The organism is Agrobacterium sp. MS2 (assembly GCF_003261015.1).
Lineage (GTDB): Bacteria > Pseudomonadota > Alphaproteobacteria > Rhizobiales > Rhizobiaceae > Agrobacterium > Agrobacterium pusense.
Genome location: NZ_QLNF01000071.1, coordinates 1 through 43,250 on the forward strand (window position 1 = coordinate 1; position 43,250 = coordinate 43,250).

The following is a 43,250-nucleotide window of genomic DNA, read 5'->3' on the forward strand; positions in this document are numbered from 1 at the left end:
CCTTGCTGCAGATGCTTGGTGACATAGTGAACAGGGTTCGGATGCAAGAGCCCATCATCGACGGCCGTCTTGATCGTTGTGGGGAAGGTGTTGGCGCCATCGGTACCGATCTTCCCCGGCGATAGCAGCGGCTCATCCTTGAGCATCTTACGGAAGAAGCGCTTGGCAGCGTCGAGATCGCGCTTGGCGGTGAGCAAAAAGTCGATTGGATTTCCGTGCTTGTCGATGGCGCGGTACAGGTATCGCCACTTGCCCCGGATATTGACGTAGGTCTCGTCAATCCTGACTGAGCCACAATGCGGTCGGCGAAACTGGCGTAGGCGCTTCTCGATGACAGGTGCATAGGCGAGGACCCAGCGGTTGATTGTACTATGGTCGACCTCGAAGCCGCGCTCACGGAACATCTCCTCGAGATCTCTATAGCTGAGCGGGTACCGCAGATATCAGGTCACCGCCTGAACGATGAGCCATGCCTCGAAATGTCGCCCTTTGAAATCATGCTTCGACTGGCGCTTCAGCTTCTCGACAATGGCGTTCAGAACCATGGCTACGCTCCGCTACATCGGGAGCGGAATTTCCACCGTCGTGGTCAATAGCAAGTTAACCAGAAGAATTTGCGACACGCCCATCAAGACGGCCGTCGATGATGGGCTCTTGCATCCGAACCCTGTTCACTATGTCACCAAGCATCTGCAGCAAGGCATCGAGAGCGACCACTTCCGAGTAAAGAAGAACATGCCGAAGATCGGCGGTTTCCAGTCATTCAAAACGGCGCGCCGGACGATCGCCGGGTTCGAAGCGATGTTGTGGCTGCGGAAAGGCTTCGGCTTTTCCGGCGACTGGACCGTCAACGATCAAAACGATCTGCTCGCGCGCCTCTTCGGCCTTCAAAAGGTTAACAAGGCGTAAACGCTGGGTGATTATCGGCTCAACGCGTCCTATCGCCAGATTTGCGACACGCCCCAGGGAACCCTCGGCTGCGCACTACGATGATCCAACTATCGTGGCTGTGGCTACGCAATCAGCCAGCATCAGCGCTCAGCCGTTGGTTTGTGGATCGGGTTCAGTCGAATGGTGGACGCTTAAAGAAAGCCGCGATAGTTGCCTTGGCGCGCAAACTCCTTATCGCACTGTGGAAATTTGTCACTGCGGGTGTTCTCATCGAGGGGGCTGTCATGAAGACCGCCTGACAACCAAAAAATTGCCGAACACACAAATCTTCCAGGACTGATCACTCCTGGCGGATCCAGGTGAGCGAACCGCCTCGAAGTCGGGCTTCAAATGCCGCGCTTTAGATTGGTCCCGTTCTCCTGAGCCTTGCCGCTACGCAAGCGGGATAATGGTGCTGCCGGACAAAACGGCGACCGTATGTGAGTTTGAACCGGTGAAGGAAACGTGCCGCGTCAAGCAAGGTGGCTCAGACCATGGGTTCGATACGAAATCGAAGGGGCACGCTATGAAACGATGATTGATCTTGACGACGAAATCCTCATGTGAGCTTCGAGCCGAACCCTTTTGCCTCCGAGCGTACCCAACGCCTCCTGGACGATCCGGCCGATAAGCATACCGCGGTCTCCGCGTTCGACGACGAGTTCAGGTGGACCCTTGGGGGCTGGGCTAACAAACGAGGATTAATGCGGACTGTTCTGAAACGCATTGGAGATTGAACCAGGCATTGCATCAAGGCATTCGGAGAGCAGGCCCGGCCAGTCCTTAAGAGTTCGTTAACCCTTAATCTCTGGACGTGACGCGAGAATCGTGTTGTATCTTTGGCGGGCTTTGGGCGGCAAACCGAACTTTGTCCGCCAAGGGGGCGATATGGCGATAGCGAATAAGATCGAAGCGGCGATTGTGCAGAAGGAAGATGCGGGCGGCAAGATAGCCCGTCACGCAAGCCTTTTGTCGCAGCAATTGCAGCAACTGCGAACACGCATGTATCCGCCGAAGTCGGAGAAAAGTCTACGCCCCTTCCTGACCAACGAAGTGTCCAAGCTAACATCCATACCCGATTCCACGCTCAAACTCCTGTCGAGCGAGGGGCGCGGTCCGATTCCCGGGCGGCTGGAAAACAATCATCGCGTCTACACCCTGGCCCAGATCAACGAATTGCGGGAGCTTTTCGCAAGCCAGAAGCCTGCCGACGCATTGAGATTCTTGCCCCGGCGCCGCGAGGGTGAACACCTTCAGGTGGTGGCAATCGCCAACTTCAAGGGTGGCAGTGCCAAGACCACGACCTGCGTCCACCTTGCTCACTATCTCGCCTTGCAAGGCTATCGTGTCCTCGCACTGGACCTCGATCCGCAGGCGTCACTTTCCGCTCTCTTCGGCGCCCAACCTGAATTTGACGTCGGCGCCAATGAGACCATCTATGCGGCGTTGCGCTATGACGATGCAGAGCGTCGGCCGATCCGCGACATCATTCGCAAAACGTACTTTGACGGCATCGACCTGATACCGGGCAACCTCGAGGTCATGGAATATGAGCACGAGACGCCCAGGGTTCTGGCGCAGAAATCCGGTTCAGGGGCAATTTTCTTCGAGCGCTTGAAACTGGCATTGGCCGAGGTCGATCAGGACTACGACGTCGTCATTCTCGATACCCCCCCTTCCCTGGGGTTCCTCACCCTCAGCGCGATCTACGCCGCCACCAGCATGATTATCACCGTCCATCCGGCAATGCTTGACGTGGCTTCCATGAGCCAGTTCCTGTTGATGATGGGAGACCTGATCAGCGTGCTGAACGAAAGCGGCGCACAACTCGATCAGGATTTCATTCGCTATCTGGTTACCCGCCACGATCCGAACGACGCGCCGCAGTCGCAGGTAGTCGCGATGATGCGTCATCTGTTTGGCACGGATGTCCTCCTGCCAACCTTGATCGAGAGCACGGCTGTAGAAGCAGCGGGGCTTGCGAAGCGCTCCATCTATGAACTCGAAATGGGCCAAATCGGCCGTGACACGCATAAACGCGCTCGCGAGGCGGTTGACGCCGTGAACGAAGCGATCGTGAAACTCATCAATACAAGTTGGGGGCGCAAATGACGGGCAAGTCATCGCGTAAGTCCATCGTGGCGAACTTTGGGCTGCTTTCTGCGGAGTTGGAAAACCGGCTCTCGACCGAGAATTCGGCCCGCGCACCCCAGCCCGTGCCAACTGCGCGAGTGGGCGCAGGCGTGATCGGTGCGGCGCATCGGGCGATTGACGACATCAAATCTGAACGCGACCGCCTGAAGGCGCTGGTCGAAGCCGGCGGAGGCACGGTCCGCGAACTCGATCCCTTAAGTATCGACCCCTCGCCCTTTCCTGATCGCCTTCCTGACGATGATGCGTCCGATTTCGAGGCTTTCCGGAACTCGATTCGGTCCGAAGGTCAGAAGGTTCCCATACAGGTCCGTAAATCACCTTCGTCTCCTGATCGCTATCAGGTGATCTACGGCCACCGCCGGCTCCAGGCAGCCAGAGACCTTGGAATTCCGGTCAAGGCGATCGAGGTCGAGATTTCCGACATCGAACTTGTTATCGCACAGGGTATTGAAAATGCTGATCGCCAGGATCTGACCTGGATCGAGCGCGCCCTCTTCGCCCGCCGCATGGATAATGCTGGTGTAAAGCCTCGGGATATCAAGGCTGCGCTGTCTATCGATGACCCCGAACTCGCTCGCATGCGGTCCGTTTACCGTGTCGTACCGACCGAAATCATTGAAGCAATCGGGCGAGCGGGCAAGGTCGGTCGTCCGAGATGGGCGGACTTTGCAAAGAACTATTCTGAAAGGCCGGATCTCCACGATGCATTGAGCAAGGTGTTATCCGGCAGCGCCGAAAGGCGCCTGGGCTCGGACCAGAAGTTTCTTGCAGCATTCAATGCTCTTAAACCGAAATCCCCCCCGAAGGAGACTGGCGAGGTGATAGCTGGACCCGCAGGCGAGCAACTGGGCAGGCTTGTGCGTACGGCCAACGAGGTTCGTATTTCAGCGCATAAAGCGTCCGCGAAGGAATTCCTGAGCTTTATTGAATTGGAGTTGCCGGCGCTGGCTGAGCGCTTCAGTCGTGAGAAGTCCAAGAACTGATCGAAGCCGGAAGTGGATTTCGATACGAACTAAGGAAGGAAAGCGCGCAAAAGAAAAAGGCCCCCGAAACGTTGCCGTCATGGAAGCCCTTCTCGTTGTGTGAGAGCTTGAGAATCGCATTTCCATGAATCCTAGTCAAGAGTCTTTGGCACCGTTTTGGTGAGCGTTGTTCTTTTGCCTTTTGAGAGGCGAGGACATGGATGGTGCACAAGTAACGACGCCCTTTGGGCGGCGACAGGTTACCCTTGCGCTTGTGAGGCGGCAAATCGCCACGAGCAGGATCGAGGAAGGTAAATCGGCAAACAAGTGGAAGGTTTTTCGCGACGCATCGGAAGCTCGAGAGGTGCTTGGTCTGCAGGATCGCAGCCTTGCGGTTCTCGATGCCCTTTTGAGCTTCTATCCGGAAAACGAACTGCGCCAAGACGCGCAGCTCGTTGTCTTTCCCTCGAACATTCAGCTGTCAATTCGCGCCCATGGCATTGCAGGCGCGACCTTGCGTCGGCATCTTGCGGCCCTCGTTGATACCGGATTGATTATCCGCAAGGATAGCGCCAACGGCAAACGCTACGCCAGAAAAGGCGGCGATGGCTCGATCGAGCACGCGTACGGCTTCGACATATCACCTCTTCTTATGCGAGCTGAGGAGCTTGCGTGCCTCGCCCAGCAGGTTGCTGCCGATCGGATCGCCTTTAGACAAGCAAAGGAAAATCTGACGATCTGCCGGCGGGATATCCGCAAGCTGATCACTGCAGCTGTTGAAGAAGGGGCAACAGGCGATTGGGAGGGAATAGAGGAGCGCTATATCGCGATCGTGGGAGAAATCCCGCGCAATCCCACCTTGGCTGAACTGGATGACTTCGGTCTCAGGATGAGCAGTCTACGCGAGGATATCGTCAAACTTCTGAATTCTGAAGAATTTTCGTCAAAAATGAACGCCAATGATGCTCATATTGAGCGTCACATACAGAATTCAAATACCAACACTCCTAATGAACTTGAACCTAGCTCTCAAAAAGAGCAGGGAGCGAAGCCGAGTGAGGACAAGCAGCCGCGGCATGTGCCGATCAAGGCTTTCCCAATCGGACTTGTCTTGCGGGCCTGCCCTGAAATTTCAAACTATAGGCCCGATGGCCAAATTCGGAACTGGCGTGAACTCATGACAGCCGCAGTGGTCGTCAGATCCATGCTTGGGGTTAGCCCGTCTGCATATCAGGAGGCCTGCGAGGCAATGGGTCCAGAGAACGCGGCAGTGACGATTGCCTGCATTTTGGAGCGCGGCGGTCACATTAATTCGCCGGGCGGATATCTCAGAGATCTGACAAGCAAGGCGAAGCGCGGTGAATTTTCACTCGGACCGGTCCTGATGGCTTTGCTGCGTGCCGGCGGTCACAACGTCAAAGCCACCGGGTAACATTGGGTCTCATGGATGCGTGCGAGAACAAGAATTGTTCCTCCAGGCAAAGTGAGACCGAACGGACCGTGAATTTTATGCTGAGGGCAGGATATAGTGCTAGTGCCGTCGGTCGAGGAGACATCCTCGGTGAACCCCGAGCCCGGATCGCAGGTGAGGATTGACGCGTAGGATCCTCTTTGAGGGACCAGCACATAGTGCCACGTTCTGTCGCGGACTAGAATGCATCGATGCTAACCACGATGGGTCGATCGCGGACACCCATGAATGTCAGTTCGTCGATACAAGGCGTGCTCGGATGTCGTGCCGTCATTGGTTTCAACATGAGCGAAATCTGCTCCAAGCCCCGACCCCCATAGCCGATCGCTGCGGCGACTCAGCTTGGTAATGTCACGTCGGCAGACGGCCGGGCACTGCTTTGTGACCCGTAGCTATTCTCGCAGGCGCAAGGGCGGCAAGAGTCTCGATCTAAGCCGACCATGCCAGCAGTAAGGCGAGCGAAAAGCCCAAGGCTTCCTCCACCTCCCCTGCCCTTCCACGGCGCGCGTAGCGTTTCTCGATTGGGCTGTCCTTCCCCACCATCAATCGCGGCGTACACGAGGACTGCCAAGTCCCGTCGTACCGTCGCGGGGCCATGCCGCGGGCGCGGATCGACAGCCGCGTGTTAGACGGGAATGCGATCAGGCCGCGTTTGCCAGATAGCTCGTCGGCTGGATAGAAAGCTACCAGGACGTCAAGTACAGCCGGAACGCGATCTGTCACCCCCAGCGATGGCCGTGCTACGCATGTCGCCAGAATAGCTTGCATTTACTATGAAATTCCGGCCCGGAGGGTTGCCATTGGCATAGCGCCTTAGGCGCGGCGTCAAAGGTTATGTCTCGTAGCTGGCCTCGTGTTGTCGCTGGTGAGATAATCCAGCTCCCATTCCTTCTTGATGTCCTCGTCAGTCATGCTCGGACCGACCCGTGGCACGACAATTGCTCTGTCGCAGGGCGGCCCTTATTGAACGCGAGCGCATCGAGCACCTGCATGATCTTGTCCTGCTCGTTGTCCTTCCACTAGAAAGGCGCGGTAGGGTTAGGAGCAATCCAACCTAGACACAATTTGCACCGAGATTACCGCAGATCCCGTTTCGCAACGCATTTCAATGATTGCTATGATATCTATCAGGTTAGCATCGAGGTGCAGCGTCTTCGGTGGACCTCTAATGCGGCCCGCGGCTGCGGTGTGCGCGTTAAGTTCGCTCAGAATTTCGGGAGACAGGGGTTTGGTGATCTCCGCGAGGTCGCATCCTCAATGGGAATTACCGCCCTCGTAAACAGCGCCTATATTCATCTTCAAAAAAGCCGAGATGAGATTGGCAGTTTATCCTCAGGCATTACGAATCCTGACCCCCCACAATGGTCAGAGGCGCTCTGCGGGGCGTGTTTTCTCGCGTCAACCTTGGGGTTTTCGTTTCGAGCGACACAAGCAACGGTGGTGAAAGATCGAAATGGCTCCTGTTCATTAAGAGAAAGCCTCTTTTCGTTTTCCTGTTCCGTTATTCAGTCGTCTGGCTGATCCTTGGCGGCGGCAGGTCCAGTGAGGGGGCCAAAACTGTTCTCGTAGCAGCTATCATATCTGTGGTAATCCCCGGCGACGATGGCGCGCCAATTGCTGGTTTCGGCGTCAAGGTGACGTCGATGATCTTATGGGGGAAGAAGATCGGGTTCTCAAGGATGTCGCTGGCCTGGTAACCTCGTTCCGATAACCGAGAGGATTGCATACGACAGGGGTGCAAAGAACGGTGTAATCGAAGCCGGTACGCCTGTGGGCGGCGTCGGTTTTTCGATCTCTGTGCCGAAGTCCAAAGCGAATGCAGGCGTCAGAGGGGTGGTCACATATTTCTCTGCAAACGAAATGATGTGCGATGGTGGGTACGTAGGCACGGCAGGACGACCGTCAAAGCCGTCGGAAAGAGGATCCCGAAACCGTGCTCGGTTCTCGGCATTGATAGACCAGCTATGCTTGGGCGTAAGACGGCGGAACCGCCCGCAGCGTGCACGCGATCAGAGACGTCACCCGCGACGAGGGCGTGTTCAATGTCATCCGGGAGGTCGAATTGGTAGGCAAGGATGCCGTTATATGGTAGATACAACTTCGTGGAGACGGCGCCTTTAAAGGTCTCCATGTCAGTATTCCAGAAGCCGGTGACATCGCCGCCGCGATTCTCGCCAGCGGCCTAGGCTGTGACGATCAGGTCGACTGTTCCGCGTCATCTGAGTCGTGATTGACTCCGCCAAAGCGGCGTCATCAAATCATTCTAGACCGCTTCAAGATCGAATTCCTGAGGAAGCTCTGTGGGGAAGTTACGGCCGACAATACCGTGGCCACCGTCTCCTTCCCTGTATCCATGGCATCGCGGCCGACCAAAAACGGTGATCGCCTTCTAACGAGGATTAGGACTCACTGGCGGGCGTGAAGTCGCCGACCATCCTGTTCGCAGGCACCGGAAAACGGAAGAATTCAGCTACACTGCAGCCCATTCTGCGGCCATCGCACCTCTCGATCTTCAGGGTGGTGGCTTTGACGCGCTTTACCAAATTCGGGGAATGAAACGAGATCCCCCCTCCCCTTGTCCGCAACAACGGCTTTGCAATATCGCGCAGTTCCGACGCTTTGTGCGCAAGATCGGTGTGAACATTATCTCGTCGGCAGTGCATTTCCGATCATACCCCAAGGCTTTGTTGTCGAAAGCATGGGACTTGCTTGGCGCCTTGAAATTGAAATTGGCCCTGGTCTTGGGGGGAATAGGACCGAGTAGCAACGTTGAAGGCAACCAGCCCCATTCCCTGGCGGACCATCCGCAACCTTCCAGAGTTGGTACTCTAGTGTAAAACAGTATCGAAGTCCCGCCCGGTTACGATCCGGCTCATGCCAGATGGTGGAAAACCTTGTCAGCTGACAAGGTTTACGGCGGTAGTCGTGTCCGGGGTGCACCATCAGAGAATCGAGCACCGGCGAACTTTTCGCATCGCTTCAGTTGAGAATGCCCTGCCAGCTGACAACGTTTCGCAGTGACAATCTGCTTGAGGCTTGTCGAAGTACCACTGTTTCACGGAGTGGTGCGTTTCGGATCAGACGAAAAACCTTGTCAGCTGACAAGGTTTTGGTGCTCGGCCTTGGTCAACAGGCACGCCGTGGCTGGGGCCGCTGGCGCGCCTTTGGACATCCCACGGTGGTGAGCAGCCCATCTAAGCATTAGCGGCTCAGGCGCCGACAGGGTAGGGAATGCCGCTGGAAGCAAGATCCAAGACAGCGAGGTAGGCGAGATCAGAGGTCAGCGCCCGCAGCGTGTTGTCGCCAATGCCCTCGCTGACGAAATGGCGTAGTGCCTCGACGAACTGGACGGTCAGAAGTTCGGAGAGTTCACCCCTGGGCTCACATGGCACACAGATGGTGGCCGTCTATTGAGGAAGTTGGCCGAAGCATGGCGTTCAGAACGGATGTGCTAGTCTCCCCGCCGAGCCTTGCATGACAGCAAAACACAGGACGAAAAATTTGAAACGAGAAGTAGCCGCTAGTTTACTTTGGACCCATAATGAAGGAGCACTCAGCGGTACCCTCGCAACTATTTGTCCGTAGTTCGAAATCCGCGCCCTTGCCACATAAGCCTACCGGGCGAGAGAATTGCGCGACTGACGACGTCGAGTGCGCGCTCGAAACATAGGAGGCCCGAGAGCCGGGGACCGAACTTGCTGCGAGTTGCTATAGTCGTCTTTCGTCTCCGTCGGGTGTGCATTCGATTTCGGGCTTGATCATCGATGAAAATTGACGTGCTCATAAGTCCATGGAGCTTTGATTTTTCTCGACATGAACGTGACCTCGGAGGCTTGAAAGTATGCTTCCGGATCTCCAGTAATAGCGTGGCTTGCTCGCTATGAAGCCGAACTTGCACTGCCGGCGGTTGCGGTTGCTGTGATCGCTTTTGGTATTCCAAAAATCAGACCGGATCAGCGTGCAGATCGTCCGGAAGAGGGATCTTGTGAGCTGGCGTCGCTGGTTTTCCAACAAGATGTTTTCCCTTCACGGAAGAAGCGGAATTGACCCATGGGATATCACGTTGGAGAAGCTGCGTGGTAGGGCAGGGCACCGGTTGGGTAAACGGACTGAAGCTGTTGGATCGCCGAACCGCGGGCGTTGATCCGATCACCCCAGAAAAGTGAATAGACGCTCGAAAATCGGCGGCGTGTTGTTTTTATAATGGCTAGGAATTCCACATGCTATTTGATCTCCCAGACCCTGACATACTCTACGCTGCTTTACTGGCCTGAAATAAACGTTCCGATGGTCAAGTCTTCGTGTGTGTCGCTTCAACTGGCGTTTCCTGCGCGAAAAGCTAAGCGCGAAAACCGCACGTTCTCACCCACGATCGGCGAATGCGTTGAGTCTGGATACCGCTCGTGCAAGCGTTGCCATCCTCTTCGGCGGCTGCCCTTGCTGATCCGACAATGCTGCTCTCCTGCATGCTCTCGACATGCGGACCGACCGTCGTTGGTCTGAAAACCATGTGATCAAACTCGGTTATGACTCCTCAACCGTGCGGCGGAGCTTCAGACGTCAATTCGGAATGACATTCCTTGAAATGGCGCGTCAACGGCGGCTCCGCGAAGGATTCGAGACACTGGCCGTTGACGGGAAAGTTGTTACGACTCAACACGAGGACAGCTTTGGATCTGCCAGCGCGTTTCGCGCCGCTTTCGCGCGTCTACTCGGCAATCTCCATCTGAGTTGCAATCGGACAAGTTGCAACGGGCAACATGGATACCGACGTCGCTCGGCGACATGATCGCCGTGAGTAGTCGAAGCCATCTTCATCTTTTGGAATTCGTGGATCGAAAAGGTCTGCCTGCAGAGCTCAAAAAGCCACAGCAGGCATCCAAAGAGAGTATCGGCAGCATGCCTCCCGCGGAGGAGGCCATGGCAGAACTCGCTGAGTATTTTGCGGCCCGCTGCGACAGGTTTTCAACACCACTTGCGATGTCCGCCAGCCCTTCACTGAACGTGTGTGGGGCGTATTGCGAGAAATTCCATCTGGTGAAACCCGAAGCTACTCCGAAATTGCCCGTCAGATCGGTCGTCCCACCGCAATTTGCGCGGTTGCACGCGACAATGGTGCCAATCTAATAGCTCTCATGATTGCTGTCACAGGGTCACCGGAGCAGACGGATCTTCGACGGGATATGGCGGAGGCCTCTGGCGCAAGCAGCGGCTGATCGAAATCGAACGTCAACTTAAAACAGTAAATAAGGATTACCCTGCATAACAGCCCAAATCGAAAAGACCAGTACTTTCGAAGCTTACACAAACCATCGAACCCGCTGTTTCTCTACAGTATCTGGGATGCCGGGAGTGCCCTTGCCGTGGAGCGCGCTGGGGTCGAAAGCTGTTGCGTCCAGCAGCTGGTCCGTTGCTGCTGCCCAAGGTTATGCAGATGGCCAAGAGCTGCGCTTCGAGGAGATGCTTGCAGTTGTCACTAGGATCTCAAAATCGGTGCAACTACGGGTCACCGTCGATTTTGAGGGTGGGTATGCTGCCGATCCTGAAACTGTTGGGCAGAACGTCTGAAGGTTACTAAAACTCGGCATTGTCGGCTTCAATTTTGAGGACCAGATCGTGGATGGCCCCGGCCTCTATGGTTTTGAGGATCAGGCTGCTCGGATACGCGCGGCTCGCCATTCAGCCGATTCTACCAGTGTTCCAGCATTCATCAATGCCCGAGACGTCTTCCTAAAAGCCGATCAGGGAGCCGCACACGCTGATTTAGTCGAGGGGGCGCTTGTCCGCGAGAAAGCATATGCGGCGGCCGGCGCTGACGGCTTTTTCGTTGCTGGATTGACAGATGATGCGTTGATCCGCCAAGTCTGTAACGCGGCAACAATGCCTGTTAATTTGATGACAACGAGCAGCAGGGACGTCCATAGGTTAGCCGAGTTGGGCGTGGCCCGCATCAGTTTAGGACCGGTACCATATATCGTTCTCATCTCTGCCGAAAAAGAAGGAACGCTTTTCTGTAACTTCGAAGGATGCTCTGGAGATTAGTTTATCCATTAATGCTTAGCAGCCAATTCGCCCATCTGCACCTCATGGACCTGATCGTTGGTCGACGTCTGGCGTATTCGATAAAGCGTTTTGGGGAAAGTTGGTTGGTACATGGCGCATGCCGTGATTTTCGCACGCGTTATTCAGGTGTTTTGCTGTTGGTTACTACGCAGGACGGCAATGCATATTGGCCAAAACCACAGGCCGCCAAATCAGAAATAACGAATAGCCACCAAAATGGCAGATGCCATCTTGATGGCTATGTCGATTTGAGTTACATTAGATCCAGAGGAAGGAGCACTTAATGGTAACCCCGCAACTATCTGTCCGCAGTTCCAAAGCGCGCGACCTTGCCCATAAGCTCGCCCGCCGAGAAAATCGCACGATTGCCGACATCGTCGAGCGCGCGCTCGAATCCTATGAGGCTCGAGAGGCGGGACGTGAACCCGCTGCGAAATTCTATAACCGTCTTTCATCGCAGTCGGGTACGGATATCGATTTCGACAGTATCATCAATGAAAACAGACGCGCTCACAAAGGCGTAGAGCTTTGATTTTTCTCGACACGAATGTGATGTCGGAGACGTTGAAGAAAGCTCCCGATTCTGCGGTCATAGCATGGCTGGTTCGTCACGATGCCGAATTGGCACTGCCGACGATTGCCGTTGCTGAGATCGCTTTTGGTATCCAAAAGATCAGGCCGGATCAGCGCGCTGATCGCCTGGAAGAGGGACTTGTGAGCTGGCGGCGCCGGTTCTCCGACAAGATGTTTGCCTTCACGGAAGAAGCAGCATTGGCCTATGGCGATATCATGGGAGATGCTGCGCGGAAGGGGAGGGGTATGTCGGTTCCGGACGGCATGATCGCGGCGATAGCGCGGATCAATGGTGGCCGGTTGGCAACCCGAAACCTTAAAGATTTCGAGACAACAGGCCTTGAGTTGATCTCTCCTTGGCAATTCTGACAGTGAGATCCGATCCTACAATAATCGGGCCGCTCGCCCGCTTCTGCGGGTGGCACTGTTATAGTAGCTGGATGCTTGCTGAACGGATCGATGGCGTGATTGCTCCATCGCCTCTGGGAGAGGGATGCCGCGGTTTGCCGCCTCGGTCAAATACCCTGACCGCAAACCGTGCGCAGAAAACTCCCCGGGATCCAGTCCAGCCATTTCCGCTCGATGTTTAAGGATCGCGTTGATCGACTGCGGATCGAGCGCCCGGCGCGAGACCGCTCCCCACCTTCCGATCCCCCGAAACACGCTTCCTGTGGCTTTTACTTTCCGATTTCAATTGAAGCGATAAGCGGAAATTCAGCCCTTGGTTTCCGAGCTTGCGGTTTCAACAGAGAGCAGGGGAGGGGCGTCTGTCCGGGTGATACCACTATTGATGAGCCCGTGATTTACCACCGAGGATTCGGCCATTCGGCATTTTCCCAGCCCGCGAATTCTGTCGGAGAGATCAGGTTCTTTTCGCCGTTCTTCAATCGCATAGCGTAGAAGCGGTCATACATCGGATCGAAACTCGAAAGGAGCTGCGCAAAGCAGGCCTTCCGTTGCGCTTTCGTCCATGAACAAAAGATCCCGCCGCGGCTGTCGATCATGTCGAATACCTCAGGCTGAGCTGGGTCAAGGCGCTGCCAGTGATCAATGATGCGTTCCGCTTGCGCACCAAAATCCTCACGCAGCGCATCTTCGATGATGGCTTCCAGGGCGTAGGTGATGGATTGCGTTTTGGCCGTATGGCTGAGGAACGCGAGGGATTGCCTTAATAGCCTTTGCTGAAGAAGAAGGACGGGCCAGAGGATCTGGACACCGTATCGAACACCAATTTCTTCAAAATGCTTTGGCGGCTGAATAACCTCGCGCTGCCGTTCATATGCTTTGCGCACATCGTAGGCCAATCCAAGGAACGAGCCTTCCTTGTCTTTCACTATCGGCGAGCGCTCATTCACGTCATGGACGACTTCATGCAGCCAGGTCAGGGACGTGTAGTCCCCGACGAGCAGGATGCCGGCGTGATTTTTGAGCAAGCTGTAGGAGAGCACCGGGACCAATCCTTTCAATCGACAAACAAGAACCCAATCAGTCCACCCATGGGTCGATGATGTCTATTCCAAAGCCTTCGAAATCCTTGGTGTTGCGCGTCGCAAGCGTTAGCTGATGGGCGACGGCCGTAGCGGCAATCAGACCGTCCATCGAGGCAAGCCCCCGACCATTTCGCTTGGCAAGCGCCATGAGATCGCCCCAGGCCAAGGCGACAGGCCCTTCCACCGGCAAAATCCTGCTTTCGAAGCGTTGAGGCAGATCATGCGCGAGCCATTCGTCCAGGGCATCGCGTTTTCGCCCGCTATCCATCAACGCAATGCCTCGACGAATTTCAGCGATCGACACGATGCTGATGAACGTACGGTCTTCGTCCAGCCCGTGAAGCCACTTAAGAACAGCTTCATCCGGGCGAGGTTTCGTAACTTCCGACAGAACGTTCGTATCCAGAAGCAGCCTCATAACGACAAGTCACGTGGCTCGTCGTGCTGCCGTTCAAGATCCAGATCCGCGCCGCGTAGAGGCGATGCCAACAGAAATTCCGCGAGCGATCCCCTGCGCCCAGTTTTCCGCTGCCACTCTTCTGCGGAAACGACGACCACGCTCGGCTTTCCGTTGCGTGTAATCGTCTGAGGTGCCAATTGCGCGCGCTCCATGACTTCCGAGAGCTTTGCCTTTGCGCCGGCGACCGTCCAACTCATATCGTCGTGGGTTGATGTTTGCATTGCTTCACCTTTAACCAAAATGACTATAGTGACTATAATGCGCCAACGGCTTTTCTGCAAGCGCTTGAACGGCAGGGGAGGGGATAGCTAGAGCCCTGACGCCTTGGTCAAATTCACGCGGAAGCGGTCCCGCCGGCGCTGATATCTGCGTGTCATCTCCGCTGAAGCATGACCGAGCTGTTTCTGGACGTAACGCTCATCGACTTCAGCGGAGGAGGCCAAGCCCGCGCGAAGGGAATGTCCAGAGAATTTGATGGCGCGTTCGATCTCACTGAGATCACCGCGAACGCCGGCAGCCATTGCGGCCCTTTTCACAAGCCGAGCAACCTCCTTGTCGTTCAACCGCTCCGAGCCGACAGCTTTCCCTTGCCCGGTCACGCGGCGAAAAAGGGGGCCATGAGCCATCTTGGCGAACTTGATCCAAGTCTCGATTGCGGCGACCGGGCAGGTCGCATCGGCCGAGCCGCGACCGACCTCGACCTCTCGCCATCCGGTTTTACCGCGCAGCGTAATAATCATACCCTTGTCGAGGATCTCGATCCAACCACGACCGTCCTCAGTCTGGTCGGCCTTCAGGTCGAGGCCGACGATCTCGGAGCGCCGAAGGCCGCCAGCAAAGCCGATGAGCAACATGGCCCGATCACGCAGGCCGCGCAGGGAGCCGCGATCGAGCGTTTCGACCATGGCAATGATATCCTCAGCCATGACCGCTTCCTTCTGGACAGGTGGCTTGGCGTGGCTGTTGCGGATGCCGGCCATCACGGTGGCGATATGCCGGTCCTTGCGATCGAGCGAGAGGCCACGCTGGGCATAGTTCCAGGAGAGTGAGGAGAGGCGGCGTTCGATGGTCGAGACAGAGTTCGCTTTTGCACCCCGTTCAGCTGTGCCGGAAGCGCAGGCTGTGATGTAAAGTCCGACGGTTTGCGGATGCGGGGGCAGGGGGGCCAGATTGGAGCGCCTGCACCACGCCGAAAAATGCTTCCAGTCGGCCGCGTAGGCCTTGCGCGTGTTGGCGGAACTGGCCGCCTGGACATAGCCACGAGCGCGATCGGCGAGGCTGGCAAGATGAGCAGGTGTCTCGCCACCGCCGGCGAGAGAGGGGAGGGGGCTTGCGCCTGACGCCTCCGGCGCGGAAACATCACGCCCGGCCTCCGTGCTGAGAGACGGCGCTGAGGTCTCCTCGACGTGATTTTTGGTGTTTTGCTCGATGATTTGGGCCATTTCTCTATAATGAGCAGAACGTCCGATAATGCAAGATTATCGGACATTTTATATTTCTGACATGTAGTGCGGTTTGCATCTATATAGATAGCATAAACCGCACATTTGATCTATACTGCGAAGCATGAACTCGATCACCAAAGTGCAAATTCCATCAGTGACATGGTCGGCGAACATGCCGGGCTGGACGTTGGCATATGGCCGTGACATCGACGAAATTGATGCCGCCTTCGCCGCCGGTATCGGATTGAAATCCCTCGACGATTTGATCCGCGCCGACCCTCCTTGGCTCGGCTGCTGGCGCGACCGCCTAGCCCTGAAATCAGCCGCCGTCGCGGCCCGCATGCTCGATCGGAATGAAGAAGAGAATGCGCTGCGCGACGCCGTTTTGCTGACTCCCGCGAATGGAGATCCGGGACCGGCCGGAAAGCTGTTTTTGGCCACACGAATGCTGGCACGTCGAACAGCGATGCCCGGCACTGCGTTTGTCAGGGAACTGGCCGAGCTTCTGTCTATCCGATGGGACATGGAGCTGTGCTCGATCGCGGATCTCGCCGATGTGGCAATCCAGTCCGGGCGCGCGGCCCCCATTGCGATTGCTGATCTGGTATCCGCGATCATGGCGCTTCGTCCGGACGCGGAGGTCCTGGCTCTGGCTTTGGCAGACATCGTACTGGCCCAGAAGCTGAGATGGGCGCGACCCGTGCCGCTTCTGCTACCTGCACGGTTCGGGTCTGCATTCCGCACTATCGGCGGAAGAGGTCGAGTGCGGCCAGGTGAGCCAGCTTATCCGAAGGCAATTTGTCTGGCGCTGGTCAGCAGTGTCGAGGCGGCGCTTCAATCTGCCGCCGACATCGATCGCCGTGCCGCTCGGTTAATGGCAGCAGTGCCAAAGGTGAGGACCAAGGGGGGCGATGCGGTTATCCAAAAGCTCCTCAATCAAGACGCGGTTCCGTCCTCGGCGCCGGGGTGCAATCTGTCACGATGGGCAGCCACTCGACTGTTTGAGCGGCTGGAGAGTTTCGAAGCAGTGCGGGAACTGTCCGGCCGCTCTTCTTTTCGAATTTATGGGTTATGACGATGAGGGGAGCGAGTGCAGCAAAAACAAGTCAACGCCAAGCGAAAGACCGCCAGCAGGAGGTCCTTTATGATCGTGAGCTCGAGGGACTGCCTCCAGAACTGCGGTGGCGTGAGTGGATGTTGCGGGTAGAGGCGGTGATATTCGCCTCGTCAGAACCGGTTAGCCGCGAGATGCTGGCGCGGGTGGTCGGCAAAGAGTGCAGTATTGATCTCTTGGTTGATGACCTCATCGACGAATTACGAGATCGACCATACGAACTGGTATTGGTCGCAGGCGGATGGCAGCATCGCACCCGAGCGCGGTTTGCTGAGACAATTCGCATTTCGACCGCTCCGGCGAGATCAATTGCACCACGGCTGTCAGAGACCGAGTCTATGGTGTTGACGGCGGTGGGATATTTTCAGCCGATCACCCGGGCCGAATTGGCAGAGATTTTCGGCAAGGAGGTCAGTCGTGACACGATCGCCGGCCTGCGAGATGCGGGCCTCATCGTATCAGGGCCGAGAAGTCCGACACCCGGTGCGCCCTACACCTATGTGACAACACCCCGATTTCTGTCGGTTTTTGGCTTTGAGACCCTGCGTGACCTTCCCAACATCGAGGCACTCGAGGATGCTGGGCTTCTGAGCAGGCGAGGCACGTTCGATACCTCCAACAAAGATCTTGCCGACATCGCTTCTGGTGGACATGACGCCGATGAGGCCGACTGACATCCCTTCTCATCGTGAGTTCGTTCGATAACGACCTTTTCTTCGCGATCCGATGTACTCCAGTAACTTGGAATGAAGCAATGCGCTGATATCCCGACGCGCGGTTTTCAAACTGACATGCCAAGTCTGAACGATCTCCTTCGCACTGAAGCGCTCACCCATTCTGATCTGCTCCAAAAACCATAGCTGTCGCTGATTGAAGGATTGTGGTTCAGGGTCATCTTTAGGGTCACGTTCAGGGACACGATAAGGGTCATTGCGGCGTCTGGTTGCTGCCAGCGTGGTGTTAGCGGCTTCGCCGGTGGCGTAAGCTTCTCTGGTCGCAAAGCGAATGACGCGATCGTTCGCAGGAGAAGTTTGCTCGGATGCCGGGCCTTCGATGATACCAAGTACAAACGCTCTTACGACCGGCGAGGAGACCACGAGCCGAAGGAAAAACATAACCTCTGGAGCATGTTGACCAGACAGCCAGTGTTTTACGGTTCGTTCGCTGGCGCCTGTCTGGCGCATCAACTCCTTGATTGCGCGGTGACTATCGCCATGCTCTTTCTTCAAGAGATCGGCGACGGTGAGGGCAAGGACCTCTCGGTCACCCAGAAAGCCGGGCCAAGTCGGCAACTTACTGCCCTTTTTCGGCAACATCTTCCGCTCCTTCATGCGCTAGGATTGCGATGCGGATGTCTGCAAAAATGGATGTGCTCGGCGCCGCGCCAGCCTCAGGATCAAGCGCCTTTGATCAACGACAGGAGGGGCAAAAAGTGGATCGGGAGACCTTTAACGGCATGTCATCGGAGCCGCAGCCAATTCGGGCTGCCGAATATGTCCGTATGTCGACCGATCATCAGCGATATTCTACCGAAAACCAGTCGGAGGCAATTCGGGACTATGCTCGGGCGCGTGGTATTGAGATTGTCCGGACATACGCGGATTCCGGAAAGAGTGGCCTGAAAATCGAAGGGCGCGATGCGCTACGCCAGCTCATCGAGGACGTGCAGATCGGCACAACCGATTTCACGATGGTCCTGGTCTATGACGTAAGTCGATGGGGCCGGTTCCAAGATGCCGATGAAAGCGCTTATTACGAATACATCTGCCGCCGTGCCGGGATCTCTGTCCAGTATTGCGCCGAACAGTTTGAAAATGACGGCAGCCCGGTGTCCACCATCGTCAAAGGCGTTAAGCGGGCTATGGCTGGAGAGTATAGCCGTGAGTTGTCGGCGAAGGTTTTCGCGGGGCAGGGCCGGCTGATCGAAAAGGGGTACCGGCAAGGCGGACCAGCTGGTTTCGGCTTACGACGAACCCTGATCGATGAACGCGGCCAGGTGAAAGGTATTCTACAGCGCGGTGAGCACAAAAGCATTCAGACTGACCGTGTGATCCTCACTTTGGGGCCGGTTGAAGAGGTGGAGCTGGTTCGCGAAATATATCGCAGATTTGTCCATCACGGGGAAAGTGAGAGCGAAATTGCAACTGATCTGAATAAGCGGGGCATCAAATCCGACCTTGGGCGCAACTGGACGAGAGGGACCGTCCATCAAATCCTGATCAATGAGAAATATGCCGGCGACAATGTGTGGAACCGACAGTCTTTCAAATTAAAGAAACGGCATGTCCGTAATGATCCCGACATGTGGGTCAGGGCTAACGGTGTGTTCGACGCTGTCATCGAGCGATTCCTCTTCGAGGCAGCTCGAACTGTTATCAACGCCCGGTCGTTCCGGCTGAGCGATGAAGAGATGCTGCAGTCTCTACGAGACCTGTACCAGCGAACGGGAAGTTTATCGGGTATCGTCATCGATGAATGCGACGGCATGCCATCAAGCAGCGCGTATAGCTCGCGGTTCGGTAGCCTGCTTCGAGCCTACAGCCTCGTGGGCTTCAATCCCGATCGAGACTATAGTTACGTCGAAATCAATCGAGAACTCCGCAAACTCCATCCCGAAGTCCTTGAGCAAGTGATAGGTGCCTTGAAATCCTCTGGCAGTGAGGCGTGGCAGGACAGCGAAACCGATCGAGTGACGGTCAACGAGGAATTCACGCTGTCGATCGTAATCGCTCGCTGCGCCCAGACACCCACGGGACTCCTACGTTGGAACCTACGTTTCGACACCTCACTTGCTCCCGATATCACTGTTGTTGTCCGCATGGATTCGGCCAACCAGAAGCCATTCGACTACTACCTCTTTCCAAGGCTAGATCTTCTCGCCGAGCGATTGAGGATGGCAGAAGACAATGCCCTACAGCTCGATGCCTATCGGTTCGATGACCTCGCTATTCTCTATCAGATTGCTGCGCCCGTTAACCTGTCGGAGGCTGCGTAATGTCTGCTCTTCATTCAAGTCATATAGAAATGATCCCGATTTCACGCATCTCAGTGCTCAATCCGCGCGCGCGCAACAAACGACAGCATCGGGATATCGTGAACAATATCGAAGCCGTTGGTCTCAAGCGCCCGATCACTGTCAGCCGCCACAATGGCCCAGGCGGGCCACGGTACGATCTGGTTTGCGGGGAAGGCCGTCTGGAAGCCTTTCAAATGCTCGGACAGAGCGAGATCCCGGCGGTCGTCATCGAGGCCAGCGAGGACAAATGCCTTGTCATGAGCTTGGTCGAAAATATTGCTCGACGCACCCCGCGACCAATCGATCTCATGCGTGAGATTGGTGCCTTGCGAGCACGAGGCTACACCGACGCTGCAATCGCCAAAAGGATTGGTGTCGGCGCACAATGGGTTTACATGATCGCCGCACTTCTCGAAAAGGGCGAAGAACGCCTTGTCGCAGCCGTTGAAACCGGCCTCATCCCGATTACCCTTGCGATGGAAATATCTCGAGCTGAGACCGAGGAGGCGCAAAGCTTGCTCCTGGATGCCTATGAGGCTGGTCAGCTTCGAGGGAAAAAACTTGCGGCCGTCAGGCGGCTTCTCGATGTTCGCATGCGAGCTCAGGGAAAAGGAATACAACAAGGGCGTTTCGGCCGCAAAGCTACCGGAAAGCGGATGACGGCTCATGATCTCATGCAGGTTTATCAGAGGGAGGCCGAAAAACAGCGGCTCTTGATCAAGAAATCAGATTTTGCACAGACCCGGCTTCTCTTCATTGTAGAGGCCATGAAGGATCTGATCGCGGATGAAAGTTTCCTCAATCTGTTGAGAGCGGAGGGATTGGCAACCATGCCAAAAGCACTCTCCAGCCGAATTTCAGGAGGGCATGATGAGCGATGGGCATGACGATGATGATGACAACGGTGATGGCCGAATTCACTTCGCATTTGATCGAGATATAAAAACAATAGCCATTTCTGCGATCGTACCGCTGAAATCTCTGCCTGAAGGCGCCCGCGAAAGCAGGAAATTCGGGCAGGTTTTAAGTTCGATAAAGGCGATTGGATTGGTCGAGGCGCCGGTAGTCATCGCGGACAACAAAAACCCTGGTCTCTGGTTTCTGCTCGACGGCCATCTACGATTAGAGGCTTTGAAGGAGCTTGGCACCATCGAGGTCGAGTGTTTGATCGCAACCGACGACGATACCTACACATACAATAAGCGGGTAAATCGCCTCGCCCCGATCCAGGAGCATCGGATGATTGCGCGTGCGATCGAGCGCGGCGTGTCCTCCGCCGATATAGCAGATGCTCTCGGGCTTCAGGTGGAGTCGGTCATCCGTAGGTTTCGACTGCTTGAAGGCATTAGTCCGGAAGCTGCGGAAATGTTGAAAGATACGCCATGCTCTATGACTGTCTTGGATGTGTTGAGACAGATGTCGCCAGTTCGGCAAATTGAGGCCGCAGACTTGATGATCGGACAACACAACTTTTCCATCATGTTTGCCAGAGCGATACGCGCTGCCACACCCGACAGCCAACTTGTTGCCCGCAGGAATGGTTCAGGTCGAGGTGCCGGCACACCGTCCGGTCAGCAGATCGCGCGGATGGAGCGGGAGCTCGCGGCACTGCAAACACAAGTTAAGAGCGTTGAAGAAACCTACGGAATAGATAATCTCCACCTCACCGTCGCGCGGGGATACGTCACCAAACTGCTTGCCAATGGCCGTATTACCCGGTGGTTAGAAAATCACCGCCAAGAATATCTTGGGGAATTCCAGAAGATTGCCGAGATCGACTCGATCGCCCCCTTCAAGGATGCTCCCGAGCCGTAGGACTTACGTGAGTTCTCAACATTGGCAACAGACGATCGAAGTTGCGTCCCTCCTGCGGGACTTCGGCCCCGTCGAAATCAGGCTCATCTGCTGAGCGGTCATAAGGAAGTGCGTGAGATCGGAAATTGGCCTGTTACTGCCTGCTGTAGGACGCCCTTGTTTAGGTTTGAGCGCATCTGAAAGCATGCGGATTAGAAGATCGCGGCCGCTCTCTTTCGTGACCTGAGTTGTGGGTGCCCCACCAGTTCTATCAACATGCCACCGGCCTACGTCGCGTTCGTTCGGGCGGCACACAAGTTTCTCGTAGCATCGGGCCCGAAATGACGTGGACAAACCCGTCAAAAGTTCTCGCTGACGGATTGCCGTAAGCTGAGGAATCTCCAAAAACCGCCGAACCAGCAGACTGTCGATCGGCAATCCCGCAATCAAATCGGAGCCGAAGATTTCATGGACGCATTGGTCAAGCTTCCTCACTGCAGGGCACAGGTAGATGGTCGATGCGCGACGGAGGTCGTAAGCACAGCGGGAACAATAATGGTGCGGCCTGAGCTCGCCCTGATCAAAGGCTGCCACGGGATGATTGCAGGAAGTGCATCGATCTCGCAGCCTGCTTTCGTGCTTTTCGCAAGTAAGTCGCGTTGCTAGCCGCCACTCTCTCCGAAAGTATGGATGGTCATCCGCGGCGAGGCATCGTGGGCAGAATTGTAGCCATGTCGATCCCGACCGTCGGTGGAGTTTTCGAAGGGGTAGAAAAAGCTGTTTTGGTAGACCATCCGGCATCGTCATAGCGGCGAGTTGCTCTGACGTAATTTCTGCGTACTGCCGCAGCTGATCTGCCAGGGTGATCGTACGCTTCAAATCAAGTCTGGCCGACCACATTCCAGGTGTGAGGCCAAGTACCCGGGAGAAAGCACGCCCTGGCACGCCGTTGGCGTAGGCAAGCCTGTGTAGCCAACTCGACAATAGCTCGTCGCGCTGTGGCATAACCGTGATGGGCCAGCGTGCGGAAATTACATCTCGATAGCGCTCGCGGATGTCGATGAACGGAGCGTGGGTTTCTCTCGCCGTCAAATCAGTTGCTTTCGCAACGACGCGTTACGTCGATGTGAAATGGAGATGTAGCCAAGTTCGTCAATACAGGTTTCGGTAATGCGTTCTGCCCCCGAGCGGAGCGCCATCACGGCAGCTTTGGTCACAACGGAGACAATCTCTCCAATCAAACCTTCCGATAGGCTGAAAATTCGCCGAGCCAATGTTTCATCCGACAGATCGGACGCTTTCGCGAGAGGTAGTGCCGCTTCGAGGCTGTCCAGGAGCATCAGATAGCTTTCGTCATATTGCCATCTCGGGATAGGGACCAGCTCGAAGCGAGTTGCCATCTCACTCGTGGCGTTGACGAAATCGTAGATGGCGACCTCGCCGACAAGAACCGGAGAGATATCGTATTGCCGGCCGATCCGACGGAGAAAGGCAAACACCCCTTCGACGTCGCGAGACCGTCCGCGTAGAGCATTGTGGAATTCGTCAAATATCAACACCCTGGGTTTGATGCTTGCCAGCAAGTGATCCAACTGCTCCGCCTTCCGGCTGACATTCCATATGTCGCCACCAGGCGCATGTAAGGCCTGAAGGATACTGGCGTAGAAATGGCCGAGTCCTGCTCCCTCGCGAGTTTGAACGATCCACACCCTTTGGTTCGAGGATCCGCGCAAGTGTTCAACCGCGAACCGCTCCGCGATCATTGTCTTCCCATTTGCATAAGGCCCGACAAGCATTAGCCCTTGGGTTCGCAAAGACGCTGGGCGGTTCAGCAGCTCAGTCAACCGTTGATGGCTGCCCTGTGCGACCTGATGGCCGATCCATCTTGGAGCCCGAATATAGGCTATGCGCTCTTCGTCTCCCAAATTGAGAAAGCGACGCGCGTGCTCAAATAAATGATCGGCCACACCGCTCACCAATCTTCCACCGGTAGACGTTTTTTCTGCCGTACCGGGTGATTTTCTTGAGCAGAATTCTTCTCGGAATCGCTTCTGGCGTAAGGCTTTTCGGCTGAAACAGCATGTGCCCTGCGGACCGCGTCGCGTCTCTCCCTTTTGGACAGCTTAGCAGCATCGGCTATGGCAGAAATCTCACGGCGCAGAGCCACCTTCTCTATGCTCGAGCGGTGATTGGTAGCTCGCAACTGCGTGCGATAAGCTTCATGTTCCCAGAGTGTCATCGGTTCGAGGCAGCCATCACGTCGTTCGATAGATCGAAACGATCGCGTTTCCGGATCACGAACATAGATATGGCTGATATCACGGGGATCGTATCGAACCTCAAGTTTCCCCAGCCGGTCGCGCTCTGGGACGAGGGAGCCGAGCCAAGGCGCATAGTAATGTAAGGCAAACATACTGAGACCCTGAGGGGACAACAGCCGTGTCGCACTGGGGAGAAACGACAAAAGCACTCGATCGGGGTCGTCTGGTCGCTCGGGCAAGCCCGGGCTATGGTTTCGCCACTCCGTGATCGGCACTTTCAGCGTTTTGGAATTTTCTTGTCGGTTATGATCGATGATCGCCAGCACTATACAGCGCTCCAATTCGAGAAAACTTAGGCATGCGCTCCGTTCCGACGGATATCCGTCGCGATCAGCCACAGAACGCCCTGACGAACCGGGATAGGTGGACAGCACCCCGTTGAGCTTTCCCAAAAGCCGCTCAACGACACCGCCTTGATGAACTCTGCCGCGGTCCCGATGGCGAATACGAATGCCGTAATCATCGCAACCCAGCTGAAATGCATTGCCCTTGAACTCCATCGCAGAGTCTGTGAGCAGAAGTTTCGGACGGCCGAACATCGGCCAAGCATGGTCAATGGAACGAGAAACGAGCCATTCGTCTTTTCGGCAGATCGCCTGCGCCAGACAGAGCGCAACAGACAACACCGAGGGCTTTTCCAAGGTAAGGCAGAAGCCGAAAATGGCGCGCGTCGCGACATCCGTTATAATCGTCAGATACGGGCGGCCGACAAATACGCCACGGTTGTCGACCACCTCCACGAAATTAATGTCGGTTGGGGTATGGTCGATCTGGCAGACATCGAGTGGGTTAGGCGCGTGAATATAACCCGGCCGTGGCTTTAACCGCATCAGATGCTTTGGATTGGCCGATCGCTTTTTGGCGATCTCTTCGGCCGAAAACAACGACGGAATGCGCCGGGAAATCGTCACATAGGAAGGAGCTATAAGCCCCGCCTCCTCACATCGGGCGCGGATCTCGGCAACGACTGGCGCAAGAGGCGGTGCTTCAAGTATCATCCACTGGTCGCGCAACGTCGTGCGGATGATATCTTCTGCCTTCGCCGATAGCCGCTTGCGTCGCCCGGAAGGCACCCGGGGCAGCAGTGCTGTTATTGTTCGCTCAGCTTTGTATCGGGCGAGAAGATTATAGATTTGTCGAGCTGTCAGGTGAAGTTCAGCCGCCGCCCTGGCAATCGCGTCTTTCTTAGACCGCCCAGCATCAAGCACCCGATCAAGCTCTCGCGCGGTCCTGCGCGCCTTCAACCAGTCCTCATCGGAAGGGCCGTAGCAGCCTCCACGATTTTGAAATGGCTTTGGCATACACAGCCCCATCGAAATCGTTAGCGATAATCTGGGCTATTTCTGCGCGCTAACTCTAACAGACGTATGACGTTTTGCGGTTTGAAATCGCAAAGTAAAAGCGACACCAGCAGCGCCCTCTCTCGTCTCGACGAGCGCATCGCCCGCTCCCCCGTCGGCGGCGGATGGCTCGAACGGAAAAACTTTACCGACGCCTGCGCCTCCCTTTGGATCGATGGCGAACTCGTCCACCTCGAAGACCTCGTCCTCCACGACGCTCTCCGAGACATCCGCACACCCACCCACGAACTCACCATCGCTCGCGACGTTTTACGAACCCGCCGACGCATCGCTGACCATCCACCTGGCTGGGCTCTGTCTGAAGAAGGCCTGCGCGGCCTGCGGCAGGCGTGGCCTGCAGCATCTTTGGGAGAGGGAGGCGCCGGCGTGGCCGACCAGCCCACCGCGGGTGAAGTGGCTGATGGGGGAGGGGAAGGCCCCGAGCGCGATGATCAGAACGGCGGTGAGGACCAAGATAGCGCATTGGTTGCTGAGCTCGCCGCCATCGATGCCCTGCTGGCGCGTTCGGAGGCGGCGATCGAGCATGCCAGAAAGCCCGGCCGGGCTCCGGCCCCGGCGCCGGGCCGGGCGGCCGAAAAAGATCCGATGGTTTATGATCTCGACTGGGACGAGGATGAACGGCTGGAGGAATGGCGTGCCGTGCTGCGTCAGGCGCAAGAATTTCCGGCGGTGCTGCAGGCGATCGTCGCGCTCGATGCCTGGAACGAGATCGGCGTGCTGCAGCATGCCGGCTGGATGGGCCGGCTGCTCGCCGCCTCCCTCCTGCGCCAGGGCGGAGTCACATCAGGTGGTCACCTCGCGGCCATCAATCTCGGCCTGAAAACCATCCCCGTCGATCGCCGCCGCCATCGACACCGCGAGACCCGGCTGCTCGCCATCGCCCACGGGTTTTTGGCGACCGCCGAGATCGGCCTCAAGGAGCACGACCGGCTGGCGCTCGCTCGGCAAATGATGGAACGCAAATTGGCGGGACGCCGTGCGTCGTCAAAACTGCCGGAGCTAGTCGAGCTGGTGATGGCGCGTCCGCTGGTGTCGGCCGGGATGGTGGCGAAAACGCTCGACGTGACGCCGCAAGGGGCGCGGCGGATCGTTTTGGAGCTCGGGCTGAGAGAGATGACGGGGAGGGGGAGGTTTCGGGCGTGGGGGATCTTGTAAAGCACGCCACATCGGGACTGGGTGGCGTAGGTTCTAATCCTCTCACTCTCACCACTTGAAGTATTGAGCTTCTCCATGAGTCTGCTGAAACGCTGCATGTCTAATGCAGAGCCTCCCAGGGCAATCCTTGATGCCTCCGGTGAAGTGCGGAGGCTCAAGCGAAGATTGTTCCGCCGTCTCGTCTAGGTGCTTGGTTGCTCATAGCGCTTTATTGGCACCGAGCTCCCTGCCGAGCCTGATCTGATGTCCGTTCCTGCCGTGTGCTTCCGGCCGTACAGCGATCTTTACGCACGAGCGCTAGCGGCACGGCCGCGACTGCGCGCGGCTCTATCTAGGTGTTCAGTCCCGGCATTTGATGGATCGGATTGATGATGAATTGATCCGGCTCTGAAGTCCACCGTTTGCAGATAAACTCGTATGGCGTGAGGCCCTTGAGTGTCTTCAGACGGCGACCGAAATTGTAAGCGTCGATGAAGTCCTGGAGATGCCGGCGGAGCTGATCGTGGCTGTCGTAGTGGAAGCGCTTGACGGTGGCATCTTTGATGGTGCGGTTCATGCGCTCCACTTGTCCGTTCGTCCACGGATGGTTGATCTTGGTGAACCTGTGCTCGATGCCGTTCTCGTGGCATCGCATGTCGAACATGTGGGTCATGTATCGCGCTGTCGGCCCGTTGGCGTGGCGCGGCGGAAAGCGGAACTGGATGCCGTTGTCGGTGAGCACGGTGTAGATCTTATAAGGCACCGCCTCGATCAGAGCGACGAGGAAGGCGGACGCGGTGACGCGGGTTGCCTTCTCAACCAGCTGAACGAAGGCGAACTTGGAGGTGCGGTCGATTGCGACGAAGAGGTAGAGCTTGCCTTCGGCGGTCTGCACCTCGGCAATATCGATATGGAAATAGCTGTCAACGGCGGAGTAAAAACCGGCCATGGGGCGGAGCAAAAGTCGGCCACTATGGCGCCGGCCTGAGACGGCCGGGAGGGCGTAGCCCGAGCGGGGGTCTTAGGCCGGCGCGGCGATTTTTTGAGGGGAGTTTTAGCAGGCCTTTCGGGCGCGACTTTGAGCGAGACGATAGCTTTCGCCGTTCATCTCGAGGATGTTGACGTGGTGGGTGATGCGATCGAGCAGTGCGCCGGTGAGACGTTCGGACCCCAGTGTTTCCGTCCATTCGTCGAAAGGCAGATTGCTGGTGATCAGGGTGGCACCACGCTCGTAGCGTTGCGAGATCAGCTCGAACAGCAATTCCGCCCCGGTCTTTGATAGTGGCACAAATCCCAGCTCATCGATGATCAGCAGCTTGTAGGCGGCCATCTGCTTCTGGAACCGGAGCAGACGCCGCTCGTCACGCGCCTCCATCATCTCGCTGACCAGGGCCGCCGCCGTGGTGAAGCCGACGGACAGGCCCTTCTGGCAGGCGGCCAGGCCGAGACCGAGTGCGACATGCGTCTTTCCCGTGCCGCTCGGGCCCAGCGCAATGACGTTCTCGCGGCGCTCGATCCATTCGCAACGGGAAAGCTCTAGCACCTGCATCTTGTTCAGCTTGGGGATGGCTGTGAAGTCGAAGCTGTCGAGGCTTTTGACGACCGGGAACTTGGCCGCCTTGATCCGACGTTCGACCTTGCGGCGGTCCCGCTCGATCATCTCCCGTTCAGCAAGCCGGAACAGGTAGCCGACATGATCGACGCCTTCGGTGGCGCATAGCCGGGCCAGCTTCTGGTGCTCGCGCTGGAAGGTCGGCAGCTTGAGGGTTTTGAGATAGTGGCCAAGCAGGATCTCTGGCGCGTCGCTGCTCATGCCGCTTCTCCCGCATCAGATGACAGGAGGCGCATATACGCCTTTGCTGACGTCTTCTCGACAGTCGCCGTCGGCAGGTAGGGATAGATCGCCAGATCCAACCGCGGCGGCCGGCGCTCGACCCGGCACAGGATCAGATGCTTGACCGCATCGAAGCCGATCGCGCCGAGCTGTATCGCCTGCTTCACCGCTGCATGTAGATCGGCAAGGTCGAAGCTTTCCAGCAGGCGCAGAACCTGCACGTATTCTCGCCGCCCATGTTTGGCCATGCGGCCTTCCATCAGCCGGCGCAGCGTCGCGAACTCGTCTGGCAGATCCCAGCCCTGCAATGGAGCCGCCTGATCCAGAGAATTGATCTTCCGCTCGATCAGCGGCAGGTAATGGACGGGATCGAAGACGACGTCTTCCCGTTCCCAGCATCGCGGATGACGCGCGATGATCTCGCCGCGGCAGCCGATCACCACCTGATCGACATAGCCCCGGACCCAGACGTCCTGATGGCCGTAGGCGACCGGTACGGAATAGTCGTTCGTCTTGTAGCGCACCAGCGACTGGGCTGTCACAACAGCGCTGGCCTGGTCGCAGGCATCAAACGGCGACGCCGGCAAGGGACGCATGGCCGCAAGATCGCGCTGCAGCCGTTCGCCAATCGTCTCGCTCTCGCCCCGCAGCTTGTCGCGCTGGCGTTTGCGGCACTGCTCTTCCAGAAAAGCATTGAACGCATCCCATGTCGCAAACCGCGGGATCGGCACCATGAAGTTGCGTCGGGCATATCCGACAAGACCCTCGACATTCCCCTTGTCGTTGCCCTTTCCCGGCCGCCCATAGCGATCCCGGATCAGGTAGTGGGACAGGAAGCCGCTGAACAGCGCTGCCCGCTTGCGTGTGCCGTCGGGCAGGATCTTTGCGACAAGGCAACGGTCGTTGTCATAGACGATCGACTGCGGCACGGCCCCGAAGAACGCAAAGGCGTGGACATGACCATCCACCCAGGCTTCGGCCACTGCCGCCGGATAGGCACGCACATAACATCCGTCGCTATGAGGAAGATCCAGCACAAAGAAGCGAGCTTTCTGCTCGACGCCGCCGATCACCACCGTCGCCTCGCCGAAATCGGCCTGCGCATGGCCCGGTGGATGCGACAGCGGCACAAACACCTCCTGGCGGCGTTGATCCCGCTCGCGCATATAATCCTTGATGATCGTGTAGCCGCCGGTGAAGCCGCACTCGTCACGAAGCCGGTCGAACACCCGTTTGGCAGTATGCCGCTGCTTGCGCGGCATCACCATGTCAGCTTCCAGCCACTGCTCGATCGTCGAAACGAATGCATCCAGCTTCGGACGCCGGATCGGCGAACGTCGCTGATAGCCGGGCGGTGTCGAATACGACAGCATCTTGGCCACGCTGTCGCGCGATACGTTGAAATGCTTTGCTGCCTGACGCTGCGTCATCCCTTCGGAAACAGCCAGGCGAACCCTCAAATAAAGTTCCACGGTGTAGATCCCCTGTCCCTCCTGCGATCATTGCAGAAAGGAAATAGGTGGCCGGATTTTACTCCGCCCGCGGACGGACTATTCCGCCGCTACCGTGGCCGACTTTTCCACCGCCGCTCTCAGCCATGTCTGCTTGAACAAGACTGGTGCGAAACTCCGCCTCGCGCGCTTCCCGCAAGGAATTGAGTTCCACCAGATGACGGCCTACAAGGCGATTCAAACCTGAGGTCAGGCCGGCGTAGAAAAGCGCTGCCCAAACGAGATATCCTGGCAAGATGAAATCGTAGTTCAAGACGTTAAATTGAAACTCCGGCGAAAGGGTCCACAAGATCGTCACGAAGCTTGCCAGAAGAATGACGGACTGCACCAGTCCGACGGCCAGACCGGTCGTGGTCTCGGCCAGAGACCGGACATCGGAGTGGATGCGTTGATCGGCGTGCTCGGCAAGCGGACTGCCAAGCAAATGTAGCTCGCGGCCGCCATTGTCAATTAACCATTTTTCCAGAAGATCGCTGACGAGACCTCTTCTGATGCTGATTGACAAGCGCTTGCTGACAAAGGTTTGCGTCACGTTTAGGATTGTGAGAGCCGCTGCAATATAGGCGAATATGATCAACTGTCCGATGAAGCTATCGAGGTCACGATCTTGGATTGCCTGATAGAAGGGTGCGTTCCATCGGTTCAGCGTAACCTGCATGTATGTCGTTGTCAGAATAATGGTCATCATCATTGCCGAAAACAATGACAGAGATCTGTGAGCTTGAGATGTGTGAAGCGATTTCCAGAACTGCCTCATTTGGTCAAAGAAGCCGATGTCGGAGGTTCCCGTGGTATCGGGCGATGGCGAGTTTGGAGTGTTTTTAGACGTCATGATTTACGACCCGTTCAATCGGCGACTGATGTTGGCGAGATGATCGCAGATAGACAAATCGCCATGAAAGTGGTTCACATATCACATGATATCCGATATCGATGCAAAAATGCCGAAGATTGCTCAAACCGGACGATATCGCGTCCGAAGAAGAACCAGGGATCGGCAAAAAAGCTGGAGGGAAAATGCCTGGATACAGAGTGAGTAAACTCGTTGCAGTCATCGCAATTGGTATCGGTGTGGCTTCGGCTGTCCCGACTGCACAGGCGGATAATGCCTTTGAATCACTGATTTCGCGTTTGCGCGGCAGTACCGATGACAACCGATTTGCGAACTCCAACGGGCGGATAGAGGCTCAAAGTGTCGACGTCGCGGGCAAATATGCCGGTCGCCTCATTGAGGTCCTCGTCCATGAAGGCGATCTGGTCGGCCCCAACGATATCATTGCGCGGATCGATGACCGCGACCTCCAGACGCAATTACTCGGTGCGAAGGCCTCCGTTCTTCAGGCAAAGGCAGCAAGAGAGCAGACTCTAGCGGCGGTAACACAAGCCCAAAGCACGCTTTCTGTCGCCGGTACGAACTTCGATCGCATCACCAAGCTCAACGCTGGACACGTCGCTTCGGACGCTTCGCTTGACGATGCGCGCAATGCATTGGCCGTCGCAGAAGCCTCGCTGGCGACGGCCAGGGCACAGGTAACAAGCAGCGAAGCGCTGATTTCAGTGGCAGAGGCCAAGGTTGCGGAGATCAATGTCGCGATCGAAGATCTCGTCGTCCGTTCGCCGATCCGGGGACGTGTACAGTACAGGCTCCGTGAGCCCGGTGAGGTTGTTGCCGGCGGAACGCCAGTTGTCACTTTGCTCGACCTGACCGACGTTTACATGAACCTCTATCTGGGGGCAGACACCGTCGGTAAACTCGCTTCTGGTGACGAGGCTCGGCTGATCCTGGATCCAGTGCCACAATACGTCATTCCCGCCCGTGTGATGTTTATTGCGCCCGAAGCGCAGTTCTCTCCCAAAAGCGTCGAAACTCAGGAAGAAAGGTCACAGCTGGTGTTTCGGGTCAAGCTGACCATTCCTCGCGACCTTCTTGTCAAATTCGAAGATCGCGTGAAGGCCGGTATACGTGGCGTCGGGTTCGTTCGCACTGATCCGGCAACGCAGTGGCCCTCCCAACTTCAGGTGAAACTGCCGCAGTGACGGGTGAACCATGAGCTTTGTCGCGGAATTGCACGGCGTCACCCACCGCTACGGAAAGACTGCACTCGACAACGTTTCGATTGCTATCCCCTCGGCGTGCATGGTGGGCGTGATCGGGCCCGATGGGGTGGGTAAGTCAACGCTTCTCGCCCTGATTGCCGGGGTTCGCAAACGCCAGGGCGGAAACATCTCCGTTCTAGGACAGGACATCTCGACGCCGAAGGTGAGAGCCGCCCTCGCCCCACGCATCGCTTACATGCCGCAGGGGCTGGGAAGAAACCTCTACCCTACTTTGTCGGTCCGTGAAAATCTCGAGTTTTTCGGGCGGCTGTTCGGGCAGGATTTGGAAGAAAGGCAACAACGCACAAGCATGTTGCTGGAAGCAACCGGTCTTACTCCGTTTCCGGACCGACCGGCGGGAAAGCTCTCAGGCGGCATGAAGCAAAAGCTCGCGCTCTGCTGCGCACTGATTCACGATCCCGATCTTCTGATCCTTGACGAACCGACAACAGGGGTCGACCCTCTCTCCCGCCGCCAGTTTTGGGATCTGATCGAGACGATCAGGGAGCGCATGCCGCATATGAGCGTGATTGCCGCTACGGCCTACATGGAGGAAGCCGATCGGTTCGACTGGCTGGCGGCCATGAATGAAGGGAAGATTCTGGCATCGGGGAGCCCGGCGGAAATAAAGGGGACCGCTGCATCGCTGGAAGACGCATTTATCGGATTGTTACCGCAGGCTGGAGCGAAAGGCATCGGCGTCCATATACCCGCCTATCATCCCGAAACCTCCCGCGTTCCTGCTATTTCGGCAAGCCATCTTACCAAGCGCTTCGACAAATTCGTTGCTGTTAACGATGTCAGCTTCGAGATCGGTGAGGGAGAGATCTTCGGCTTCCTTGGGTCGAATGGATGCGGCAAGACGACGACGATGAAGATGTTGACCGGTCTTCTCGACCCTTCCGAAGGCGAGACACGCCTGTTTGGACAAGCGCTGAGAAATTCCGACATGGAGGCGCGAAGACGGATCGGCTATATGTCGCAAGGTTTTTCGCTCTATTCAGAACTGAGTGTTCGACAGAACCTTGCGCTGCACGCCAGGCTCTACCATGTTCCCGAAGGTCGGGTCGCCCTTGCTCTCGACGAATTCGAACTGAAAGACTTTGCCGATCAGGAGCCGGATAGTCTGCCGCTCGGCATCCGCCAGCGTCTGCAACTCGCGGTGGCCACAATTCATGAACCCCGCATCCTTATTCTTGACGAGCCGACGTCAGGTGTGGATCCGATCGCGCGAGACGTTTTCTGGCGAAAATTGATCTCGCTCTCGCGTGACAAGGGCGTGACGATCTTCATATCGACGCATTTCATGAATGAGGCCGAACGGTGTGACAGAATTTCTCTCATGCATGCGGGCCGGGTACTGGCGGTCGGCACGCCGGCCGAGCTGGTGAGCCAACATCAGGCCGCATCCCTCGAGGATGCCTTCGTCGCGCTTCTACAAGAACAAACGCCGCAACAGGACCCCAGTAAATCTTTCTCGATGACCTCGCAAAAGGCCACGGGCCGTACGCGACCCAGCAGGCCGCTGCTCGCCTATGCATGGCGAGAGACGCTGGAATTGATGCGAGACCCAATCCGCCTATTCTTTGCAATCCTTGGCCCGATTGTTCTCCTGTTGACGGTTGGCTTCGGGATATCCTTTGATGTCGACAATATCCGGCTTGCGGTGTTCGATCAGGACAGGTCTGCCGAGAGCAGGCTTTTGACGGAACAGTTCACATCGATCCGGCAATTCACCGAACTACCCGAGATCAGCAACGCCGATGATCTTGCCGCGAGAATGCGACAGGGCGATGTGACGCTTGCTCTGGAAATACCAGACGGCTTCGGCCGCAAGCTGCGGGCGGGCGACACGCCTGATGTGTCGATGTCGATCGACGGCTCGATGCCGTTCAGAGCCGAAACGACACGGGGTTATGCAGTCGGCGTGCTGAACTCGTTCCGGAGTGAGGCCGCCCGAGAACTCGGCGGGAGCTCGTCAAGCAAACTTTCCATCGAGACGCGTTTTTTGTTCAACCAGGCATTCAAAAGTACCAATGCCATGGTCCCCTCGGTTATTATGCTCGTGTTGATGCTGATCCCGGCCGTCATGGCGGCCGTTGGCGTCGTCCGTGAGAAGGAGATGGGAACGATCGCGAATTTTCGGTCGACACCGGTGACCCGGACCGAGTTTCTTGTTGGCAAACAGCTGCCCTATATCGTGATTGCCTTTTTCAGTTTCTGCGTTCTGTTCGTGCTGGGGCGAATGCTGTTCCGTGTGCCTTTCTCGGGCGATTTCGCACTGCTCGCTGTCGTCTCGCTAGTTTATGTGGTGGCAACGACCGGCCTTGGGCAGTTCATTTCCACTTTCACAAAAACGCAGGTGGCTGCAGTTTTCGCCGCCGCAATCATCACCATCATTCCAGCTGTCAATTTTTCCGGCCTGATCGTTCCGGTTTCCTCTCTGAAGCCGGCCGGATATCTGACGGGAGTGATATTCCCTGGCACCTGGTACCAGGACGTTGTGGTTGGCAGTTTTCTGAAAGGCCTGACGTGGAACGATCTATACCTTGATGCCATCGCCCTTGTCGGCTTTTCTCTTGCTTATCTCGGCCTGTCGATCGCATTTCTGCGCAAGCAGGAGCGTTAGCGATGCAAGGTCTGAGTGCCATAATCAATCTGACGATCAAGGAACTGCGATCTATTCGTAGCGATCGGGTGATGCTTTTCCTGATCTTCTATGTCTTTACCGTAGCGACCTATATCGTCGCGGATGCGATCTCGACGGAAATAAAAGTTCTTTCCGTTGCTGTCGTTGATGAGGATCGCGGAGTTTTGTCATCCCGCCTGACAGGCGCAATCCAGCCTCCCCTTTTTCGTACGCCCGCTCTTGTGCCCCCCCTCAAGGCCGAGGACGGGCTTCGGCACGGACACTATGTCTTGTCGATCACCATTCCACCTGGCTTCGAACGCGATCTTCGCGCCGGCCGCTCCGCAACATTGCTGATCGAAACCGATGCGACAGCGGTTGCCCACGCCGGCAACGGCGTCAATGACCTGCAACAGTTGATTGCTATCGAGGCGCAGAGCTACTTTGCACCAGCAAGTGTCAGCGACCTGGTCAATGTCGTCGTCCGAAACCAGTTCAACCCCAATTTGACGTCCAACTGGTTCTCAGCGGTTATGCAGTTGATGAATTCGATCACCATCATCACGCTCATCCTGTCCGGGTCGTCGATGATACGCGAGCGGGAGCGCGGTACAATCGAGCACGTCCTGGTTATGCCCGTCAAACCCTACGAAATCGTCCTCTCAAAGCTTTTTGCAACCGGGGCAGTCATCCTCGCTTCAGCAATGCTCAGCCTGGTCCTGGTCGTCAATTTGCTGATCGGCGTTCCCCTATCAGGCTCATTGTTCCTCTACACTGTCGGAACCGCGCTCTACGTGATCGCGGTCGCAAGTCTGGGCCTGCTGCTATCAAGCTTCACGCGGTCCATGGGGCAGTTCGGCCTGCTGGCCATCCCGGTCATTATCGTTATGATCCTGCTCTCGGGCGGTATGACGCCGATGGAATCCATGCCTCGGTGGCTGCAACTGGCCATGAATACGATCAGCCCTGCTCCGCATTTTGTCCGGTTCACCCAATCGGTACTTTATCGAGGCAGCAGTTTCGATCTCGTTGCCGGCGAGATGGCCGCTATTGCCGCCATGGCCGTCGTGGCATTAGCAGTTGTGCTGGTTCGTTTTCGAAAAGTGCTGGCGGGGTAGAAATATTTATCGACAGGTGTGGCGAGGGGGAAAGAATGGAGGCCGACGCAATTTTACCGATCGAAACCGGATGCCTTCCTTTCACGAGGAACGTTGACCAGAGAAAGAATAGCCCACGCGGGTCAGATTCCGTGATGAGAGAAAATCGGGAACCTTGATCGATGGGCAATTCCCTCCTTTTGACGTTTAACACCGGCTCTTCGACAATCAAGTTCGGTGTCTTCACCATCGAACACGAGAAGCCCCGCCGCATTGGAAAGGGCCTGATTGATTTCCGACAGCATCCCCCTAGTTTTCATCTCCAGGAAGGGTCTGAGATATTCGACGCCGATCTCAAAGCGGAGCTTTCTGAAGATCTTCACGAGGTTGTGGACGAGATCTTAGGTTGGATATCCCGTCATTTCGATCTTTCAGATGTGAAGGCGGTTGGTCATCGCATCGTCCACGGCGGGGATCTTTTTGTCGACCCGACGCTGATCGACGACGATGTTATTGACCGTATCGAAAACCTGGTTCCTCTGGCCCCACTACATCAGCCACAGAGCCTGCGGCTGATCCGTGCGATCAGGAATCTTCGTCCGAACGTTATTCAGACCGCTTCATTCGATACAGCCTTTCATGCGACAAATTCCGATCTGGTCCGGCGTTTTGCACTGCCACGAGAGCTTCACGACCACGGCGTCAAGCGTTACGGATTCCATGGCCTGTCTTATTCCTTCATAGCAGGCGAACTTCGACGAATCGCGCCCACCATCGCCGACAAGAAGGTTATCATCGCGCATCTGGGCAGTGGTTGCAGCCTTTGTGGCATGAGCGAGGGCGTGAGCCGCGACACCAGCATGGGATTTTCGACCCTCGACGGCGTACCAATGGCAACGCGTCCCGGCGCACTCGACGTGGGGGTCCTTCTTCATTTGTTTGGAGAACACCACCAATCCTTTGAGGATGTGGAAGACCTTCTCTACCATCGCAGCGGCCTGATGGGGGTATCCGGCATCAGCGGGGACACCCGTGAGCTTCTGGCGAGCCACGCGCCACAGGCGAGAGAAGCGCTCGACCTATTCACCTTCAGGATTGCAGGTGAGGCAGCCAGGATAGCCAATACGCTGGGCGGCGTTGACGCTCTCGTTTTCACCGCCGGGATCGGCGAGCATCAACCGCCGGTCCGTGCAGCGATCTGCGCTCACTTGAATTGGCTCGGTGTTGAGCTCGATCAAAACCATAATGTTGAAGGAGGGCAAGAGATAAGCACTCCGTCAAGCCGTGTGAAGGTTCTCGTCGTGCCGACGGATGAGGAACAAGTCATCGCGAACGAAGCGCTCGCGCTCACCACCTCGAAACGTGACTGAATATCACAACATTTCCGGCCATCTCATGGAGTACGGTTAAACAGCGACACTCAAATGCGACGGCGCATAATGTTGCCCGCGTCGACCAAGTGATTATTGCAATTGATGAGAGGAAGATCATGACCAATATTTCAGGAAAAACCGTCCAGCACCTCGATCACGAAGAGCTCCGCACGATCGATGCATGGTGGCGAGCTGCCAACTATTTGAACGTCGGACAGATCTACCTATCGGCGAATCCGCTGCTGCGCGAAAAGTTGGCGGTCGATCATATCAAGCCGCGCCTGCTCGGGCATTGGGGTACGTCGCCGGGCCTGAACCTGATTTATGCCCATATGAACCGGCTGATCAAGAAATACGATCTCAACACGTTATACATGGCCGGCCCCGGACACGGCGGACCTGCTCTCGTCGCCAACGTCTATCTCGAAGGCACCTACACGGAATTCTATCCGGAGGTGACCCAGGACGAAGCCGGCTTGCTTCGTCTCTTCCGACAGTTTTCGACGCCGGGCGGGATACCCAGCCATGTCAGCGTCCCGACACCCGGTTCGATCCATGAGGGCGGCGAACTTGGCTATGTGCTCGTCCATGCCTTCGGCGCCGTCATGGATAACCCGGATCTTCTCGTCACCGCGGTTGTCGGCGACGGTGAGGCAGAGACCGGGCCGCTGGCCGGCAGCTGGAAAAGCATCGACTTCATCAATCCGACCCGCGACGGCGCCGTGCTGCCGATCCTGCATCTCAATGGCTATAAGATTGCCGGCCCGACGGTGTTTGCTCGGCATAGTGACGAGGATCTCGCCAAATTCTTCGAAGGCCAGGGGTACGAGCCGCATTTCGTCGAGGGCGATGTGCCGGACATCGTGCATCAGACGTTCGCGACAACACTGGAAGCGGCCGTGGTTAGGATCCGAGAGATCCAGACATCTGCGCGCTCGGGTCAGACCAGCGGGCGACCGCGCTGGCCGATGATCGTGCTGCGCACACCGAAGGGCTGGACCGGGCCGAAGATCGTTGACGGGGTGCCAGTCGAGGGGACGTTCCGCGCTCATCAAGTTCCGGTTTCCGAAGTCCTGACAAAGCCGGACCATCTGCGCATTCTCGAGGACTGGATGCGCAGTTACAAGCCGGAAGAGCTGTTTGACGACAACGGCGCGTTCCGCGCTGAGTATGCCGCGCTTTCTCCCGCAGGCGATCGGCGCATGGGGGCAACCCCCCACGCAAACGGGGGAAAGTTATCCGTTCCGTTGAACCTGCCGCATTTCGAAGACTATGCGTTCAAATTCGACCAGCGCGCAACCCAACGGACTGGCTCCACAGCGCGTCTGGGCGAATATCTCCGCGACATCTACAAAAGCAATCCCGATAATTTTCGGCTGTTTTGCCCTGACGAGACAAACTCCAATCGCCTCGGCGCCGTCTTCGAGGTCTCCGACCGCTGCCTGGTCAGCGATATTCTGCCCAACGACGATCATATCTCGGCGGAAGGCCGGGTGATGGAGGTGCTGAGCGAGCATTGCTGCCATGGATGGCTGGAAGGCTATACCTTGACCGGTCGGCATGGCCTGTTCGCTACCTATGAGGCATTTGCCATGGTGGTGGATTCCATGTCGATGCAGCACGGCAAGTGGATGGAGCATGCCAAGCATGTGCCGTGGCGGGCCGACATTCCCTCCCTGAACTATCTGCTGACATCGACCTGCTGGAGAAACGACCATAATGGTTTCAGCCACCAGGGGCCGGGTTTCATCGACACCGTGATCCATCGAAAGCCAGCGGTCGCCCGCGTTTATCTGCCGCCGGATGCCAATTGCCTGCTCTCGGTCGCCGATCACTGCTTCCGCAGTCATAATTATCTCAATCTGATCGTCATCGACAAGCAGCCGCAGTTACAGTGGCTGACGATGGAGGAAGCGAAGGCGCATTGCGCCAAGGGCGCCGGCGTCTGGGACATGTACAGTAACCAACCGGGGGAGCCGGACGTGGTCTTGGCCTGCGCAGGGGATATCCCGACGCAAGAGACCATCGCTGCCGCCTGGATTCTGCGCGAACTCGCGCCGGATCTGAAAGTCCGCGTGGTAAATATCGTCGACCTGATGCGGCTTTGCCCGGCCGATCGCCATCCGCATGGCATGAGCGATACCGAGTTCACCGAGATCTTTACAACCACCGCGCCGGTCATCTTTGCCTTCCACGGCTATCCCGGTGTCATCCACGATCTGTTGCATGGGCGGCAGGCGCATGATCGCTTCCATGTGCGCGGCTATCAGGAAGAAGGCACGACGACGACGCCCTTCGACATGGTAGTGCTCAACAAGATCAGTCGGCTGCATCTCTGCCTCGACGTTATGCGCTATGTCCCGGGCATGCTAGAAAACAATGCCGATCTCGCCGCACATTGCACCGGAATGCTTCGCGAGCATGAGACCTATATCCGCCAGCATTTCGACGACCTACCGGAAATCAGGGATTGGGTTTGGTCGGATCATCTGCCATCCCCAACACAGCCGAACGAGCAGCCGGGAGCCGACCGTACTCCTTAGGCATCGTGGTGAGAGGAACCCGTTGCTCACGCTCGCAACCGGCGTCCGATAGCAAAATATTAACCATCGCACAGGCTAACATGAGCCTGCGCGGCAGGTATTGCGTCCGCGTATCCAACAACCTCGAACATAAGGGCTGTTCGCGGGTTATGGGACGTCTTATGTGCTTCACAGATTGACAAAACACGCGGCTGTTCGGCGCATCCTGTCGGACGTGATCATTGTTCGCCTTGCTATAAGGCGCCGATGTTCGCACTTATGGCCGAACAGCCGATCTGCATCGATATCTTGCATTCTGACGTGGCGATACTTCGCGCTCTGGTTAACAAAATGTCACCAATAGGATGACGAACGCTTCCGATGCATGTAATTCACCGCTTCGAGAGTTTGTTCGGTTATGTCGAGTCGTCATGCAAATATTCGAGTCTATTCTTACGCTTGTGGCTGTCTTTGCCCCAATCTACCTGTTTTTCCGCTGGGTGAGCTACGACACAGAAAGAGCAAGCGGGACGGTAACAAGACCAGCCTCCAGTATCCATGAAATTTCATTTACAACAGACGACATGGCGGCTGTACCGGTGGCGCGAAAAGCCAGCGCTCAACCCTCTGGCCTTGACAAACGCAACGCGCCGGCACCCAGGCGGCGACCGTCAATGTGTCTGCGTCATCGACGGTATGGTTGATGCCTTCTGTTTCCCTTCGAATTTTCCATTTACCAGCGCTTTACCTGCCCCAATTGCCTCTGTTCGCCCGAACCTTATCAAGTCCTTCAATCAGACCGCAGATTTTAGTAAGGATCAAAATCGGCTCCTTCGTTCAGGTTCCGAATACAGTGCCCTGCCGGAAGTTCTATTATCCCCGGACTATCCGCGATCTTTGTCTCGATCCCCTCACCAGTATACACACAGTTGCGAGATTGCCATATCCTTGGAGGGGGCTTATGCAGGAAGAGAATTCAGCTTTTCTACCAATTCGGTTCCCTGCTGCTCGTCAAGACCGACGATGAGGCGGTGTTCCCGTTCGCTTCCAACGATGTGTCTATCCACAATCGACCAGGAACCATCCGGTTCTCGAAAAAGAAAATAGCGATCGCGGCTTTTTTCATTTTCCAAGGCAATTCCTTTCGAATCTCGCATGGCTGATGTTACTGCTCGCGAAAGTAACAGAAAGTAATGAAGACGGTTTGCACTTTTCCACCGCAGCCGGCCAAATAGACGAAATCCGAGCCGGAATGGCTACGGAGCTGAAAGATTGATAAATACAATGACTATTCCGTCCCGGCTTTGAGCAAGTTGATCGTTTTCGATAGAGCCTATTGCGGTCGCCGGCGCGAATACGCCTGAATGATTCTAAGAAAATAGCATTGCCGACTGGAATGGATCCGAAGAAGATCCGCCCCCACCGAAAAAAGCGCTTCATGTTGAAGGCCTGACAGCGCCCGCTGCAAGGTGAATTCGCTGAAATCTGATTTGCTGATGAGGCCCCTTTGCCATTAATGGGAAAGAGGGTGTCTGGAAATCTGGTGTCTATGAGCGCTCAGTACCATAGCGTCTCGCCGCGTAGCTCCAAGATTTCACGACGATCGCCACCAAGCAATGATTTTCGGCGTGAACACCTGAACGATCTCGCCGTCCTGATTGATCGTCTCGCTTCGGAAGGTGACGAGGCCGCGTTCGGGTTTCGAGCGTGATGGCGCAATCGTGACGATCTCGCTTTCCACATGGATGCGATCACCCGGCCATGTAGCGCGGGGCCAGGCGATTTCCCCGCCCGCGCCGATCAGCCCGCCGGCCAGCGGCAGGCTCTGTACGAGCAACCGCATGGTGGCCGCCGCCGTGTGCCAGCCGCTGGCGGCGAGCTTGCCGAACAGGCTGTCGCGCGCCAGTTCCTCGTCGAGGTGGAAAAACTGCGGATCGTAGCGCCCTGCGAATTCCCGGATTTCATCGAGTTCCATCACATGGGAAGGGCTGGTGAAGCGCTGCCCGACTGTGAGGTCGTCGAGATAGAGCTTCACTGCCTGCGCATCTTCGGTCATGTCGCGTCTCCCTCAGCCAGCCAGCGTCGCGTCCGGCGAGCGCTTTTCGTATTCGTCGAGAACGATCTGGCGGATCGCGGTCTTGAGCAGCTTGCCGGTTGCCGTGTGCGGCAGTTCCTCGACGATGATGACGTCGTCGGGAATGCTCCACCTGGAGATCTTGCCGGTATAGACATCGAGCATGTCGTGGCGCGTGAACGTCTGGCCGGGCTTGACCACTACGACGAGAACGGGACGCTCGCCCCAGCGGGCGTCTGGGGCGGCGACCACGGCCGCTTCCTTGATCGCCGGATGGGCCTGCGCGATGTTTTCCAGTTCGATCGAGCTGATCCATTCGCCGCCGGATTTCACCACGTCCTTGGTGCGGTCGACGATCTGCACGAAGCCGTCCTCGTCCATGGTGACGACATCGCCCGTGTCGAACCAGCCTTCGACGGCATGCGCCGGGCTCTTTTCCGTGTTGTAGTAACCGGCCGCGACCCAGGGGCCGCGCACCAGCATGGCGCCGAAGGCCTTGCCGTCGCGGGCCACCGGCTTTCCGTCGCTGCCGTCGATGCGGAATTCCATGCCGAACAGCGGGCGGCCCTGCTTGGATTCGAGCATGAGCCTTTCTTCCGCCGAAAGCTTCTCGTGCTTGGGAAGAAGCGTCGCCGCAAGTCCGATCGGGCTCGTTTCCGTCATGCCCCAGGCATGGCGAACCGTGACGCCCATGTTGTGGAAGCGGCTGATCATGATCGGCGGCGTGGCCGAGCCGCCGATGGCGACACGCTTCAGGCTCGTGAACTTCTGGCCATGGGCATCCATCCAGTCGAGCAGGCCGAGCCAGACCGTCGGCACGCCGGCGGTTGCCGTCACGCCTTCGCTTTCGAACAGCGAGTGCAGGCTGGCGCCGTCAAGGTTGGGACCGGGCATCACGAGCTTCGCCCCGACCATCGGCGCGGCGAACGGCAGGCCCCAGGCATTGACGTGGAACATCGGCACAACAGGCACCACCGCGTCATTGGCCGAAAGGCTGAGCACATCCATGAAGCTGATCGCCATGGCATGCAGCACGCTGGACCGGTGGCTGTAGAGCACGCCCTTCGGGTCGCCGGTGGTGCCTGAGGTGTAGCACAGGCCGGACGCGGTGTTCTCGTCGAATACCGGCCATTCGAATTCGTCCGACTCGTCCGCGATCAGCGTTTCGTAGCAGACGAGGTTCGGCAGAACCTCCGACTTCGGCATATGCGCCTCGTCGGTCAGGATGACCACGGCCTTCAGCGGTGCCAGCCGGTCGGCCAGCGCTTCGAGGATCGGCAGGAAGGTGAGGTCGGAGAACAGCACGCTGTCGCCGGCATGTTCGATGATGTAGCCGATCTGCTCGCGGAAGAGGCGCGGGTTGATCGTGTGGCACACGAAGCCCGAGCCTGACACGCCGTAGTAAAGCTCCATGTGGCGGTAGCCGTTCCAGGCGAGCGTGCCCACCCGGTCGCCATGCTCAAGGCCGAGCTTCTGCAAGGCGTTGGCGAGCTTCTGGCTGCGCTTCGAAAGATCCGCATAGGTGTAGCGATGGATGGGGCCTTCAACGGTCTTCGAAACCACTTCCGTGCTGCCGTGATAGGTCGCTGCGTGACGCAGGATCGACGACACGAGCAGCGGTGCATTCATCATCATGCCAAGCATGGTCTTCTCCTCCCGGGCAAGAGTAATTCCAGCAAAAGTGTGAAACGGCTTTGCGTCCGGAATTACATGAAAACAAAGGGATAGAGCATTTCCGGCGACTCCGTTCTCGCCGGAAATGCTCTGACTTCAATCAGAACAGGTCGGCGTCGAGCGCCATGATATCGGCAGCGCCGGCGCGGAT

General features: G+C 56.9%; 32 protein-coding genes and 7 pseudogenes. 20 read left to right on the forward strand and 19 right to left on the reverse strand.

Annotated features, from left to right (window positions below; translation table 11 throughout):
• Nucleotides 1-545: pseudogene (locus tag DOU54_RS18595) on the reverse strand (IS6 family transposase); the annotation flags it as partial.
• A gap of 82 nt (nucleotides 546-627) precedes the next feature.
• On the opposite strand from DOU54_RS18595, the pseudogene DOU54_RS18600 reads away from it, so the two are divergent.
• The 5 genes and pseudogenes from DOU54_RS18600 to repC all read left to right on the forward strand — a co-directional run.
• Nucleotides 628-909: pseudogene (locus tag DOU54_RS18600) on the forward strand (DDE-type integrase/transposase/recombinase); the annotation flags it as partial.
• Between the two features lie 56 nt (nucleotides 910-965).
• Nucleotides 966-1,190: pseudogene (locus tag DOU54_RS18605) on the forward strand (IS110 family transposase); the annotation flags it as partial.
• Between the two features lie 628 nt (nucleotides 1,191-1,818).
• Entirely contained in the window at nucleotides 1,819-3,042 is a 1,224-nt protein-coding gene (repA, locus tag DOU54_RS18610) for a plasmid partitioning protein RepA (RefSeq protein ID WP_003585245.1), read from the forward strand.
• Nucleotides 3,039-4,067, forward strand: a complete 1,029-nt coding sequence (repB, locus tag DOU54_RS18615; protein ID WP_113731721.1) for a plasmid partitioning protein RepB — start codon at nucleotides 3,039-3,041, stop codon at nucleotides 4,065-4,067. Before repA ends, repB begins: the two co-directional genes overlap by 4 nt.
• Nucleotides 4,068-4,263: 196 nt before the next feature.
• Complete coding sequence (repC, locus tag DOU54_RS18620) at nucleotides 4,264-5,478, forward strand: plasmid replication protein RepC (RefSeq protein ID WP_113731722.1); 1,215 nt, start codon at nucleotides 4,264-4,266, stop codon at nucleotides 5,476-5,478.
• A gap of 468 nt (nucleotides 5,479-5,946) precedes the next feature.
• On the opposite strand, the gene DOU54_RS18625 is transcribed toward repC, so the two are convergent.
• Nucleotides 5,947-6,285: a helix-turn-helix domain-containing protein gene (locus DOU54_RS18625; protein ID WP_113731723.1), complete on the reverse strand. Its 339-nt coding sequence runs from the start codon at nucleotides 6,283-6,285 to the stop codon at nucleotides 5,947-5,949.
• Nucleotides 6,286-8,726: 2,441 nt separating this feature from the next.
• Nucleotides 8,727-8,909 carry a hypothetical protein gene (locus DOU54_RS18640; protein ID WP_113731726.1) on the reverse strand — a complete coding sequence of 61 codons (183 nt, stop codon included), beginning with the start codon at nucleotides 8,907-8,909 and terminating at the stop codon, nucleotides 8,727-8,729.
• An 828-nt stretch (nucleotides 8,910-9,737) separates the two neighbouring features.
• Between DOU54_RS18640 and DOU54_RS18655 the strand changes: the two are divergent.
• The 4 genes and pseudogenes from DOU54_RS18655 (at nucleotide 9,738) to DOU54_RS18670 (ending at nucleotide 12,522) form a co-directional block, all read left to right on the forward strand.
• Nucleotides 9,738-10,783: pseudogene (locus tag DOU54_RS18655) on the forward strand (bifunctional transcriptional activator/DNA repair enzyme AdaA).
• Nucleotides 10,776-11,559 (forward strand): annotated as a pseudogene (locus DOU54_RS18660) (isocitrate lyase/PEP mutase family protein). Before DOU54_RS18655 ends, DOU54_RS18660 begins: the two co-directional pseudogenes overlap by 8 nt.
• 304 nt (nucleotides 11,560-11,863) lie before the next feature.
• Nucleotides 11,864-12,112: a type II toxin-antitoxin system VapB family antitoxin gene (locus tag DOU54_RS18665; RefSeq protein ID WP_113731727.1), complete on the forward strand. Its 249-nt coding sequence runs from the start codon at nucleotides 11,864-11,866 to the stop codon at nucleotides 12,110-12,112.
• Nucleotides 12,109-12,522: a type II toxin-antitoxin system VapC family toxin gene (locus tag DOU54_RS18670; protein WP_113731728.1), complete on the forward strand. Its 414-nt coding sequence runs from the start codon at nucleotides 12,109-12,111 to the stop codon at nucleotides 12,520-12,522. Before DOU54_RS18665 ends, DOU54_RS18670 begins: the two co-directional genes overlap by 4 nt.
• A gap of 15 nt (nucleotides 12,523-12,537) precedes the next feature.
• Here the strand turns inward: DOU54_RS18670 and DOU54_RS18675 are convergent.
• The 5 genes and pseudogenes from DOU54_RS18675 to DOU54_RS18695 all read right to left on the reverse strand — a co-directional run.
• Nucleotides 12,538-12,822: pseudogene (locus DOU54_RS18675) on the reverse strand (tyrosine-type recombinase/integrase); the annotation flags it as partial.
• 134 nt (nucleotides 12,823-12,956) lie between these two features.
• Nucleotides 12,957-13,601, reverse strand: a complete 645-nt coding sequence (locus DOU54_RS18680; RefSeq protein ID WP_113731735.1) for a DUF6904 family protein — start codon at nucleotides 13,599-13,601, stop codon at nucleotides 12,957-12,959.
• A gap of 37 nt (nucleotides 13,602-13,638) precedes the next feature.
• The gene (locus tag DOU54_RS18685; RefSeq protein WP_113731729.1) at nucleotides 13,639-14,061 is read right to left on the reverse strand and encodes a type II toxin-antitoxin system VapC family toxin; all 423 of its coding nucleotides are present in this window, start codon (nucleotides 14,059-14,061) and stop codon (nucleotides 13,639-13,641) included.
• Nucleotides 14,058-14,324 carry a type II toxin-antitoxin system Phd/YefM family antitoxin gene (locus tag DOU54_RS18690; RefSeq protein ID WP_113731730.1) on the reverse strand — a complete coding sequence of 89 codons (267 nt, stop codon included), beginning with the start codon at nucleotides 14,322-14,324 and terminating at the stop codon, nucleotides 14,058-14,060. Before DOU54_RS18690 ends, DOU54_RS18685 begins: the two co-directional genes overlap by 4 nt.
• 87 nt (nucleotides 14,325-14,411) lie before the next feature.
• The gene (locus DOU54_RS18695) at nucleotides 14,412-15,545 is read right to left on the reverse strand and encodes a site-specific integrase (protein WP_003501256.1); all 1,134 of its coding nucleotides are present in this window, start codon (nucleotides 15,543-15,545) and stop codon (nucleotides 14,412-14,414) included.
• Between the two features lie 124 nt (nucleotides 15,546-15,669).
• Between DOU54_RS18695 and DOU54_RS18700 the strand changes: the two genes are divergently transcribed.
• Both DOU54_RS18700 and scpB read left to right on the forward strand, forming a co-directional pair.
• Nucleotides 15,670-16,623 (forward strand): DUF1403 family protein, encoded by a 954-nt coding sequence (locus DOU54_RS18700; protein WP_003501255.1) that lies wholly within the window; start codon nucleotides 15,670-15,672, stop codon nucleotides 16,621-16,623.
• 2 nt (nucleotides 16,624-16,625) lie between these two features.
• Nucleotides 16,626-17,336 (forward strand): SMC-Scp complex subunit ScpB, encoded by a 711-nt coding sequence (gene scpB / locus DOU54_RS18705; RefSeq protein WP_107327914.1) that lies wholly within the window; start codon nucleotides 16,626-16,628, stop codon nucleotides 17,334-17,336.
• 9 nt (nucleotides 17,337-17,345) lie between these two features.
• Here the strand turns inward: scpB and DOU54_RS18710 are convergent, their stop codons facing one another.
• Complete coding sequence (locus DOU54_RS18710; protein WP_035243799.1) at nucleotides 17,346-17,978, reverse strand: hypothetical protein; 633 nt, start codon at nucleotides 17,976-17,978, stop codon at nucleotides 17,346-17,348.
• 29 nt (nucleotides 17,979-18,007) lie between these two features.
• Here DOU54_RS18710 and DOU54_RS18715 point away from each other — a divergent pair, with 29 nt between their 5' ends.
• Genes DOU54_RS18715 through DOU54_RS18725 form a run of 3 tightly spaced genes read left to right on the forward strand, consistent with a single transcriptional unit; the run spans nucleotide 18,008 to nucleotide 21,493 of the window.
• Nucleotides 18,008-19,657: a recombinase family protein gene (locus DOU54_RS18715; protein ID WP_003501252.1), complete on the forward strand. Its 1,650-nt coding sequence runs from the start codon at nucleotides 18,008-18,010 to the stop codon at nucleotides 19,655-19,657.
• Nucleotides 19,657-20,565 (forward strand): plasmid partitioning protein RepB C-terminal domain-containing protein, encoded by a 909-nt coding sequence (locus DOU54_RS18720; protein WP_035243664.1) that lies wholly within the window; start codon nucleotides 19,657-19,659, stop codon nucleotides 20,563-20,565. Before DOU54_RS18715 ends, DOU54_RS18720 begins: the two co-directional genes overlap by 1 nt.
• Entirely contained in the window at nucleotides 20,549-21,493 is a 945-nt protein-coding gene (locus DOU54_RS18725) for a plasmid partitioning protein RepB C-terminal domain-containing protein (protein ID WP_003501250.1), read from the forward strand. Before DOU54_RS18720 ends, DOU54_RS18725 begins: the two co-directional genes overlap by 17 nt.
• 15 nt (nucleotides 21,494-21,508) lie before the next feature.
• Here DOU54_RS18725 and DOU54_RS18730 read toward each other — a convergent pair whose 3' ends face one another.
• From DOU54_RS18730 to DOU54_RS18740, 3 genes are all read right to left on the reverse strand, one after another.
• Nucleotides 21,509-22,477: a TniQ family protein gene (locus DOU54_RS18730; protein WP_107327915.1), complete on the reverse strand. Its 969-nt coding sequence runs from the start codon at nucleotides 22,475-22,477 to the stop codon at nucleotides 21,509-21,511.
• Nucleotides 22,478-22,560: 83 nt separating this feature from the next.
• Nucleotides 22,561-23,439: a TniB family NTP-binding protein gene (locus DOU54_RS18735; protein WP_107327916.1), complete on the reverse strand. Its 879-nt coding sequence runs from the start codon at nucleotides 23,437-23,439 to the stop codon at nucleotides 22,561-22,563.
• Between the two features lie 5 nt (nucleotides 23,440-23,444).
• Nucleotides 23,445-25,094 carry a TnsB C-terminal domain-containing protein gene (locus tag DOU54_RS18740; RefSeq protein ID WP_111793751.1) on the reverse strand — a complete coding sequence of 550 codons (1,650 nt, stop codon included), beginning with the start codon at nucleotides 25,092-25,094 and terminating at the stop codon, nucleotides 23,445-23,447.
• A gap of 66 nt (nucleotides 25,095-25,160) precedes the next feature.
• On the opposite strand from DOU54_RS18740, the gene DOU54_RS18745 reads away from it, so the two are divergent.
• Entirely contained in the window at nucleotides 25,161-26,309 is a 1,149-nt protein-coding gene (locus tag DOU54_RS18745) for an RHE_PE00001 family protein (RefSeq protein WP_113731731.1), read from the forward strand.
• Between the two features lie 331 nt (nucleotides 26,310-26,640).
• On the opposite strand, the pseudogene DOU54_RS18750 reads toward DOU54_RS18745, so the two are convergent.
• The 4 genes and pseudogenes from DOU54_RS18750 to DOU54_RS18765 form a co-directional block, all read right to left on the reverse strand.
• A pseudogene (locus DOU54_RS18750) lies at nucleotides 26,641-27,213 on the reverse strand (integrase core domain-containing protein); the annotation flags it as partial.
• Between the two features lie 129 nt (nucleotides 27,214-27,342).
• Nucleotides 27,343-28,101 carry an IS21-like element helper ATPase IstB gene (gene istB, locus DOU54_RS18755; RefSeq protein ID WP_035226016.1) on the reverse strand — a complete coding sequence of 253 codons (759 nt, stop codon included), beginning with the start codon at nucleotides 28,099-28,101 and terminating at the stop codon, nucleotides 27,343-27,345.
• Entirely contained in the window at nucleotides 28,098-29,594 is a 1,497-nt protein-coding gene (istA, locus tag DOU54_RS18760) for an IS21 family transposase (protein ID WP_035226019.1), read from the reverse strand. Before istA ends, istB begins: the two co-directional genes overlap by 4 nt.
• Before the next feature lie 58 nt (nucleotides 29,595-29,652).
• The gene (locus DOU54_RS18765; RefSeq protein WP_113731732.1) at nucleotides 29,653-30,465 is read right to left on the reverse strand and encodes an SbmA/BacA-like family transporter; all 813 of its coding nucleotides are present in this window, start codon (nucleotides 30,463-30,465) and stop codon (nucleotides 29,653-29,655) included.
• Nucleotides 30,466-30,584: 119 nt separating this feature from the next.
• Here DOU54_RS18765 and DOU54_RS18770 point away from each other — a divergent pair, with 119 nt between their 5' ends.
• The 5 genes from DOU54_RS18770 (at nucleotide 30,585) to DOU54_RS18790 (ending at nucleotide 39,372) form a co-directional block, all read left to right on the forward strand.
• On the forward strand, nucleotides 30,585-31,670 hold the full coding sequence (locus DOU54_RS18770; protein ID WP_210206214.1) for an HlyD family secretion protein: 1,086 nt from the start codon (nucleotides 30,585-30,587) through the stop codon (nucleotides 31,668-31,670).
• A gap of 10 nt (nucleotides 31,671-31,680) precedes the next feature.
• Nucleotides 31,681-34,359, forward strand: coding sequence for a ribosome-associated ATPase/putative transporter RbbA (gene rbbA / locus DOU54_RS18775; protein ID WP_107341528.1), 2,679 nt, complete (start codon nucleotides 31,681-31,683; stop codon nucleotides 34,357-34,359).
• Nucleotides 34,360-34,361: 2 nt separating this feature from the next.
• A complete protein-coding gene (locus DOU54_RS18780; protein ID WP_107341527.1) occupies nucleotides 34,362-35,477 on the forward strand; it encodes an ABC transporter permease in 1,116 nt (371 codons plus the stop codon).
• A 161-nt stretch (nucleotides 35,478-35,638) separates the two neighbouring features.
• Nucleotides 35,639-36,826 (forward strand): acetate/propionate family kinase, encoded by a 1,188-nt coding sequence (locus tag DOU54_RS18785; RefSeq protein WP_107341526.1) that lies wholly within the window; start codon nucleotides 35,639-35,641, stop codon nucleotides 36,824-36,826.
• A 119-nt stretch (nucleotides 36,827-36,945) separates the two neighbouring features.
• The gene (locus tag DOU54_RS18790) at nucleotides 36,946-39,372 is read left to right on the forward strand and encodes a phosphoketolase family protein (protein WP_113731733.1); all 2,427 of its coding nucleotides are present in this window, start codon (nucleotides 36,946-36,948) and stop codon (nucleotides 39,370-39,372) included.
• A gap of 938 nt (nucleotides 39,373-40,310) precedes the next feature.
• Here DOU54_RS18790 and DOU54_RS27535 read toward each other — a convergent pair.
• The 3 genes from DOU54_RS27535 to DOU54_RS18800 all read right to left on the reverse strand — a co-directional run bounded on the left by DOU54_RS27535 (nucleotide 40,311) and on the right by DOU54_RS18800 (nucleotide 43,069).
• Nucleotides 40,311-40,484 carry a hypothetical protein gene (locus DOU54_RS27535; RefSeq protein ID WP_167495066.1) on the reverse strand — a complete coding sequence of 58 codons (174 nt, stop codon included), beginning with the start codon at nucleotides 40,482-40,484 and terminating at the stop codon, nucleotides 40,311-40,313.
• 461 nt (nucleotides 40,485-40,945) lie between these two features.
• A complete protein-coding gene (locus tag DOU54_RS18795) occupies nucleotides 40,946-41,407 on the reverse strand; it encodes a MaoC family dehydratase (RefSeq protein WP_092938776.1) in 462 nt (153 codons plus the stop codon).
• 12 nt (nucleotides 41,408-41,419) lie between these two features.
• On the reverse strand, nucleotides 41,420-43,069 hold the full coding sequence (locus tag DOU54_RS18800; RefSeq protein ID WP_092938774.1) for a long-chain-fatty-acid--CoA ligase: 1,650 nt from the start codon (nucleotides 43,067-43,069) through the stop codon (nucleotides 41,420-41,422).
• Between the last annotated feature and the right edge of the window lie 181 nt (nucleotides 43,070-43,250).

What these genes read in the sequence shown, in the direction of transcription:
- repA (WP_003585245.1), top strand. Translation starts at nt 1,819, where the DNA reads ATGGCGATAGCGAATAAGATCGAAGCGGCGATTGTGCAGAAGGAAGAT.
- repB (WP_113731721.1), top strand. Translation starts at nt 3,039, where the DNA reads ATGACGGGCAAGTCATCGCGTAAGTCCATCGTGGCGAACTTTGGGCTG.
- repC (WP_113731722.1), top strand. Translation starts at nt 4,264, where the DNA reads ATGGATGGTGCACAAGTAACGACGCCCTTTGGGCGGCGACAGGTTACC.
- DOU54_RS18625 (WP_113731723.1), bottom strand. Translation starts at nt 6,285, where the DNA reads ATGCAAGCTATTCTGGCGACATGCGTAGCACGGCCATCGCTGGGGGTG.
- DOU54_RS18665 (WP_113731727.1), top strand. Translation starts at nt 11,864, where the DNA reads ATGGTAACCCCGCAACTATCTGTCCGCAGTTCCAAAGCGCGCGACCTT.
- DOU54_RS18685 (WP_113731729.1), bottom strand. Translation starts at nt 14,061, where the DNA reads ATGAGGCTGCTTCTGGATACGAACGTTCTGTCGGAAGTTACGAAACCT.
- DOU54_RS18690 (WP_113731730.1), bottom strand. Translation starts at nt 14,324, where the DNA reads ATGCAAACATCAACCCACGACGATATGAGTTGGACGGTCGCCGGCGCA.
- DOU54_RS18695 (WP_003501256.1), bottom strand. Translation starts at nt 15,545, where the DNA reads ATGGCCCAAATCATCGAGCAAAACACCAAAAATCACGTCGAGGAGACC.
- DOU54_RS18700 (WP_003501255.1), top strand. Translation starts at nt 15,670, where the DNA reads ATGAACTCGATCACCAAAGTGCAAATTCCATCAGTGACATGGTCGGCG.
- scpB (WP_107327914.1), top strand. Translation starts at nt 16,626, where the DNA reads ATGAGGGGAGCGAGTGCAGCAAAAACAAGTCAACGCCAAGCGAAAGAC.
- DOU54_RS18710 (WP_035243799.1), bottom strand. Translation starts at nt 17,978, where the DNA reads ATGTTGCCGAAAAAGGGCAGTAAGTTGCCGACTTGGCCCGGCTTTCTG.
- DOU54_RS18715 (WP_003501252.1), top strand. Translation starts at nt 18,008, where the DNA reads ATGCGGATGTCTGCAAAAATGGATGTGCTCGGCGCCGCGCCAGCCTCA.
- DOU54_RS18720 (WP_035243664.1), top strand. Translation starts at nt 19,657, where the DNA reads ATGTCTGCTCTTCATTCAAGTCATATAGAAATGATCCCGATTTCACGC.
- DOU54_RS18725 (WP_003501250.1), top strand. Translation starts at nt 20,549, where the DNA reads ATGAGCGATGGGCATGACGATGATGATGACAACGGTGATGGCCGAATT.
- DOU54_RS18730 (WP_107327915.1), bottom strand. Translation starts at nt 22,477, where the DNA reads ATGCCACAGCGCGACGAGCTATTGTCGAGTTGGCTACACAGGCTTGCC.
- DOU54_RS18740 (WP_111793751.1), bottom strand. Translation starts at nt 25,094, where the DNA reads ATGCCAAAGCCATTTCAAAATCGTGGAGGCTGCTACGGCCCTTCCGAT.
- DOU54_RS18745 (WP_113731731.1), top strand. Translation starts at nt 25,161, where the DNA reads ATGACGTTTTGCGGTTTGAAATCGCAAAGTAAAAGCGACACCAGCAGC.
- istB (WP_035226016.1), bottom strand. Translation starts at nt 28,101, where the DNA reads ATGAGCAGCGACGCGCCAGAGATCCTGCTTGGCCACTATCTCAAAACC.
- DOU54_RS18765 (WP_113731732.1), bottom strand. Translation starts at nt 30,465, where the DNA reads ATGACGTCTAAAAACACTCCAAACTCGCCATCGCCCGATACCACGGGA.
- rbbA (WP_107341528.1), top strand. Translation starts at nt 31,681, where the DNA reads ATGAGCTTTGTCGCGGAATTGCACGGCGTCACCCACCGCTACGGAAAG.
- DOU54_RS18780 (WP_107341527.1), top strand. Translation starts at nt 34,362, where the DNA reads ATGCAAGGTCTGAGTGCCATAATCAATCTGACGATCAAGGAACTGCGA.
- DOU54_RS18785 (WP_107341526.1), top strand. Translation starts at nt 35,639, where the DNA reads ATGGGCAATTCCCTCCTTTTGACGTTTAACACCGGCTCTTCGACAATC.
- DOU54_RS18790 (WP_113731733.1), top strand. Translation starts at nt 36,946, where the DNA reads ATGACCAATATTTCAGGAAAAACCGTCCAGCACCTCGATCACGAAGAG.
- DOU54_RS18795 (WP_092938776.1), bottom strand. Translation starts at nt 41,407, where the DNA reads ATGACCGAAGATGCGCAGGCAGTGAAGCTCTATCTCGACGACCTCACA.
- DOU54_RS18800 (WP_092938774.1), bottom strand. Translation starts at nt 43,069, where the DNA reads ATGCTTGGCATGATGATGAATGCACCGCTGCTCGTGTCGTCGATCCTG.